The sequence below is a fragment of the Kitasatospora sp. NPDC101176 genome, assembly GCF_044768035.1.
Classification (GTDB): Bacteria; Actinomycetota; Actinomycetes; order Streptomycetales; family Streptomycetaceae; genus Kitasatospora.
Window position 1 is genome coordinate 12,193 of record NZ_JBIWPA010000028.1, and the last position, 50,192, is coordinate 62,384.

At 72.7% G+C, this 50,192-nt stretch carries 41 protein-coding genes and 1 riboswitch; of the genes, 12 read left to right on the top strand and 29 right to left on the bottom strand.

Annotated elements, in window-relative coordinates; genetic code table 11:
* Positions 1–143: 143 nt before the first annotated feature.
* The 17 genes from serA to ACIRS1_RS29585 form a co-directional block, all read right to left on the bottom strand.
* Positions 144–1,727, bottom strand: coding sequence for a phosphoglycerate dehydrogenase (gene serA, locus ACIRS1_RS29505; RefSeq protein WP_360204821.1), 1,584 nt, complete (start codon positions 1,725–1,727; stop codon positions 144–146).
* 229 nt (positions 1,728–1,956) lie between these two features.
* On the bottom strand, positions 1,957–2,955 hold the full coding sequence (gene ilvC, locus ACIRS1_RS29510) for a ketol-acid reductoisomerase (protein WP_360204818.1): 999 nt from the start codon (positions 2,953–2,955) through the stop codon (positions 1,957–1,959).
* Between the two features lie 114 nt (positions 2,956–3,069).
* A complete protein-coding gene (gene ilvN, locus ACIRS1_RS29515) occupies positions 3,070–3,594 on the bottom strand; it encodes an acetolactate synthase small subunit (RefSeq protein ID WP_030302941.1) in 525 nt (174 codons plus the stop codon).
* Between the two features lie 76 nt (positions 3,595–3,670).
* Positions 3,671–5,524, bottom strand: a complete 1,854-nt coding sequence (locus ACIRS1_RS29520) for an acetolactate synthase large subunit (protein WP_360204813.1) — start codon at positions 5,522–5,524, stop codon at positions 3,671–3,673.
* Positions 5,525–5,857: 333 nt separating this feature from the next.
* Positions 5,858–8,791: an EAL domain-containing protein gene (locus tag ACIRS1_RS29525; RefSeq protein ID WP_360204873.1), complete on the bottom strand. Its 2,934-nt coding sequence runs from the start codon at positions 8,789–8,791 to the stop codon at positions 5,858–5,860.
* 474 nt (positions 8,792–9,265) lie between these two features.
* On the bottom strand, positions 9,266–12,322 hold the full coding sequence (locus tag ACIRS1_RS29530) for an AAA family ATPase (RefSeq protein ID WP_402845059.1): 3,057 nt from the start codon (positions 12,320–12,322) through the stop codon (positions 9,266–9,268).
* A 134-nt stretch (positions 12,323–12,456) separates the two neighbouring features.
* On the bottom strand, positions 12,457–12,615 hold the full coding sequence (locus tag ACIRS1_RS29535) for a hypothetical protein (RefSeq protein WP_360204809.1): 159 nt from the start codon (positions 12,613–12,615) through the stop codon (positions 12,457–12,459).
* Positions 12,616–12,887: 272 nt separating this feature from the next.
* On the bottom strand, positions 12,888–14,399 hold the full coding sequence (gene gatB, locus ACIRS1_RS29540; protein WP_360204806.1) for an Asp-tRNA(Asn)/Glu-tRNA(Gln) amidotransferase subunit GatB: 1,512 nt from the start codon (positions 14,397–14,399) through the stop codon (positions 12,888–12,890).
* 77 nt (positions 14,400–14,476) lie between these two features.
* The gene (locus ACIRS1_RS29545) at positions 14,477–14,716 is read right to left on the bottom strand and encodes a hypothetical protein (RefSeq protein ID WP_360204803.1); all 240 of its coding nucleotides are present in this window, start codon (positions 14,714–14,716) and stop codon (positions 14,477–14,479) included.
* The gene (gene gatA, locus ACIRS1_RS29550) at positions 14,713–16,212 is read right to left on the bottom strand and encodes an Asp-tRNA(Asn)/Glu-tRNA(Gln) amidotransferase subunit GatA (RefSeq protein WP_402845125.1); all 1,500 of its coding nucleotides are present in this window, start codon (positions 16,210–16,212) and stop codon (positions 14,713–14,715) included. The genes ACIRS1_RS29545 and gatA overlap by 4 nt, the downstream gene beginning before the upstream one ends.
* Positions 16,213–16,226: 14 nt before the next feature.
* Positions 16,227–16,523 (bottom strand): Asp-tRNA(Asn)/Glu-tRNA(Gln) amidotransferase subunit GatC, encoded by a 297-nt coding sequence (gene gatC / locus ACIRS1_RS29555; protein ID WP_360204798.1) that lies wholly within the window; start codon positions 16,521–16,523, stop codon positions 16,227–16,229.
* Positions 16,524–16,686: 163 nt separating this feature from the next.
* Positions 16,687–18,681 carry a putative bifunctional diguanylate cyclase/phosphodiesterase gene (locus tag ACIRS1_RS29560; RefSeq protein WP_402845060.1) on the bottom strand — a complete coding sequence of 665 codons (1,995 nt, stop codon included), beginning with the start codon at positions 18,679–18,681 and terminating at the stop codon, positions 16,687–16,689.
* Between the two features lie 295 nt (positions 18,682–18,976).
* Positions 18,977–21,274: an NAD-dependent DNA ligase LigA gene (ligA, locus tag ACIRS1_RS29565; RefSeq protein ID WP_402845061.1), complete on the bottom strand. Its 2,298-nt coding sequence runs from the start codon at positions 21,272–21,274 to the stop codon at positions 18,977–18,979.
* Positions 21,275–21,293: 19 nt separating this feature from the next.
* Positions 21,294–22,304, bottom strand: a complete 1,011-nt coding sequence (locus tag ACIRS1_RS29570; RefSeq protein WP_360204791.1) for a methionine synthase — start codon at positions 22,302–22,304, stop codon at positions 21,294–21,296.
* 35 nt (positions 22,305–22,339) lie between these two features.
* On the bottom strand, positions 22,340–23,029 hold the full coding sequence (locus ACIRS1_RS29575; RefSeq protein ID WP_360204788.1) for an SDR family oxidoreductase: 690 nt from the start codon (positions 23,027–23,029) through the stop codon (positions 22,340–22,342).
* A 12-nt stretch (positions 23,030–23,041) separates the two neighbouring features.
* Positions 23,042–23,566, bottom strand: a complete 525-nt coding sequence (locus tag ACIRS1_RS29580; protein WP_360204786.1) for a TIGR00730 family Rossman fold protein — start codon at positions 23,564–23,566, stop codon at positions 23,042–23,044.
* 142 nt (positions 23,567–23,708) lie between these two features.
* Positions 23,709–24,674 carry a GlxA family transcriptional regulator gene (locus tag ACIRS1_RS29585; protein WP_402845064.1) on the bottom strand — a complete coding sequence of 322 codons (966 nt, stop codon included), beginning with the start codon at positions 24,672–24,674 and terminating at the stop codon, positions 23,709–23,711.
* Positions 24,675–24,755: 81 nt separating this feature from the next.
* Between ACIRS1_RS29585 and ACIRS1_RS29590 the strand changes: the two genes are divergently transcribed.
* Positions 24,756–25,349, top strand: coding sequence for an MBL fold metallo-hydrolase (locus ACIRS1_RS29590; RefSeq protein WP_402845066.1), 594 nt, complete (start codon positions 24,756–24,758; stop codon positions 25,347–25,349).
* A 35-nt stretch (positions 25,350–25,384) separates the two neighbouring features.
* On the opposite strand, the gene ACIRS1_RS29595 is transcribed toward ACIRS1_RS29590, so the two are convergent.
* A complete protein-coding gene (locus ACIRS1_RS29595; RefSeq protein ID WP_402845127.1) occupies positions 25,385–25,846 on the bottom strand; it encodes an NUDIX hydrolase in 462 nt (153 codons plus the stop codon).
* A gap of 17 nt (positions 25,847–25,863) precedes the next feature.
* Between ACIRS1_RS29595 and ACIRS1_RS29600 the strand changes: the two genes are divergently transcribed.
* The 3 genes from ACIRS1_RS29600 (at position 25,864) to ACIRS1_RS29610 (ending at position 27,392) form a co-directional block, all read left to right on the top strand.
* Positions 25,864–26,643, top strand: a complete 780-nt coding sequence (locus ACIRS1_RS29600) for a GntR family transcriptional regulator (RefSeq protein ID WP_402845068.1) — start codon at positions 25,864–25,866, stop codon at positions 26,641–26,643.
* Between the two features lie 174 nt (positions 26,644–26,817).
* On the top strand, positions 26,818–27,255 hold the full coding sequence (locus tag ACIRS1_RS29605) for an ATP-binding protein (protein WP_402845070.1): 438 nt from the start codon (positions 26,818–26,820) through the stop codon (positions 27,253–27,255).
* On the top strand, positions 27,252–27,392 hold the full coding sequence (locus tag ACIRS1_RS29610) for a hypothetical protein (protein ID WP_402845072.1): 141 nt from the start codon (positions 27,252–27,254) through the stop codon (positions 27,390–27,392). The genes ACIRS1_RS29605 and ACIRS1_RS29610 overlap by 4 nt, the downstream gene beginning before the upstream one ends.
* 544 nt (positions 27,393–27,936) lie before the next feature.
* Here the strand turns inward: ACIRS1_RS29610 and mnmA are convergent.
* Positions 27,937–29,091 carry a tRNA 2-thiouridine(34) synthase MnmA gene (gene mnmA, locus ACIRS1_RS29615; protein WP_402845074.1) on the bottom strand — a complete coding sequence of 385 codons (1,155 nt, stop codon included), beginning with the start codon at positions 29,089–29,091 and terminating at the stop codon, positions 27,937–27,939.
* 63 nt (positions 29,092–29,154) lie between these two features.
* A complete protein-coding gene (locus ACIRS1_RS29620) occupies positions 29,155–30,336 on the bottom strand; it encodes a cysteine desulfurase family protein (protein WP_387902186.1) in 1,182 nt (393 codons plus the stop codon).
* A gap of 264 nt (positions 30,337–30,600) precedes the next feature.
* On the opposite strand from ACIRS1_RS29620, the gene ACIRS1_RS29625 reads away from it, so the two are divergent.
* Positions 30,601–31,389 carry an IclR family transcriptional regulator gene (locus ACIRS1_RS29625; protein WP_402845076.1) on the top strand — a complete coding sequence of 263 codons (789 nt, stop codon included), beginning with the start codon at positions 30,601–30,603 and terminating at the stop codon, positions 31,387–31,389.
* Here ACIRS1_RS29625 and ACIRS1_RS29630 read toward each other — a convergent pair.
* The 8 genes from ACIRS1_RS29630 to ACIRS1_RS29665 all read right to left on the bottom strand — a co-directional run bounded on the left by ACIRS1_RS29630 (position 31,295) and on the right by ACIRS1_RS29665 (position 40,558).
* Entirely contained in the window at positions 31,295–31,954 is a 660-nt protein-coding gene (locus ACIRS1_RS29630) for a trimeric intracellular cation channel family protein (RefSeq protein WP_360204775.1), read from the bottom strand. The genes ACIRS1_RS29625 and ACIRS1_RS29630 overlap by 95 nt on opposite strands.
* A 210-nt stretch (positions 31,955–32,164) precedes the next feature.
* Positions 32,165–33,211 carry a dipeptide ABC transporter ATP-binding protein gene (locus ACIRS1_RS29635; RefSeq protein WP_360204772.1) on the bottom strand — a complete coding sequence of 349 codons (1,047 nt, stop codon included), beginning with the start codon at positions 33,209–33,211 and terminating at the stop codon, positions 32,165–32,167.
* 34 nt (positions 33,212–33,245) lie between these two features.
* The gene (locus tag ACIRS1_RS29640; protein WP_402845077.1) at positions 33,246–34,322 is read right to left on the bottom strand and encodes an ABC transporter ATP-binding protein; all 1,077 of its coding nucleotides are present in this window, start codon (positions 34,320–34,322) and stop codon (positions 33,246–33,248) included.
* Entirely contained in the window at positions 34,319–35,329 is a 1,011-nt protein-coding gene (locus tag ACIRS1_RS29645; RefSeq protein WP_360204770.1) for an ABC transporter permease, read from the bottom strand. Before ACIRS1_RS29645 ends, ACIRS1_RS29640 begins: the two co-directional genes overlap by 4 nt.
* A gap of 98 nt (positions 35,330–35,427) precedes the next feature.
* Positions 35,428–37,194, bottom strand: coding sequence for an ABC transporter substrate-binding protein (locus ACIRS1_RS29650; protein ID WP_360204767.1), 1,767 nt, complete (start codon positions 37,192–37,194; stop codon positions 35,428–35,430).
* Positions 37,195–37,246: 52 nt separating this feature from the next.
* The gene (locus ACIRS1_RS29655; protein ID WP_360204765.1) at positions 37,247–38,236 is read right to left on the bottom strand and encodes an ABC transporter permease; all 990 of its coding nucleotides are present in this window, start codon (positions 38,234–38,236) and stop codon (positions 37,247–37,249) included.
* Positions 38,237–38,708: 472 nt separating this feature from the next.
* Positions 38,709–39,638, bottom strand: coding sequence for an enhanced serine sensitivity protein SseB C-terminal domain-containing protein (locus tag ACIRS1_RS29660; RefSeq protein WP_402845080.1), 930 nt, complete (start codon positions 39,636–39,638; stop codon positions 38,709–38,711).
* A 116-nt stretch (positions 39,639–39,754) separates the two neighbouring features.
* Positions 39,755–40,558, bottom strand: coding sequence for an enhanced serine sensitivity protein SseB C-terminal domain-containing protein (locus tag ACIRS1_RS29665; RefSeq protein ID WP_402845082.1), 804 nt, complete (start codon positions 40,556–40,558; stop codon positions 39,755–39,757).
* Between the two features lie 188 nt (positions 40,559–40,746).
* Positions 40,747–40,852, top strand: a riboswitch (glycine riboswitch).
* 232 nt (positions 40,853–41,084) lie between these two features.
* Here ACIRS1_RS29665 and gcvT point away from each other — a divergent pair.
* The 7 genes from gcvT (at position 41,085) to ACIRS1_RS29700 (ending at position 49,312) form a co-directional block, all read left to right on the top strand.
* Positions 41,085–42,206 carry a glycine cleavage system aminomethyltransferase GcvT gene (gene gcvT / locus ACIRS1_RS29670; protein ID WP_360204757.1) on the top strand — a complete coding sequence of 374 codons (1,122 nt, stop codon included), beginning with the start codon at positions 41,085–41,087 and terminating at the stop codon, positions 42,204–42,206.
* Between the two features lie 88 nt (positions 42,207–42,294).
* A complete protein-coding gene (gene gcvH / locus ACIRS1_RS29675; RefSeq protein ID WP_360204755.1) occupies positions 42,295–42,669 on the top strand; it encodes a glycine cleavage system protein GcvH in 375 nt (124 codons plus the stop codon).
* 126 nt (positions 42,670–42,795) lie between these two features.
* On the top strand, positions 42,796–44,064 hold the full coding sequence (glyA, locus tag ACIRS1_RS29680; protein ID WP_360204752.1) for a serine hydroxymethyltransferase: 1,269 nt from the start codon (positions 42,796–42,798) through the stop codon (positions 44,062–44,064).
* A gap of 158 nt (positions 44,065–44,222) precedes the next feature.
* Positions 44,223–45,590: an L-serine ammonia-lyase gene (locus ACIRS1_RS29685; RefSeq protein WP_360204750.1), complete on the top strand. Its 1,368-nt coding sequence runs from the start codon at positions 44,223–44,225 to the stop codon at positions 45,588–45,590.
* A 242-nt stretch (positions 45,591–45,832) separates the two neighbouring features.
* Complete coding sequence (locus ACIRS1_RS29690) at positions 45,833–47,671, top strand: hypothetical protein (protein WP_402845084.1); 1,839 nt, start codon at positions 45,833–45,835, stop codon at positions 47,669–47,671.
* A gap of 134 nt (positions 47,672–47,805) precedes the next feature.
* Positions 47,806–48,351 (top strand): hypothetical protein, encoded by a 546-nt coding sequence (locus ACIRS1_RS29695; RefSeq protein ID WP_402845086.1) that lies wholly within the window; start codon positions 47,806–47,808, stop codon positions 48,349–48,351.
* Positions 48,352–48,565: 214 nt separating this feature from the next.
* A complete protein-coding gene (locus ACIRS1_RS29700) occupies positions 48,566–49,312 on the top strand; it encodes a hypothetical protein (RefSeq protein ID WP_402845087.1) in 747 nt (248 codons plus the stop codon).
* On the opposite strand, the gene ACIRS1_RS29705 is transcribed toward ACIRS1_RS29700, so the two are convergent.
* Positions 49,287–49,508 (bottom strand): hypothetical protein, encoded by a 222-nt coding sequence (locus ACIRS1_RS29705; protein WP_402845089.1) that lies wholly within the window; start codon positions 49,506–49,508, stop codon positions 49,287–49,289. The genes ACIRS1_RS29700 and ACIRS1_RS29705 overlap by 26 nt on opposite strands.
* Positions 49,509–50,192 lie beyond the last annotated feature (684 nt).

Consider the following 50,192-nt stretch of genomic DNA (forward strand, 5'->3'; position numbering starts at 1 on the left):
TATGTCCGCCGGCCCACACCCCGGGGGTGTCCAAAAACCCCCCGTTCGCCGCCCGGGGGGGGGGTTTTGTCAACACCCCATCCCACCCCCGGGGGCCCGGCCCCCCGGCCCACGGGGGGCCCGGGCCCCGTGGGCCTTCGGGCTCAGGCGCCCAGGTCGACCGAGCGGGCGAAGCGGGCGCCGATCTCGGCGGCGATCGCCGACAGCACGTCCTGCGGGATCTGGCTGTCCACGGTGATGGAGGCGAGCGCGCCGCCGCCGTCCCGCGCCACCTGCATGCCGGCGATGTTCACGCCGGCGTCGCCGAGGTGGCGGCCGAGCACGCCGACCACGCCCGGGCGGTCCTCGTACTTGAAGAACGCCATGTGGTCGGTGAGCGCGACGTCCACGTCGAAGGCGTCCACGCCGACGATCTTCTGGGTCTGCTTCGGGCCCGCCAGCGTGCCGGAGATGGCGATCTCCTCGCCGTTCGCGAGCGTGCCGCGGACGGTGATCACGTTGCGGTGCTCAGGGCTCTCGCTGGAGGTGGTCAGGCGGACCTCGACGCCGCGCTCCTGGGCGAACAGCGGGGCGTTGACGTAGGACACCGTCTCCGCCACCACGTCCTCGAACACGCCCTTCAGCGCCGACAGTTCGAGCACCTTGACGTCGTGCTGGGTGATCTCGCCGCGGACCTCGACGTCGAGCCGGACGGCCACCTCGCCGGCCAGCGCGGTGAAGATCCGGCCGAGCTTCTCGGCGAGCGGCAGGCCCGGGCGCACGTCCTCGGCGATCACGCCGCCCTGGACGTTGACGGCGTCCGGTACCAGCTCGCCAGCGAGCGCGAGGCGCACCGACTTGGCGACGGCGATGCCGGCCTTCTCCTGGGCCTCGTCGGTGGAGGCGCCCAGGTGCGGGGTGGCGACCACGTTGTCGAAGGCGAACAGCGGGGAGTCGGTGCACGGCTCCTTGGCGTACACGTCCAGGCCGGCGCCGGCCACCCGGCCGTCGCGCAGGGCGCTGGCGAGCGCCTCCTCGTCGACGATGCCGCCGCGGGCGGCGTTGACGATGCGCACGGTCGGCTTGACCTTGTGCAGCGCCTCGTCGCCGATCAGGCCGATCGTCTCGGGGGTCTTGGGGAGGTGGACGGTGATGAAGTCCGAGACCTCGAGCAGCTCCTCGAGGGTGACCAGCTTGACGCCCATCTGGGCGGCGCGGGCGGCCTGGATGTAGGGGTCGTACGCGACGATCTTCATGCCGAAGGCCGACATCCGCTGCGCGACCAGGACGCCGATCCGGCCGAGGCCGACCACGCCGAGGGTCTTCTCGCTCAGCTCGACGCCGGTGTACTTGTTGCGCTTCCACTCGCCCTGCTTCAGCGCGGCGTTGGCCGGGGCGATGTTGCGGGCGACGGAGATCAGCAGGCCGCAGGCGAGCTCGGCGGCGGTGACGATGTTGGAGGTCGGCGCGTTGACGACCATCACGCCGGCCTTGGTGGCGGCGGAGACGTCCACGTTGTCCAGGCCGACGCCGGCCCGGGCGACCACCTTGAGCTTGCGGGCGGCGGCCAGCGCCTCGGCGTCGACCTTCGTCGCGGAGCGGATCAGGATCGCGTCGACGTCGGCGATCGCGGTGAGCAGCTCGGTGCGGTCGGCACCGTTGCAGTGGCGGATCTCGAAGTCGGGACCGAGGGCGTCGACGGTGGCGGGCGACAGCTCTTCGGCGATCAGAACGACGGATTTGCTCACGACAGTGTGTCCTTAACTGTCCGGTTCTCCCCGGCACGGAGGTGGCGTGGAGGCGGGGGGAAGGTGGCATGCCGCGTAGGTAGACGCACGACGCTGTGGGCCTGACGCGCACTCGGAAGTGTATCGACGGGCTGGGTACCAGGCTGCTCCCGTCCGGCGAAATCACCCGGACGGGAGCAGCCTACTTGTACAAGGGAGTTGCGGAACGGGAGCGGACTCCCGCGCGGGGTCAGGCCTTCTCGTTGACCCAGCTCATCAGCGAGCGCAGCTTCTTGCCGGTGGTCTCCAGCAGGTGGTCCTCGTCGGCCTTCTTGTACTCGTTGTACTTGGGCAGACCGGCCTTGTACTCGGCGATCCAGGTGTTGGCGAAGGTGCCGTCCTGGATCTCGGCGAGGACCTTCTTCATCTCGGCCTTGGTGTCGGCGGTGATGATCCGCGGGCCGGTGACGTAGTCGCCCCACTCGGCGGTCTCGGAGACCGACCAGCGCATCTTCTCCAGGCCGCCCTCGTACATCAGGTCGACGATGAGCTTCAGCTCGTGCAGGCACTCGAAGTAGGCGATCTCCGGCTGGTAGCCGGCCTCGACCAGGGTCTCGAACCCGGCCTTCACCAGGGCGGCGGTGCCACCGCAGAGGACGGCCTGCTCACCGAACAGGTCGGTCTCGGTCTCCTCGGTGAAGGTGGTCTTGATGACGCCGGCCTTGGTGGCGCCCAGGCCCTTGGCGTAGGACAGCGCGAGGGCGAAGGCGTTGCCCGAGGCGTCCTGCTCGACGGCGACGATCGCGGGGACGCCGCGGCCCTCCTCGTACTGGCGGCGGACCAGGTGGCCCGGGCCCTTCGGGGCGACCATGCAGACGTCGACGTCCGCCGGGGGCTTGATGAAGCCGAAGCGGATGTTCAGGCCGTGGCCGAAGAACAGGGCGTCGCCGGACTTCAGGTGCGGGGCGATGTCCGCCTCGTAGACGTCGGCCTGGATCGGGTCCGGCACCAGGATCATGATGACGTCGGCCTCGGCAGCGGCCTCGGCCGGGGTGACGACGCGCAGGCCGGCCTCCTCCGCCTTGGCGCGGGACTTGGACTCGGGCTTCAGGCCGACGCGGACGTCGGCGCCGGAGTCGCGCAGGGACAGCGCGTGGGCGTGGCCCTGGCTCCCGTAGCCGATGACCGCGACCTTGCGGCCCTGGATGATGGACAGGTCGGCGTCGTCTTCGTAGAACAGCTCGGCCACGGGGGCACATCTCCTTGCGTGGTGGTTGCCGGGTGCGCACTACCTACGGTAGGCGCACCGGCGGGGGTGTGGGGTTGCGCTTCAGCTGGTGAGACGGCCCGCGTCTCGGGGGTTTCAGGCGCTGCGGTCGAGGGCGCGCAGCGAGCGGTCCGTGATCGAACGGGCGCCGCGCCCGATGGCGACCAGGCCGGACTGGACCAACTCCTTGATGCCGTACGGCTCCAGCATCCGGAGCATGGCCTCCAGCTTGTCCGAGCTGCCGGTGGCCTCGATGGTCACCGCGTCGGGGGACACGTCGACGGTCTTGGCACGGAACAGCTGGACGATCTCGACGATCTGCGACCGGGTCTCGTTGTCGGCGCGGACCTTCACCAGGACCAGTTCCCGCTGGATCGCAGCGGACTGGTCGAGCTCGACGATCTTTATCACGTTCACGAGCTTGTTGAGCTGCTTGGTGACCTGTTCCAGCGGGAGGTCCTCGACGTTGACCACGATGGTCATCCGGGACACGTCCGGGTGCTCGGTCGGGCCGACGGCGAGGGAGTCGATGTTGAAGCCCCGACGGGAGAACAGCGCGGCGATGCGGGCGAGCACGCCTGGCTTGTTCTCGACCAGGACGGAGAGGGTGTGCTTGGACATGGGGTTCCTCAGTCGTTCCCAGAGGGGCCCGGCGTAGCCGGACGAACGAAGGGTGGGGTCGGGTGGCGGGGCGGGCTCAGTCGAGGTCGTCGCCGAAGTCGGGCCTCACGCCCTTGGCGAACTGGATCTCGTCGTTGCTGGTGCCCGCCGCGACCATCGGCCAGACCATGGCGTCCTGGTGGACGATGAAGTCGATGACGACCGGGCGGTCGTTGATCTCCATCGCCTGCTTGATCACCGCGTCCAGGTCCTCGGGGCGCTCGCAGCGCAGACCGACGCACCCCATCGCCTCGGACAGCAGGACGAAGTCCGGGATCCGGGTGCCCTGGGCCGGCGGCTCGATGCCGTCGTGGTCGGGGCCGGAGTGCAGCACGGTGTTGGAGTAGCGCTGGTTGTAGAACAGCGTCTGCCACTGGCGGACCATGCCGAGCGAGCCGTTGTTGATGACCGCGACCTTGATCGGGATGCCGTTCAGGGCGCAGGTGACCAGCTCCTGGTTGGTCATCTGGAAGCAGCCGTCGCCGTCGATGGCCCAGACCGTGGCCTCCGGCCGGCCGGCCTTGGCGCCCATCGCCGCCGGGACGGCGTAGCCCATGGTCCCCGCGCCGCCCGAGTTCAGCCAGGTGCCCGGCTTCTCGAACCGGATGAACTGCGAGCTCCACATCTGGTGCTGGCCGACGCCCGCCGCGTAGATCGCGTCCGGGCCGACCAGTCGGCCGATCCGCTCGATGACCTGCTGCGGGGAGAGCTGGCCGCCGGGGGCCTCCTCGTAGCCCAGCGGGTAGGTCTTCTTCCACTCGTCGAGCTTCTCCCACCACTCGGCGTAGTCGCCCTTGTGGCCGGCGTCGAACTCGGCCTGGACGGCCACGATCAGGTCGGCCAGCACCTCGCGGGCGTCGCCGACGATCGGCACGTCGGCCGGGCGGTTCTTGCCGATCTCGGCCGGGTCGATGTCCGCGTGGACGACCTTGGCGTACGGGGCGAAGCTGTCCAGCTTGCCGGTGACGCGATCGTCGAAGCGGGCGCCGAGGGTGAACAGCAGGTCGGCCTTCTGCAGCGCCGTGACCGCCGGGACGGTGCCGTGCATGCCGGGCATGCCGAGGTGCTGCGGGTGGCTGTCGGGGAAGGCGCCGAGGGCCATCAGGGTGGTGACCACGGGGGCGCCGGTCAGCTCGGCGAGGATCCGCAGCTCGGCGGTGGCCTGCGCCTTGATGACGCCGCCGCCGACGTACAGCACCGGGCGCTTGGCGCTCACCAGCATCTTCGCGGCCTCGCGGATCTGCTTGGCGTGCGGCTTGGTGACCGGGCGGTAGCCGGGCAGCGAGGTCTCGACCGGCCAGCGGAAGGTGGTGGTGGCCTGCAGCGCGTCCTTCGCGATGTCGACCAGGACCGGCCCGGGGCGGCCGGTGGCGGCGATGTGGAACGCCTCGGCGATCACCCGGGGGATCTCGGCCGGGTCGGTGACCAGGTAGTTGTGCTTGGTGATCGGCATCGTGATGCCGCAGATGTCCGCCTCCTGGAAGGCGTCGGTGCCGATCGCCTTGGAGGCGACCTGGCCGGTGATCGCGACGACGGGCACCGAGTCCATGTAGGCGTCGGCGATCGGGGTCACCAGGTTGGTCGCCCCGGGGCCGGAGGTCGCCATGCAGACCCCGACCCGGCCGGTGGCCTGGGCGTATCCGGTGGCGGCGTGCCCGGCACCCTGCTCGTGCCGGACCAGGATGTGGCGCACCTTGGCGGAGTCCATCAGCGGGTCGTACGCGGGAAGGATGGCCCCGCCCGGGATGCCGAAGACGGTGTCCGCGCCCACGGCCTCCAGCGAGCGGATGAGCGACTGGGCGCCGGTCATGGTCTCGACGACGTGCTGGGGAGCGGGAGCGTGGGCGGCCGGGTTGTCCCCGCGGCGGGGGGATGCGGCGTGCTCGGTCATCTGCCTGTCTCTTCTCGGGTTTTTGCCGGCCCGGTGGCTGCGGGCCCCGGTGGTACGAGGGTGGGGTCCCGGTTCCGGGCCGATCGCCGGCTCTGCCTCAATCGTCCCGCGCTCCCCGGTGGATCGGGGTGGTCCGGAGCGTTTGGGGCCAGGGTTTTGCGGTGGTGGAACAGCGTCAGTGCAACAAAAAACCCCTCGTGCCCAGGGCATGCGAGGGGTGGCGCGTCGGTCTGTCACGAGCAGGGCGTACGAGCCCGCTCAGCCGACGCGCCCGCCAAGTACGAGAATTCGGGTGCGCATGGCAACGACCCTCCTCCTGCACGGGGGCGCATGTCAAGCAGGTGGGATCGCCGTCTCACCATGCGAGCCGGAGCCCGGGCCGGTCACCGCGCGGTGTTCGGGCAGGTCGGGGGCCCCGTGGCGGTGCGCGACCCGCCCGGCACCGCCCTCCCCGCGGACACCCGGACGGGTGTCCGCGGCCAGGTACGCCCGCCGGGCCGAGACCGAGCCCAGCGGTCTCGGCAGCGGGTAGCCGCGGCGCACCAGCGCCCGGCGCAGCCGGGTCTCGTCCAGCGGGGGCGCGAAAGCCGAGCCCTGGCCCTGCCGGCAGCCCAGCTCCTGCAGCGCGGCGACCTGCCGGGGCAGGTCCACCCCCTCCGCGGCGGTGACCAGCCCGAGGTCGCGGCCGAGCCGCAGGGCGTGCCCGGCGAGGGTGCGGCTGAGTGCGGACTCGCCGAGGTCCCGGACCAGCGAGCGGTCCAGCTTGAGACCGTCCAGGGGCAGCCGGGCCAGCGCCCCGAGCGAGCCGCTGCCGGCGCCGTAGCCGGCCAGCACGGTGGTGACCCCGAGGCGGCGGAGCGCGGCCAGCCGTCGGCCCAGCTCGTCGGCGAGCGGGTCCGGGCCCATCCGGGCCACCTCGATCACCAGCTCCCCGGCCGGCAGCCGGCTGTCGCGCAGGGCCGCGGCCACCGTCTCGTACAGGCCGGGTGAGCAGAGCCGCTCGGTGGAGAGCCGGACGGCCACCGGGACGCAGGCCGGCCCGGTGCGGCTGCGGCCCGGCCCCCCGCGCCGGGCCGCGGCGGCCGTCACGGCCTCCTGGACCAGCCAGCGGGAGAACCGGGTGGCCGCGTCGCCGTACTCCGCCGAGCGCAGGAACTCGGCCGGGGTGAGCAGCAGGCCGCCCGCCGAACGCCAGCGGGCCTGCGCCTCGACCCCGGTCACCGCACCGCTGGCGAGGTCCACCACGGGCTGGTGGAGCAGGGTGAAGCCGCCCTCCCGGACGGCGACCCGCAGCCGCTCCTCCAACTCGGTGCGGCGCTCCAGGTCGGCCCGCATGGCGGGGGCGTAGAGCACCACGCGCCCCTTGCCCTCGGACTTGGCCCGGTACATCGCGAGGTCGGCGTTGCGCATCAGCTCGTCGGTGGCGGCCTTCGGGTCGGCGGCCGGGCCCCGCTCGGGGGTGCCGAAGGCGATGCCGATGCTGGCGGCGACCCCGAGTTCGGCGCCGCCGATCCAGTACGGTGCCGAGAGCGCGACCCGCAGCCGCTCGGCGAGCTCCTGGACCTGGAGGCGGCCGAGCGGGCCGCAGACCAGGGCGGCGAACTCGTCGCCGCCGAACCTGGCCACGGTGTCCCCACAGCGGACGGCCCCCTGGAGGCGGCGGGCGGCCTGCACCAGCAGCTCGTCGCCGACCTGGTGGCCGGCCGTGTCGTTGACGGCCTTGAAGCCGTCCAGGTCGAGGAAGAGCACCGCGACCCCGGCGCCGGCCTCGCCCTGCTGCCCGCGGGCGGCCAGGGCGGCCCGCAGCCGCTGCGCGAACAGCGCCCGGTTGGGCAGGTCGGTCAGCGGGTCGTGGAAGGCGTTGTGCTGCAACTGCGCCTGGAGCATGACCCGTTCGGTGACGTCCCGGCTGTTGAGGATCAGGCCGTCGCGGTGCCGGCTGACCGTCGACTCGACGTGCAGCCACTCGCCGCCGCCGGAGCTGATCCGGCACTCCACCCGGGCGGACGGCTCGGCGGTGCCCGGGCAGCGGTGGGCGGTGAGCCGGACCCGCGCCAGGTAGCGGCGGACCTCGGCGAGCACCCGGTCGACGTCCTCGGGGTGGACCAGGTCCAGCAGGTTGCCGCCGACCAGCTCCTCCGGGTCCCGGCCGTAGACGCCGAGCGCGGCCGGGGAGACGTAGGAGAGCACCCCGTTGGCGCCGGCGATCATGATGACGTCGCTGGAGCCCTGCACCAGGGAGCGGAAGTGCGCCTCCTTGTGGCCGAGCTCCTGGGCGAGCGACAGGTTGTCCAGCAGCATCACCCCCTGGCGCAGGATGAGCGCCAGCCCCACGGTGCAGGCGGCCGCGGCCACCACCCGGTCCAACTGCCGCCCGCCGAGGGCGTTGTAGAGGATCCCGGCGGTGCAGACCGCGGCGGCCGCGTACGGGGTCAGCGCGCTGAAGGTGGTGGCCACCCGGCGGCGCGGCGGGCCGCCGGCCGAGGGGTGCTCGCGCAGCGGACGACGCCAGCGCTGCGACCACGGCGCCCAGGCCAGCAGCAGGCTGCCGGAGAACCAGCCGGCGTCCAGCAGTCCGCCCGAGTGGTAGGTGCTGCGCAGCTCCGGGGAGGTGAACAGGGCGTCGCACAGCACGGTGACGGCGAGCGCCACCATCGCGGTGTGCACCGCGGCCCGGTTGCCGTCCCGGCCGCCGAAGCGCAGCCCGACCACCAGGCTGACCAGCAGGATGTCCAGCACCGGGTAGGCGAGGTTGAGCGCCAGGCGAAGCGGCGAGCCGTCCTCGCCGGCGGCGATCCGGCCGAGCGCCAGGCTCCAGCTGAGGGTGAACAGCGAGCCGGCGATCAACCAGCCGTCGAGCAGCAGGCAGAGCCAGCCGGCGGCGGAGCGCGGGCGCTGGGCGAGCACCAGGAGCCCGGTGATGGCGAGCGGGGCGAACATCAGGAAGGCGTACTCGGCGAGCGAGTCCTTCGGCAGGTCCGTCCCGGCGACCAGTTCGTACCAGCCCCAGGTGCCGTTGCCGAAGGCGACCATCAGCGAGGAGAGGCCGAACAGCAGCCAGGCCGGGCGGGCGTGCCCGCCGACGGTGCAGCCGTACACGAGACAGGACAGCGCGGCCGCGAGGGCCGCCGCGGCCAGTCCGAAGTCCCCCATGAAGTTGGAGACTTGGCGGGATCCCCAGCCGGCCGCCGCGCCCAGGGCGTAGGCCAGGCAGAGCGCGCCGAGGGCGAGCCCGGGCAGCGCCCGGCTCTCCCGGAGCCGGCGCAGCGGGCGGCTGCGGGCCGGTCCGGCCGGGTCGGTGCCGGATGCGTCGGCGGGCGGCGCGCCCGACCGTCCGGCTCCGGGCAGCACCGTATCGGTGGAGCTCACTCGGCCTCTCCCCCTCCGGCGCGGGGCCTGGCGCCCCGGCCACGGGCCACCGGCCGCGCACCTCTCGGCCGTACGCGGCGGCCTGGCGCCCCGTCAGGACGGTGGCCCAGGGGGCGGGCGGCCTTCCGGCCGCCGCACCGCACCGATGTTCCCAGTCGGGACCCTACACCAAATCCGTCACTCAATGACACGCACACTCAACTTAGAGTAATGGCGAGGAGGAGGGGTAAAGCACCTTAATCCGGCGGATCGGCCCGGTTGGCGGCGGCGCGCGGGGAGGGGCTCACGCGGCGCGCACGGGAGCACGTGGCGGCGCCCGGCCGCCGGACCACCCGGACCGCGGCGGTCGGGGGCCCGGCGGCCGGGCGTGGATCAGCGGCCGGCCGGGGTCAGGTCGTCCGGGAACAACCGCAGCCGGTGCGCCAGCGCGGCCGCCTCGCCCCGGCCGCCGACCGCGAGCTTGCCCAGGATGTTGGACACGTGCACGCTCGCGGTCTTCGGAGATATGTACAGCTCCTCGGCGATCTGCCGGTTCGTCCAGCCGCGCGCGAGCAACCGGAGCACGTCCCGCTCACGGGGGGTGAGCCCGAAGGACTCCCCGGGCACGGGCACCGCCACCGATGCCGCCGGGGCCACTCCCCCGGCCGCGGCCGGCGCCAGCGCCAGCCCGGCCCTGTCGGCCAGCCCGGTGATCTCCGCCAGCAGCGGGCGGTCCCCCCGGGCCGCCGCCAGCTCCCGCGCCTCGCGCAGCAGTTCGGCCCCGGCCTCGCGCCGCCCGGCCTGCACCTCCGCCTCGCCGGCCCGCAGCAGGGCCGCCGCGAGCGGGTACGGCAGACCGGTCGGCCGCAGCACGGCGACCGCGGCCGCCCAGTGCTCCGGGGTGTCGGCGCCCTCCGCACGGGCCAGCTCACCCGCCAGCAGCAGCGCCCAGCCGTCGTGCAGCGGTGCCCGCGGGCGCAACCGGGCCGCTGCGGCGGCGATCGCGGCCAGCACCCCGGCCCGGCCGGGCCCGGCCTCCGGCAGGCCCCGGCTGTCCGCCTCCACGGCGGCGGCCTCCACCAGCAGCGGGTAGACGTCGGACTCGTACCCGGGCCGGGCGTCCTCGGCCAGCGCCGCGAGCAGTTCGGCCCGGGCCTCCAGCGGCCGCCCGCCGAGCGCGGCGACCCGCACCGCCAGCCGGCTGATCGGCACGCTGTGCTGCAGCTGGCCGACCCGGTTGGCCGCCCGGGCCTGCGCCAGCATGGTCGCCGCCCCGGCAAGGTCCCCGCGCAGCAGGGCGAGCTCGCCGCGCATCCGGTCCAGGAACTCGGCGTGGGTGCCGCTCAGGCTGGTCAGCTCGCAGGCCGACAGCACCTCGTCGGCCTCCTTCACCCGGCCCAGGTCGGTGAGCGCCTCGGCCAGGTTGCCGGTCAGGATGGTGCCGATGTTGCGCAGCAGCCCGCTGCCGTCCGCGTAGTCCAGGCCCTCGCGGGCCAGAGCCACCGCCTCCTCGGACCGGCCCAGCCCGCGCTGCAGACTGGCCAGGTTGTTGATGCCGCGCAGCAGCAGGTCGGGCACGCCCAGCAGGCGGGCCCGCTCGACCGCGCCGGCCAGCTCGGCCAGCCCGCCCTCGGCGTCGCCCTCGACGTCGTAGCGCAGGCCGCCGAGCGTCATCCGGGCGTGCACCTCGACCGAGTGCGCGCCGACCTCCTCGGCGATCCGGATCGCCCGCCGGGCGAGCTCGATGTGCTCGGGGCCGGGCTTCTTGAGCATCGCCACCCCGGCACCGAGCGCGAACACCTCGGCCTGGACGGCGGACGGCGGCAGGTGCTCGACCAGCCGGTGCGCGTGCAGGATCTCCTCGTCGTCGCCGGAGCGGCGCAGGTTGCCCAGCATCCGGGCCCGGTTGATCCGGAACCAGGCCGCGCGCACCGGGTGCACCGACTCGTCGACCAGCCGCAGCCCGCGCTTGGCCAGGCTCAGGCCGCGCTCGCGGTCACCGCAGCGCCGGGCCGCGACCACCGCCTCGGCCAGCACGTCGATCAGCTGGATCCGGTCGCACTCCGGGTCTGCGGCCCCGTGGTCGCAGGAGCCGGGCGGGTACGTCTCGGCCCAGTCGTACGGGCGCAGGGTGTGCGCCAGCACGTCCTCGGAGACCATGTCCCACAGCTCCAGCGCCCGCTCCAGCATGCCCAGCTGCTCGGCGAAGGCGTTGCGGCGGCGGGCGGCCCGGGCCGCGTCCAGCGCGGTGGGCAGCGCCTTCGCCGGGTCGTGCGCGTGGTACCAGTAGTTGGCCAGCCGGGCCGGCAGCGCGTCGCAGGAGACCAGGTGCCGCTGCGCCTCGACGGCGAGCGCGAACTTCCGGTTGATCCGGTGCCGCTCGCCCGGCAGCAGGTCGTCCGAGACCGCCTCGCGGACCAGCGCGTGCCGGAAGCGGTAGCCCTCGCCGTCGCCGTCCGGGCGCAGGATGTTGGCCCCGACGGCCGCCCGCAGCGCCTCGATCAGCGCCTCCTCGTCGTCGTCCAGGACGGCGGCCAGCAGGGCGTGTTCGACGTGCGAGCCGCCCTCGGCGGCGATCCGCACCACCCGCTGGGCCTCCTCGTCCAGGGTCTCCACCCGGACCAGCAGGATGTCCCGCAGCGAGTCGGTGAGCCCGGCGCCGCAGCCGTCCTCGAAGGCGGTGGCCAACTCCTCGACGAAGAACGGGTTCCCCTCGGAGCGGCGGTGGATGCGGTCCACCAGTTGCCGGTCGGGGACGGCGGTGCCGAGGATGCCGGCCAGCTGGGCGGCGACCTCGCGGCGGCCGAACCGGGCCAGCTCCAGGCGCTGGACGGTGCGCAGCCGTTCCAGCTCGGCGAGGAAGGGCCGCAGCGGGTGCCGGCGGTGCAGGTCGTCGGTGCGGTAGGTGGCGATCAGCAGGACCCGGGACCGGTGCAGCGTGCGGACCAGGAAGGCGAGCAGCTCGCGGGTGGAACGGTCGGACCAGTGCAGGTCCTCGACGGCGAGCACGAGGGTACGCTCCGCGCCGAGCCGCTCGAACAGCCTCGCGGTGTGCTCGAACAGCCGGGCCCGGCCGTACTCGTCGTTGGGTTCGCCGTCGGCCTCGCCGAACTCGGGCAGCAGCCGCGCCAGGTGGCCCTCGCTGCCGGCCGCCGCGGCCTCCAACTCGGCGCCCAGCGCACGGTGCAGCCGGCGCAGCGCGGTGGCCAGCGGGGCGTAGGGCAGGCCTTCGGCCCCGACCTCCAGACAGCTGCCGAGCGTGGTGAGCGCCCCGCCGTCCGCGGCCCGCTGCAGGAACTCCTCCAGCAGCCTGGTCTTGCCGACGCCTGCCTCGCCGCCGATCAGGACGGCCTGCGGGCTGCCGGTGCCGGCCCTGCGCAGGGCGACGGTCAGTTCGGTGATCTCGCTGCCGCGACCGACGAAGACGGGACTCACCGATATCTGCTGCATGGAGGCGAGCATGCCATAGCCGGACCCGGCGGGCCGAGGGGATATCCCGCCCGCCGAAAGCCCGGAGGGGGAGGCGCTCGTCTGCGGCGCCTCCCCCTCCGGAATCCCTTCGGCACCGACGTGGTGCCGGTCCGTCAGCATTCGCGCTGGCGCACGGCGCGCCGCTGGAAGCGGGCGGCCACCGGACGCTGCCGCAGACGGCGCGCCTCCTTGGCCTCGCGTACCAGGCGCTGGTGCTCGGCGCGGGCGGCAAGCTCGAGGCCCTGCTGCTGGATGAGCTCGTACTCGATCACTTCGGTTCCCCACTTCGGGTTTCGCACTGCGTTTCGCTGTCGAGTAAGAGCTTCCTCCCCCAGCGGGGGGCGCCACATCGGAAGCCTGACCGATCTTCCGGGCCCCGGATGCCTTAGACGGGCCCCCGGAACACGGCAAAGGCCCGGCCTCACTCCGATTCGGAGGTGAAACCGGGCCTTAGACCCTACTTAGGGGGCCTTAGACGCCTTAGATGCCTTAGGAAGTCCCTAGGGTCCTCTTGGCGGAGACGCCGAGGCGCTCCAGGCGGTGCCTACTGACCTTCCACGCCGAGGCGCTCCAGGATCAGGTCCTTCACGCGGGCGGCGTCGGCCTGGCCGCGGGTGGCCTTCATGACCGCGCCGACCAGCGCGCCGACGGCCGCGACCTTGCCGTCGCGGATCTTGGCGGCGATCGCCTCGTTCTCGGCGATGGCCTGGTCGACCGCGGCGCCGAGCGCCGAGTCGTCCGAGACGACGGCCAGGCCGCGCTTCTCGACGACCTCGTCCGGCTCGCCCTCGCCGGCCAGCACGGCCTCGATGACCTGACGGGCCAGCTTGTCGTTCAGCTTGCCCTCGGCGACGAGCGCGGTGACCCGGGCGACCTGCGCCGGGGTGATCGGCTGCTCGCTGAGCTCCGTCCCGGTCTCGTTGGCGCGGCGGGCCAGCTCGCCCATCCACCACTTGCGGGCCTGGTCGGCCGGGGCGCCGGCGGCGATGGTCTCCTGGATCGGCTCGACGGCGCCGGCATTCAGCACCGCCTGCATGTCCTTGTCGGACAGGTCCCACTCGGCCTGCAGCCGGGCGCGGCGCACCCGCGGCAGCTCGGGCAGGCCCGCCCGCAGCTCCTCGACCCACGCCCGGGCGGGCGCGACCGGCACCAGGTCCGGCTCGGGGAAGTAGCGGTAGTCCTCGGCGTTGTCCTTGATCCGGCCCGAGGTGGTGCTGCCGTCCTCCTCGTGGAAGTGACGGGTCTCCTGGACGATGGTGCCGCCGTCGGTCAGCACCGTGGCGTGCCGCTGGATCTCGAAGCGGGCCGCCCGCTCCACGCTGCGCAGCGAGTTGACGTTCTTGGTCTCCGAGCGGGTGCCGAAGGTCTCGGTGCCGTTCGGGCGCAGCGACAGGTTGACGTCGCAGCGCATCTGGCCCTTGTCCATCCGGGCCTCGGAGACGCCGAGTGCCTTGATCAGCTCGCGCAGCTCGGCGACGTACGCCCGGGCGACCTCGGGGGCGCGCTCGCCGGCGCCGACGATCGGCTTGGTGACGATCTCGATCAGCGGGATGCCGGCCCGGTTGTAGTCCAGCAGCGAGTGGGTCGCGCCGTGGATGCGGCCGGTGGCGCCGCCGACGTGGCTGGACTTGCCGGTGTCCTCCTCCATGTGGGCGCGCTCGATCTCCACGCGGAAGGTCGAACCGTCCTCCAGCTGCACGTCGAGGTAACCGTTGAAGGCGATCGGCTCGTCGTACTGCGAGGTCTGGAAGTTCTTGGGCATGTCCGGGTAGAAGTAGTTCTTCCGCGCGAACCGGCACCACTCGGCGATCTCGCAGTTCAGCGCCAGGCCGATCTTGACGGCCGACTCCACGCCGATCGCGTTGACCACCGGCAGCGAGCCGGGCAGGCCCAGGCAGGTCGGGCAGGTCTGGCTGTTCGGCTCGGCACCCAGCTCGGTCGAGCAACCGCAGAACATCTTGGTCTTGGTGCCCAGCTCGACGTGGACCTCAAGGCCCATCACCGGGTCGTACGACGCGAGAGCGTCCTCGTAGGAGACCAGGTTCATGACGCTCACAGCGTCCCCTTCACTAAAAGTCTTGGGAGGTACGGGCCCGGCCGCCACTCGCGCGGGGCCGGGCCGGGGCGCTCAGCTCAGCCCAGCAGCACGTCGTCGGAGCCCAGCCGGCGCAGCTCGCGCACCAGCAGGGCGGTGCCGGTGATCAGCGCGGCGGCGCCGACCAGGGCGTTGACCAGCTTGAGGGTGTCGCTCTCCTCGCGGGCCTTCCGGACGTCCTTGGCCACGGAGATCGCGCCGAAGGCGCTGGTGCCGATGGACAGCCACAGACCGGGCTTCGAGTGCTTGAAGCCCTTGGCCTTCTCGATCTTGCTCACAGTGCCGGTGCCTCCTCCAGCAGGGGGTGCCCCCACTTGTCGTTGAGTGCGGCCTCGACGGCGCCGCCCACGCGGTACAGGCGGTCGTCCGCCATCGCGGGTGCGATGATCTGCAGGCCGACCGGGAGATTGTCCTCCGGCGCCAGGCCGACCGGCAGCGACATGGCCGCGTTGCCCGCCAGGTTCGACGGGATCGTGCACAGGTCGGCCAGGTACATCGCCATCGGGTCGTCGGCGCGCTCGCCGATCGGGAAGGCGGTGGTCGGCGTGGTCGGCGAGACCAGCACGTCCACGCCGGCGAAGGCCGCGTCGAAGTCGCGCGAGATGAGCGTGCGGACCTTCTGCGCCGAGCCGTAGTAGGCGTCGTAGTAGCCCGAGGACAGCGCGTAGGTGCCCAGGATGATGCGGCGCTTGACCTCGTCGCCGAAGCCGGCCTCGCGGGTCAGCGCGGTGACCTCCTCGGCCGAGCGGGAGCCGTCGTCGCCGACCCGCAGGCCGTAGCGCATCGCGTCGAAGCGGGCCAGGTTGGAGGAGCACTCGCTGGGTGCGATCAGGTAGTACGCCGGCAGCGCCAGGGTGAAGGACGGGCAGGAGACCTCGACGACCTCGGCACCCAGCTCGCGCAGCAGCTCCACCGACTCGTCGAAGCGCTGCATCACGCCGGACTGGTAGCCCTCGCCGGAGAACTCCTTGACGACGCCGATCCGCATGCCGCGGACGTCGCGCATCCTCGCGGCCTCGACCACCGCCGGGACGGGCGCGTCGATCGAGGTGGAGTCCAGCGGGTCGTGCCCGGCGATGGCCTCGTGCAGCAGCGCCGCGTCCAGCACGGTGCGGGCGCACGGGCCGCCCTGGTCCAGCGAGGAGGAGAAGGCGACCAGGCCGTAGCGGGACACCGCGCCGTAGGTCGGCTTGACGCCGACGGTGCCGGTGACGGCGCCCGGCTGGCGGATCGAGCCGCCGGTGTCGGTGCCGATCGCCAGCGGGGCCTCGAAGGCGGCCAGCGCGGCGGCCGAACCGCCGCCGGAGCCGCCGGGGATGCGGGAGAGGTCCCACGGGTTGCCGGTCGGGCCGTAGGCCGAGTTCTCGGTGGAGGAGCCCATCGCGAACTCGTCCATGTTGGTCTTGCCGAGGATGACGACGCCGGCGTCCTTGAGACGGCTGGTCAGCGTGGCGTCGTAGGGCGGGATCCAGCCCTCGAGCATCTTGGAGCCGCAGGTGGTCGGCACGCCCTTGGTGGTGAAGACGTCCTTCAGGGCGAGCGGGACACCGGCCAGCGGTCCCAGCTCCTCGCCCCTGGCGCGCTTCTCGTCGACGGCCCGGGCCGCGCTCAGCGCACCCTCGGTGTCGACGTGCAGGAAGGCGTTGACCTTCTTGTCGACGGCGTCGATGCGGTCCAGGTGCGCCTGCGCGACCTCGACCGCGGACACCTCGCCGGTGGCGATGGCGGCGGCCGTCTCGGCGGCCGTCCACCTGACGATCGGAGTGGGGGTCATCTCGGTCATCTCGGTCAGTCCTCCCCGAGGATCTGCGGCACACGGAAACGCTGCTCCTCGGCGGCCGGGGCGCCGGACAGCGCCTCGTCCGGGGTGAGCGACGGGCGCACCTCGTCCGCGCGCATGACGTTGGTCAGCGGGAGCGGGTGGGAGGTCGGCGGGACGTCCTGTCCGGCGACCTCGGAAACGCGGGCGACCGCGCCGATGATCACGTCGAGCTGCTCGGCGAAGTGGTCCAGCTCTTCGGGCTTCAGCTCAAGACGCGACAGCCGGGCGAGGTGGGCGACCTCCTCGCGCGTGATGCCAGGCATGCAGCGATCCTCAGGGTGAGTTCTGGTGAGGCCCGCCGCCACCCTCAGGCGGCACCGGGCCCGGGCAGGAGCAGCCGGTCCCGGCGCTCCTTCCTCATGGTCTTGGGACCCCATCCTATGGGGCCCGGCCCGGCCACCGGCCAACGAGTGAGCCGCGCGGCCGTCACTGCGGCCCGCTGCGGGCCCAACTCTGCGCCCCCGGCGCCTTGATCTCCCGCGGTGCGCCGGGCATCTGGTGCGGCACGGGCGCGGTCTGGACGGCCTGCGCGGCGGGCACCGGCTGGACGACGGGCACCGGATGGACGGCTGCCGCGCCCTGGACCGCCTGCGCGGCCGGCGGCAGCACCGGGGGGAGGGCCGGCGGCAGCACCGGCGGCACGGCGGGCTGGACGGCCGGCGGCACGACCGGGACGGCCTGCGCGACCGGGACGGCCTGGACCGCGGGGACGCCCTGCACGACCGGTACCGGGTGGACGGCCTTGCGGGCCGGCGGCAGCACCGACTGGCCGGGCAGCGCGGACCCGCCCTGGACCGCCTTCAGTCCGGACGGCAGCTGACCCGACGGGGTGGCCAGCCGCTCCACCGGCGGGGCCCCGGTGCGGTGCACCCGCAGCCAGGCGGTCGCCTGCTCGGCCGGCAGCGCGGCCGACACCAGCCAGCCCTGGACGGCGTCCACGCCCATGCAGTGCAGCCGCTCCCAGGTCTCGTCGTCCTCGACGCCCTCGGCGACCACCGTCAGGCCCAGCGAGTGCGCCAGCTCCACCGAGCAGCGGACCACCGCCGCGTCGTGGTCGTCGGCGACCATCCGGGAGACGAACGAGCGGTCGATCTTCAGCTCGCCGACCGGCAGGCTGCGCAGCCGCACCAGCGAGGAGTGGCCGGTGCCGAAGTCGTCCAGGGACATCCCGACGCCGTAGCCGCGCAGTTCGGCGAGGGTGTCGGCGGCCCGCCGGGAGTCGTCCAGCAGCAGCCGCTCGGTGATCTCCAACTGGAGCGCGTGGGCCGGCACCTGATGGCGCACGAGGTGGCCGGCCACCCGCTGGGCGAAGCCCGGGTTGAGCACGTCGCGCGGCGAGACGTTGACCGCGACCTGCACCTGCAGGCCCTGGTCCCGCCAGTAGGCGAGCTGGCCGACCGCCGCCTCCAGCACGTAGTCGGTGAGCCGCGGCATCAGGCCGCTGGACTCGGCGAGCCCGACGAACTCGTCCGGCGAGACCCGCCCCTGGCCGGGGCGCTCCCAGCGCAGCAGCGCCTCCAGGCCGACCACCCGGCCGTCGAAGGCCACCTTCGGCTGGTAGTGCAGCTGCACCTCGCCGGTCTCCAGGGCCCGGCGCAGGTCCCCCAGCAGCCCTATCCGGTAGGGCGTGTCGGCGTCCTGGGTCTCGTCGTACTGGGCGACGCCGCTGCAGCCGCGCTGGGCGTGGCCCATCGCCACGTCGGCCCGGCGCAGCAGCGACTCGGCGTCCTGGGCGTGCTGCGGGTAGACGCAGACCCCGGCGCTGGCCTCCAGCACCAGCAGCAGCCCGTCCAGTCGGATCGGTGCGGCGAGTTCGGCGATCAGCGCCTTGGCGACCCGCTCCAGACTGTCCGGGCAGTTGATGCCGGGCAGCAGCACGGCGAACTCGTCGCCGCCCATCCGGGCCACCATCGGGCGGCCGCGCCGGTAGTGCCGGGGCAGGCCGGCGAAGACGTCGTCGATCGACTCCCGGGTGGCGCTGCCGGCCGGGCCGCCGGAGCGCAGCGCGCGGTGCAGCCGGCGGGCGATGTGCACCAGCAGCCGGTCCCCGGCGGTGTGGCCGAGGGTGTCGTTGAGCGACCGGAACCGATCGAGGTCGAGCAGGATGAGACCGACGCTGTAGCCGTCCTCGCGCTCCGCGATCGCCTCCTGTGCCGCCATCAGCAGGGCCTGACGGTTGGGCAGGTCCGTCAGCGGGTCGGTCAGCTGGTCGCGGGCGCGGTCGCGGGCGATCCGCCAGGCGGCGACCAGCACCGCCAGCGGCACCGCGAACAGCGGCAGCAGTTCGGGTTCGTACCGGTAGACCAGGACGGCCAGCGGGATGAGCGGCGCAGCACCGGCCAGCAGCACGCCGAGCAGCAGGACCGCACCCGCCACCCCCTGCGGCGGGCGTGTGGGCGCACCGCCGGTCGTACGATCCATAAGCCCTGTCCTCCGTCGGGCCCGCCCCGTCAGGCCGCCTTACGGTGAGGCACCGTGCCGGTACCGACAGCTGCCGGGCATGGAGCGACCCCGCGGAGTACCGGCTCAGCCGGTGCCCCCACCCCTGCTGACACTCTGTTGCGCTCCAGGGTATGCCGGGGCCCACCCGGTGGGCAGACTTTCGGACAACCGGAAACGCGCCACCGCGCCTGGATGTCGCACAGTGACACAATGCCCGCTTTCACGGCGCGACACCCGGTGACGTTGCATCAGGACGATAACAAGACGGATTCGGTCACCCGGCGTTCGGGGCGGCCTCCTCCGCGGCCCCGGCGGGGGCCTCCCCGGCCTCGGGCAGGCCCAGGTGGGCGCGGGCCGCGGCCGGGCCGTCGGCGAGCAGCACCGCGAAGCCCGCGTCGTCCAGGACGGGCAGGCCGAGCTGAACGGCCTTGTCGAACTTGGACCCGGGGTTGTCACCGGCGACGACAAAATCGGTCTTCTTCGACACCGAGCCGGTCACCTTCGCACCACGCGAGGTCAGCGCCTCCTTGGCGCCGTCCCGGGTGTGCCCGGCCAGGGTGCCGGTGACCACCACCGTCAGCCCCTCCAGCGGGCGCTCCGCCTCCTCCTCGTCCGCGAACTCCTCGGTGAAGCGGACGCCGGCGGCACGCCACTTCTCCAGGATCTCCCGGTGCCAGTCCTCCTGGAACCACTCGACCACCGAACGGGCGATGATCGGCCCGACGCCCTCGACCGCGGCCAGCTCCTCCTCGGTGGCCGAGAAGATCCGGTCCAGGTCGCGGAACTCGCGGGCCAGCTCCTGGGCCGCGACCGGGCCCACGTGCCGGATCGAGAGGCCGTTGAGGAACCGCCAGAGCGGACGGTCCTTCACCCGCTCCAGGTTCTCCAGCAGGATCCCGGCCGTCTTCTTGGGCTCGCCCTTCTGGTTGGCGAAGAAGGTGGCCCGCTTCTCCTCGCCGGTGCGGTCGTCCAGCTTGGGCATGCCCGTCTTCTGGTCCCGCACCAGCACCTGGATCGGCAGCAGTTGCTCCATCGACAGCCCGAAGATGTCGCCCTCGTCCTTCACCGGCGCCTCGGCCGGCTCCAGCGGCTGGGTCAGCGCGGTGGCCGCGACGTAGCCGAGGCCCTCGACGTCCAGCGAGGAGCGCCCGCCCAGGAAGGCGATCCGCTCGCGGATCTGGGCCGGGCAGAACTGGGCGTTGGGGCAGCGCAGGTCGATGTCCCCCTCGGCCATCGGGCGCAGCTCGGCCCCGCACTCGTGGCAGTGCGAGGGCATCACGAACTCCCGCTCGGTGCCGTCCCGCAGGCTCTCCACCGGGCCGAGGATCTCCGGGATGACGTCACCGGCCTTGCGCAGCACGATCGTGTCGCCCAGCAGCACGCCCTTGGCCTTCACCACCTCCTGGTTGTGCAGCGTCGCGTACTGCACCATCGAGCCGGCCACCTTCACCGGCTCGGCCAGCACCGCGTACGGGGTGGCCCGGCCCGTCCGGCCGATGCCGACCTTGATCTCGGCCAGCCTGCCGGTGACCTCCTCCGGCGGGTACTTCCAGGCGATCGCCCAGCGCGGGGACTTGGAGGTGGCGCCGAGCCGGCCCTGCAGGGCGATCTCGTCCACCTTGACCACGACGCCGTCGATCTCGTGCTCGACGGAGTGCCGCTGCTCGCCGAAGTGCCGGATGAAGGCCCGCACCTCGTCGAGCGTCCCGACGACCCTGTTGTGCCGGGCCGTGGGCAGGCCCCAGTCGTGCAGCAACCGGTAGGCGTGCGACTGGTCGTCGATCTCGAAGCCCACCCGGGCGCCGATGCCGTGCACCACCATGTGCAGCGGGCGGGAGGCGGTGACCAGCGGGTCCTTCTGGCGCAGCGAGCCGGCGGCGGCGTTGCGCGGGTTCATGAACAGCCGGATCAGGGCCCGGGGCCGCTTGCCCTCCCGGGCGCGCTCCTCGTTCTCCAGGCGCCGGCGCTCGTTCTCCGCCACGAAGGAGGCGTTCAGCGCCTCGAAGGCCTCGGTCGGGAAGTAGACCTCGCCGCGGATCTCCACCAGCTCGGGGACGTTCTCGCCCTTCAGCTGCTGCGGGATCTCCTTGATGGTCCGGACGTTCGCGGTGATGTCCTCGCCCACCCGGCCGTCGCCGCGGGTCGCCGCCTGCACCAACTGGCCGTTCTCATAGGTGAGGTTGACGGCCAGGCCGTCCACCTTGAGCTCGCACAGGTAGTGGTAGTCGATGCCGTGCAGCTCGGTGGCGACGCGCTCGGCCCAGGCCGCGAGCTCCTCGTCGTCCATCGCGTTGTCGAGGCTGAGGAGGCGCTCGCGGTGCTCGACCGCGGCGAACAGCCCGGTGGGCGCGCCGCCGACCCGCTGCGTCGGGGACTCCGGGGTGACCAGGGCCGGGTGCTCGGCCTCCAGCGCCTCCAGCTCGCGCATCAGGACGTCGAACTCGGAGTCGCTGACGACCGGGGCGTCCTGCTCGTAGTAGCGGACCCGGTGGTCGGTGATCTCCTGCGCCAGCTCGGCGTGCCGGCGGCGCACCTCCGCCGCGACGTCCTCCCAGCCCTCGACAGCCTCCACCGCAAGCCCTCCTACGATCTCATTCCGGGTTGTCCACCAGGCTCTGCGCCGCCCGCACGCTCTGCGACAGCGCCCTGCGCGCGTACGCCGGGGAGGCCCCGGCCAGCCCGCAGGTCGGCGTCACCAGCACGCGGCGGCCCAGGAGCTCCGGAGCGAACCCGAGCCTGCGCCACAAGGTCCTGACACCCTGGACACTACCGGCCGGGTCGGACACTCCCTGGTCAGTGGAGGGGACGACACCGGCGAGGAAGGTCGTACCCGCCTCCACGGCCTCGCCCAGGTCGTCGTCCGAGCGCTCGGTGAGGAGGGAGAAGTCCAGCGAGATCCCGGCCACTCCGGCGCGGCGCAGCAGCGGGATCGGGACGTCGGGCGCGCAGCTGTGCACGACGACCGGTGCGTCCAGGGCGCGGACCACCTCGCGCAGCACCTCCTCGGCGACCTGCCGGTCCACCGAGCGCAGCCGCTGGAACCCGCTGGCCGTCCTCACCGAACCGGCCAGCACGGCCGGCAGCGACGGCTCGTCGAGCTGGAGGACGACCTCGGCGCCCGGGATCCGCTTGCGGACGTCGGCCAGGTGGCGGCGCAGGCCCTCGGTCAGCGATCCGGCGACGTCCCGGCAGGCGCCGTGGTCGGAGAGCGCCTTCTCGCCGTGCTTCAGCTCGATGCTCGCCGCCAGCGTCCACGGGCCGACGGCCTGCACCTTGAGCGCGCCCCGGTAGCCCTGGGTGAACTCCTCCAGGGCGTCCAGGTCCTCGCCCAGCCAGGAGTGGGCCCGCCGGGTGTCCCGGCCGGGGCGGTCGGTGAACCGCCAGCCGCTGGGCTCGGTCTGCGCGAACAGCTCGACCAGGAAGCCGGCGCCGCGGCCGATCATGTCGGCGCCCGGGCCGCGCGCCGGCAGCTCGGGCAGGAACGGCAGGTGCTCCAGCGCCCCGGTGGAGGTCTTGGCGGCCTCCCGGGCGTCGGTGCCGGGCAGCGAACCGACGCCGGTGGCGGCGCCGCGCAGGTCGGGGAAGGGGTGTGGAGTGCTCACCCGTCCGAGCCTAGTGCGCGGCGCCGGCCCCGCGGTCAGCGCCCGGGGCGGACGGTGATGTCGGTGATCTCCGCGTCCCGGGAGGCGTCCAGGGCGGCCAGCACCGCCCTGGCGACGGACTCCGGCTCGATCCATCGGCCGGCGTCGTACTCCCGGCCCTCCTGCTGGTGCACCTTCACCTGCATCGCGGTCGCGGTGCGGCCCGGGTAGACGGAGGTGACCCGGACACCGCCCGCGTGCTCCTCCTGGCGCAGCGCGTCGGCCAGCGCCTTCAGGCCGTGCTTGCTCGCCGCGTACGCGGACCACTCCGCGTGGGCGTTCAGGCCGGCGCCGGAGTTGACGAAGACGACGTGGCCCTTGGCCAGCCGGAGCGAGGGCAGCAGCAGCCTGGTCAGCTCGGCGGGGGCGACCAGGTTGACGTTCAGCGTCTCCTGCCAGGCCTTCACCGGCAGGTCCCCCACCGTGCCCAGCTCGACGACGCCCGCCACGTGCAGCAGCGAGTCCAGCTCGCCGGGCAGCGCCTGGTGGCCGAAGGCCCAGGACAGCTTCGCCGGGTCGCCGAGGTCGCCGACCAGGGTCCGCGCCCCGGGGAAGCGCTCCCGCAGCTCGGCGGCCCGCCGTGCGTCACGGGCCAGCAGCCAGAGGTCGTCCCCGCGCTCGGCGAGCTTCCCGGCCAGGACGGCGCCGATGCCGGAGCCGGCGCCGGTGATCAGATGTGCAGCCATGGCCCGATCCTCTCAGGCCTTGAGCTGCTCGAAGACCTGGGCCGGGGTGTCGGCGAAGCCGATCAGCTCGGCGAGCGGCCGGGGCAGGAATCCCTCGGCGTCCATCCGCTCCAGCTGGGTCCGCAGACCCGTGTAGAAGCCCTCGGTGTCCAGGACGACCACCGGCTTCTCGAACATGCCGTGCTTCTTGAGCTCCAGCACCTCGGTGACCTCGTCCAGCGTGCCCAGCCCGCCCACCAGGACGACGATCGCGTCCGCCCGCGCGGCCAGCTCCGCCTTCCGCGCGGCGAGGTCGGCGGTCATCACCAGCTCGTCCGCACCGACGTAGCCCTTGTGCTTCAGCATCTCGACCATCACGCCGACCAGCCGGCCGCCGGCCGCCTTCACCTCGTCGGCGAGCAGCCCCATCAGCCCGGCGTTCGACCCTCCCCAGACCAGGGTGTGCCCGCCCTCCCCCAGGAGCCGGGCGAACTCGGCGGCGGGGGCCGAGTAGCGGTCGTCGAGCGAGTACGCGGAGCAGAAGACAGTGATGTTCATAGTGCTCCCTGGTCTATCACGGCCCGCGGCCGGGGCTCACCGGCATTACCCGCCGACGGCGGCCCACCGCCCTGCCGGTCGGCGCGACCGCCGGTGCACCGCCGCTGGCACGGCGAGGTGCGCTGGCGGCCGCGGCCGGAGGTCAGTCCTCGTGCGCGACGCGGGTGAACGCCCGGCGGTAGGTGCGGGGCGGGACTCCGCGGCGGCGGACGAACTGCTCGCGCAGGACGGCCGCGCTGCCGTAGCCGACCCGGCGGGCGACCTCCTCGACCGGCAGGGCCGTCGTCTCCAGGAGTTCCTCGGCGGCGCCCAGCCGCAGCTCCCGCAGCCAGGCGTGCGGGGTGGTGCCGGTGGCCGCGGTGAAACGGCGGGCGAAGGAACGCTTGCTCATCATCGCCCGCCGGGCCAACTCCGCCACCGGCAGCGGCTCGTGGAGGTGCTCCCGGGCCCAGGCCAGCACCCCGGCCAGGCGTTCGTCCTCGCCGTCCTCCGGGACGGGGGCCGCCAGGTACTGGGCCTGCCCGCCGTCCCGGTGCGAGGGCAGCACCATGTCGCGGGCGATGCGGTTGGCCAGGGCCGTGCCGTGCTCGCGCCGGATCAGGTGCAGGCACAGGTCGAAGCCCGCGGCGGCGCCCGCCCCCGTGGTGATCCGCCCCTCGTCGAGGTAGAGGGCGTCCGGTGCGACGGTGACGGCCGGGTACGTGCGGGCCAGCAGGTCGGCGAACCGCCAGTGCGTGGTGGCCCGGCGGCCGTCGAGCAGCCCGGCCGCGGCCAGCGCGAAGGCGCCGACGCAGTGGGCGGCCACCAGCGCACCGCGCTCGTGCGCGGCCGCCAGCGCTTCGAGCACGGCGGGCGGGGGCGGCGTCCGGAACTCCGCCCCGGGCAGGACGAGCACCAGGTCTGCGGCGGCCAGCCGGTCCAGGCCGTGCTCGACCGCGATCGGCACGCCGAGGTCGGTCGGCACGCTGCCCGCCCGGTCCGCGCACAGGGCGAAGTCGAAGCCCGGCGCCTGCTGCCCGTGCGGGCCGAACACCTCGGCGACGATGCCGACGGCCAGCATGCCGACACCGGGCGGGACGTACGCGGCGACGGTGGTGAAGGGAGCCATCCGTGGATGCTGGCACATTTCCTGCGATCAACGGCATCCGTGCCACTCGTCGGGGGTCGCCGGGCCGGACAGGATCGGGGCATGAACGACGCACCCCTCGGCCGCAGCGCCGAGTACCAGGTCCTGACCACCGGTTACGTCGGCTCCACCGGCCCCGGGGTCGCCGCCACCGTCTCCTACGTCACGGACGCCGGACGGCACGTGATCTTCGACCCGGGCATGGTCGCGAGCCACGACGACATCCTCGGCCCGCTCGCCGCACTCGGCCTCGGCCCCGGCGACATCACCGACGTCGTGCTCAGCCACCACCACCCCGACAACACCATGAACGTCGGCCTCTTCGGCAAAGCCCGGGTGCATGACCACAAGGTCGAGTACCAGGGCCACCACTGGACCAACCGGGACGCCGAGGGCTACGAACTCACCCCGTCCCTGCGGCTCATCCGCACTCCGGGCCACAGCCACGAGGACATCACCCTGCTGGCCGGTACGGAGGCGGGTGTGGTCGCCTTCGCCGGCGACCTGTGGTGGCACCAGCACGGCCCCGCCGACGACCCGGTCGCCCCCGACCGCGAGACGCTGCGCGCCTCCCGCCGCCGGGTCCTGGCCGCGGCCGACGTCATCGTCCCCGGCCACGGCGCCCCGTTCACCCCCGGCGACAACCCCCCGCTCTAGCCGTGCCGGGCCCGGCGAAGACCCCGGCCGCCAGGTCACAGCAGCTGCCGACCGTCGTGGTTGCGGATGACCGGCGCCGGATCGTCCCGCAGCGCATCCAACAGCCGCACGGCATAGACCTCCGCCATACGGTCGGAGACCTCGGCCGGCGTGAGCCAGCCGACTTCGAGCGTCTCTTCTGAGAGCTGCTCGATCCCGCTTTCCGGTCGGCAGCGGAAGACCAGGGCGACGATTCCGCGTCTCACGTTCTTGTAGACGCCAGTCAGCCGTTCCACGCGAACCTTGAGTCCGGTCTCCTCGTAGACTTCCCGGCACAGGCCGTCCTCGACGGTCTCCGTCAGCTCCAACACCCCGCCCGGCGGCTCCCAGGTCCCGTTGTCAGCCCGGCGGATCGCCAGCACCCGACCATCCTCACGCACCACCGCCCCGGCGACGGACACCGAGTGGAGCGGCGTTGACTGGGCCTTCCCGGCGCTGTTACTCATGTGCAGGAGAATAGGAGCCCTGAAGGACTATGGCGAGTGATGACCTGGCCTCGTCGGCCACAGCGAAGTACCTGCAGATCGCGGCCGACCTCGCCGCACAGATCAAATCGGGCTCCCTCGCGCCCGGTGCAACCGTGCCAAGCGAGGCCGAACTCATGCAACGGTACGGCGTCGCATCCGGGACGGTTCGCAAAGCCATCGCCGAACTCCGAACGGCTCAGCTCGTCGAGACGCATCACGGTCGAGGTTCATTCGTACGCTCCCGCCCACCAGTTCAACGGAAGTCTGCGGACCGATTCCGCCGTGCCCACCGCACGGCCGGCAAAGCTGCTTACCTTGCGGAAGCGGAGACGTCCGGCGGCGTCCCGTCTGTCATCGTCCTGTTCGTCGGCCCCACGGCAGCACCTCCGGAGATCGCCGTTCGCCTGGGCCTGCCCAGCGGCACCCAGGTGCTCGCCCGTAAGCGCCGATACTTCCGCGACGGCATCCCTACCGAGGAGGCCACGTCGTATCTGCCGTGGGACGTGGTCAAGGACATTCCTGAAGTCTTTGCCGAGAACCCTGGCGGCGGCGGTATCTATGCCCGCCTCGAAGAGCACGGCCACTCCCTCGCCGAGTTCACCGAGTCCGTGCAGGCCAGGCTCGCAACCAAGCCTGAGACCAAAGCACTTGCACTGAGCCCGGGCGCACCAGTGCTCCACCTCATCCGTAACGCCGTCAGCGCGGATGGCCGCGTGGTAGAGGTGTGCGACACCGTCATGGCCGCGGACCAGTTCGTTCTCGACTACCGCTTTCCCGCACATGACTGACGCGTGATCACCTGACGCCGGCCCGCTGCGAGCACACTCTCGCAGCGGGTTGACTCATGTACAGGAGTAGGGCCTACCTGCCTCTCATGTACATGAGTGCATGGCAATACCTCATCTAGAGGAGATGGCCGTGTTCGAGGCCGACACCTTGGAGCTCCCGTGCACGACGCCTTGATGAAGACTCACACGACTTCCGGCGCCGGGCTGGTGCCGGTGCCGACGGCGGCCGAATTGTCTCTGCCCTACCTGCCCGAATCGGTCGGCGCCGCACGGCGGTTCGTCTGCGGGAAGCTGCGGGAGTGGCGACTGGACGAACTGGTGGACGACGCCTCGCTGATCGTCGGCGAGTTAGTCACCAACTCCGTGAAGACCGGGTGTCAGACGCGTCTTGTCGTCGCCGCTCGTCGGCCGAGTGACCGGGTCGTCCGCATCCTGGTCGGGGACGGGTCCCGGGTGATGCCCGTGATGATCCGGGCCGGGACGGCCGCGACCTCCGGTCGGGGGCTCGCCATGGTCCACCGGCTCACGCACGGCCGCTGGGGCGTCACGCTCCTGCCGTTCGGAAAGGTCGTCCACGCCGACCTCCCGGCGCCCACGACGACTCGCCGGTGAACCAGCACCCCGAACCCGAGCGCGATCCGCGACCGGCACCCGACCCCGCCCGGGTCTGGGCCGCTGTCGGGGTGTCCGCTGCCGCCGGGCTGCACGTCCTCGTCGCGGCTCTGGTGCTGATCAAGCGCGCCCACTGAACCCCCGCTCGCGCCGCCGGTCCGACGGCGCGAGCGGGACCACCACCCGTCTCCCCTCACCTCGAAAGGAGCACCGGCATGTCCGAGCGCGACCCGAAGCCGCCCAGGCCGCAGCCGCCGAGCCCGCCCACCCCCCGGCCGCCGGACCGGTAGGGGCTCGGCGCACCACCACACAACCGCAGCGCCCACAACGAACCGATCGCAGGAGGACCCATGGGCTGGGGAACCGACAAGAGCAGCGGCGGCAAGCACGGGGGTAAGAAGGACCCCGGCACGAGCAAGCCGTCCCCCGACGGGGCGCGGCCGGCGCCCGAGCCGAAGCACAAGAAGGCGAGGCCGTCGCGGCCCCGGCCAGCGGGAGGGGCAGGGCGAGGACGAGGGCGGCCAGGGCCGCGATTCGGCGGGTTCGCTTCATGGCCTTGAGGCTAGGTTCGTGGCCCGAGCCTTCGAATCAGCCGGATGAACGCTCTCTGCCGCCCCGGTCATCCGCGGGATTCAGTGGTGTCATCCCTGCGGATGACCGCCCGGCCGCCGCCGGCCCCGCTCAGACCTCGACGGCCGGGACGGCCGGAACAGCCGGGCGCTCCGTCGCGGCGATGGTGGCGGAGCCGACGACGCGGGTGCCGTCGTAGAGCACCACGGCCTGGCCGGGGGCGATGCCGCGCACGGGGGTGTCGAGGCTGACCCGGAGTTCGCCGTCGACCACCGAGGCCGAGACCGGCACCTCCTCGCCGTGGGCGCGCAGCTGGGCGGTGTAACGCCCGTCCGCGAGCGGCTCGGTGCCGCACCAGCGGGGGCGGATGGCGGTGAGGCCGGTGACGTCGAGCCCCTCGACCGGGCCGACGGTCACGGTGTTGTTCACCGGGGAGATGTCGAGGACGTAGCGCGGCTTGCCGTCGGCGGCCGGGCGGCCGATCCGCAGGCCCTTGCGCTGACCGATGGTGAAGCCGTACGCGCCGTCGTGCTCGCCGAGCTTGGTGCCGTCGGTGTCCAGGATGTCGCCGGTGGCGGTGCCGAGGTGCTTGGCCAGGAAGCCCTGGGTGTCTCCGTCGGCGATGAAGCAGATGTCGTGGCTGTCGGGCTTCTTCGCCACCGCGAGGCCCCGGCGCTCGGCCTCGGCCCGGATCTCCTCCTTGGTGGTGTCACCGAGCGGGAAGAGCGAGTGGGCGAGCTGGTCCGCGTCCAGCACGCCGAGGACGTAGGACTGGTCCTTGGCGCCGTCGACCGCCCGGTGCAGCTCTCGGGAGCCGTCCGGCAGGTCGACGATCCGGGCGTAGTGGCCGGTGCAGACGGCGTCGAAGCCTAGGGCCACCGCCTTGTCCAGCAGCGCGGCGAACTTGATCTTCTCGTTGCAGCGCAGGCACGGGTTCGGGGTCCGCCCGGCCGCGTACTCGGCGACGAAGTCGTCGATGACGTCCTCGCGGAAGCGCTCCGCGAGGTCCCAGACGTAGAACGGGATGCCGATGACGTCGGCGGCCCGCCAGGCGTCCCGGGAGTCCTCGATGGTGCAGCAGCCGCGGGCGCCCGTCCGGAAGGACTGCGGGTTGGCGGAGAGCGCCAGGTGGACGCCGGTCACCTCGTGACCCGCTTCGACGGCGCGGGCGGCGGCGACGGCGGAGTCGACTCCGCCGGACATCGCCGCGAGCACGCGCAGGCGGCCGGTGGACGGTGTGGTCGGGGCACCCGGGAAGTCAGTCATGGTGACTACAAGAGTACGGGGCCGCCGAACATGCCCGGCCGGGAACGCCCGCCCGGGAAACGCCTACCTGCGCACCGACGCCAGCCCGGCGTTGCGCGCCCGCTGGACGACCGGCCCGATGGCCTCCGCCAGCGCCGTCACGTCCTCCCGCACCGAGGTGTGCCCGAGCGAGAAGCGCAGCGAGGCGCGGGCGAGCAGCGGGTCGACGCCCATGGCGAGCAGCACGTGGCTGGGCTGGGGCACCCCGGCCGAGCAGGCGGAGCCGGTGGAGCACTCGATGCCCTGGGCGTCGAGGAGCATCAGCAGCGCGTCGCCCTCGCAGCCGGGGAAGGAGAAGTGGGCGTTGGCGGGCAGCCTGCCGCCGGCCGACGGGTCGCCGTTGAGGACGGCGTCCGGCACGGCGGCGAGCACCTCGGCGACGAGTTCGTCGCGCAGCGCGCCGAGCGTCGCCGCGTGCTCCTCGCGGTGCTTCACGACCGAGACCGCGGCCGCGGCGAAGCCGGCCGCGCCGGGCGCGTCCAGGGTGCCGGAGCGGACGTCGCGTTCCTGGCCGCCGCCGTGCAGCAGCGGGACGGGCGAGGCGCCGCGGGAGAGCAGCAGCGCTCCGATGCCGAACGGGCCGCCGATCTTGTGCCCGGTGACGGTGAGCGCGGTGAGCCCCGACTCGGCGAAGGAGACCGGGACCTGACCGAGCGCCTGCACCGCGTCGGCGTGCATCGGGATGCCGTACTCGCTTGCGACGGCGGCGAGTTCGCGCACCGGCTGGACGGTGCCGACCTCGTTGTTCGCCCACATCACGGTGACCAGGGCGACGGACGCCGGGTCACGCTCGATCGAGGCGCGCAGCACCTCAGGGTGCACCCGGCCGTACGCGTCGACCGGCAGGTACTCGACGTCGGCGCCCTCGTGCTCGGAGAGCCAGTGCACCGCGTCCAGCACCGCGTGGTGCTCGACCGGGCTGCACAGCACCCGGGTGCGGCCCGGGTCGGCGTCGCGGCGGGCCCAGTACAGGCCCTTGACGGCCAGGTTGTCGGACTCGGTGCCGCCACCGGTGAGGACGATCTCGCTCGGGCGGGCGCCGAGCGAGTCGGCCAGCGACTCGCGGGCCTCCTCGACCACCCGGCGGGCGCGGCGGCCGGCCGCGTGCAGGGCCGAGGCGTTGCCGACCACCCCCAGGTGCGCCGTCATCGCGGCGAACGCCTCGGGCAGCATCGGCGTGGTCGCCGCATGGTCCAGGTATGGCATAACCCCCCGATTGTAGTGGGCCCGCCCGCGGGCCCGTCCCGGTGTGCGCACCTATCGGCCACCCGCGTGCGCACCGATCCGGCCACCTCCGCGCCGGCCCGGGTGGCCGCGGCCAGCGGACGGTGGCGTCCGGTCCCCGTTTGACCCGTTGTGTGCCCGAACGGTTAGCCTGACGGACACCTCCCGCGGACGGTCCGACGGACGCGTCGCGGGGCACTTCACCATCGGCGCGGAACCATCGGCGCGGACAGGAGCGGGGGCGCCATGTCGCAGTCGGTCGATCGCGCCCTGACGCTGCTCGGGTCGCTCGGCGACGGCCCGGTCACCCTGGAGCAGGCGGCGACCAGCATCGGGGTGCACAAGTCCACGGCGCTGCGGCTGCTGCGCACCCTGGAGGAGCACGGCTTCGCCCAGCGCCTGCCGGACCTGCGCTACCGGGTCGGCGGCCGGGTGCTCTCGCTGGCACACCGGGCGCTGGAGGAGATCGACGTCCGACAGGTCGCCGCGCCGTACCTGGCTGCGCTCAACGCGCGCTGCGGGGTCACCGTCCAGCTGGCCGTCCTGCAGGACGGCGAAGTGCTGTACCTGGACGAGGTGGCCGGTGACTGGGCGGCCCCCGGCGCCGGGTGGACGTCCCGGATCGGGCGCCGGGCGCCGGCCGGCGGGACGGCGATCGGCCGGGTGCTGCTGGCCGGGCTGCCGGAGGACGGCACCCCCGAGGAGGAGCTGCCGGCCGAGCTGGCGGCGGTCCGCCGGCGGGGCTGGGCGGCCGAGTCGGCCGAGCACCGGGAGCCGGTGACGTGCGTGGCCGCGCCGGTGGTGGGCAGCGGCGGCCGGACGGTCGCGGCCTGCGCGCTGAGCGCCCCCGCCAGCCGGGTGCCGCCGGCCGAGCTGGCCCGGATGGTGCCGGAGCTGCTCTGCACGGCGGAGGCGATCTCGCTCGCGTACGGCGGCTCGCCTACTCCTCGCTGGTGCGAGAACCGTTGCGGTGCCAGGCCCGCGGGGCGCGCCAGCCGTACTTCAGGGCGAGCATCCGCAGCACGAAGGCGGTGAGCGCGGCGGCCGTGCCGGTGAGGCCGGTGAGCCGGTCGGCGCCGATCAGCACCGCGACGAGGGCGGCGCCGACGAGGGCGGGGACGGCGTAGATCTCGCGGTCCCAGCGCAGCAGCGAGGGGATCTCGCCGGCCAGCACGTCGCGGATGACGCCGCCGCCGGCCGCGGTGACCATGCCGAGGGCGACGGCCGCGACGGCGCCGAGGCCGTAGTCGTGGGCCTTGGCGGTGCCGGTGACGCAGAACAGGCCGAGGCCGAGGGCGTCGAGGGTCTGGACGGCCCGGTTGATCCGCTCGACCTCGGGGTGCAGGAAGAACACCACGGACGCGGCCACCAGCGGCGTGACGAAGTAGCCGAAGTTGCTGAAGGCGGCGACCGGCGTCGCGCCGATCACCAGGTCGCGCATCACGCCGCCGCCGAGGGCCGTGACCTCGGCCAGGACACAGATGCCGAAGATGTCCATGTTCTTGCGGACGGCGAGCAGCCCTCCGGAGAGGGCGAAGACGAAGATGCCGGCGAGGTCGAGCGACTGCTGCACGTCGGAGGGGAAGATCTGCGAGGTCACGGGAACAACTATGACCTGTGCGGAACCCTCCCCTCCGCGGGCGGGTGCGGGAACGGCCGGCGGGGGGGCGGGCCCCGGCCGGTCGTTCCCCTCGCCCTGCTCGGGACCCCGCTAGTCGTTCCCCTCGCCCTGCTCGGGACCCCGCTAGTCGTTCCCCTCGCCCTGCTCGGGAACCCGCTAGTCGTTCCCCTCCCCCTGCTCGGGACCCCGCTAGTCGTTCCCCTCGCCCTGCTCGGGGAAGTGACACGCCACCTGGTGCCCGGTCTTCAGCGCGGTCAGCGGCGGTTCCTGGCTGGCGCAGACGTCCTGTGCCTTCCAGCAGCGGGTGCGGAAGCGGCAGCCGCTGGGCGGGTTGATCGGGGAGGGGACGTCGCCCGTGAGCAGGATCCGCTCGCGCCCGGCGCGCTGGCGGCGGCGCGGGTCGGGGACCGGCACCGCGGACATCAGCGCGTTGGTGTACGGGTGCATCGGGCTGCGGTAGAGCGAGTCCCGGTCGGCGATCTCCACGACCTTGCCGAGGTACATCACGGCGACCCGGTCGGAGACGTGCCGGACCACCGAGAGGTCGTGCGCGATGATCAGGTAGGTCAGGCCGAGCTCCTGCTGGAGGTCGTCCAGCAGGTTGACCACCTGGGCCTGGATGGAGACGTCGAGGGCGGAGACCGGCTCGTCCGCGACGATCATCTTCGGCTTGAGGGCGAGCGCCCGGGCGATGCCGATGCGCTGGCGCTGGCCGCCGGAGAACTCGTGCGGGTAGCGGTTGTAGTGCTCGGGGCTGAGGCCGCACAGCTCCAGCAGCTCCTGGACGGCCTTCTTGAGCCCGCCCGCGGGCACCGCGTTCTGCAGCTTGAACGGGGCGCCGACGATGGTGCCGACCGTGTGCCGCGGGTTCAGCGAGGAGTACGGGTCCTGGAAGATCATCTGGATGTCGCGGCGCAGCGGCCGCATCGCCCCGACGCTCAGGTGGGTGATGTCGGTGCCCTCGAACTCGATCTTCCCACCGGTCGGTTCGTCGAGCCGGGTGACCAGTCGGCCCATGGTCGACTTGCCGCAGCCGGACTCGCCGACGACGCCGAGCGTCTCGCCGGCGTTGACGGTGAAGTCGATGCCGTCGACGGCCCGGACCGCACCGGTCTGGCGCCGCATCAGCCCGCTGCGGATCGGGAAGTGCCGGGTCAGGCCGGTCACCCGGAGCAGCGGCTCGCGGTCGGGGGCGGGGGCCGGCGACGGGATCGGCGCCGTCTGGGTGTCCGTCATCGGTTCTCTCCAGAAAGGTGGTACGAGGCCGGGCTCACAGCCGGGGCGCGATCTCTTCGGCGAAGATGCGGTGCCGCTCGGCGGCCGGCAGGTGGCAGGCCGCGTAGTGCCCGGGCGCGGCCTCGGCCAGCACCGGGAGCTCGCTGCCGGAGCGCCCGTCGGTCAGGGCGGCGTACGGGCAGCGCGGGTGGAAGGCGCAGCCCGTCGGCACGTTGATCAGGCTGGGCGGGGTGCCCTTGACCGGGACGAGCCGGTCCTGCAGCTCCCGGTCCAGGCGCGGCATCGAGCCCAGCAGGCCCCAGGTGTAGGGGTGTTCGGGCGCGTCGAAGAGGGTTTCCGCCGGTCCGCGCTCGACGCACTTGCCGCCGTACATGACCAGGATGTCGTCGGCCAGTTCGGCGACGACCCCGAGGTCGTGGGTGATGATGATGACGGCGGAGCCGAACTCCTCCTGGAGGTCGCGGATGAGGTCCAGGATCTGCGCCTGGACGGTGACGTCCAGGGCGGTGGTGGGCTCGTCGGCGATCAGCAGCGAGGGGTCGTTGACCAGGGCCATGGCGATCATCGCGCGCTGGCGCATGCCGCCGGAGAACTGGTGCGGGTAGTCGTCGACCCGGCGGTCGGGCTGCGGGATGCCGACCCGGTCGAGCATCTCGATCGCGCGGGCCCGGGCCTGCCTCTTGCCGGCCTCGGGGTGGTGCACCCGGTAGGCCTCGACGATCTGCTGCCCCACCGTGTAGTAGGGGTGCATCGCGGTCAGCGGGTCCTGGAAGATCATCGCCAGTTCGCGGCCGCGCAGTTGGCGCACCCGGTCCGGGCCGGCCGCGATCAGGTCCTCGCCGTTGAGCAGGATCTCGCCGCTGATCCGGGCCCGCTTGGAGCGGTGCAGGCCCATGATGCCGAGCGAGGTGACGGACTTGCCGGAGCCGGACTCGCCGACGATGCCGAGGGTGCGCCCCTTGTGCAGGTCGAAGCTGACCCCGTCGACCGAGCGGACCAGGCCGTCGTCGGTGTCGAAGTGGATCCGCAGGTCGCGCACGGACAGGAACGGGTCGCCGGTCGGTGCCGACTGCGGGGCGGCGGCTGCCGTGGTCTTCTGGAGCTCGGTCACGAGAGCCTCACCCGGGGGTCGACGAGGGCGTACAGGAGGTCGACCACGAGGTTGCAGGCGACGATGAAGAAGGCGGCCAGCAGGGTGACGCCGAGGATCTTGGGCAGGTCGTTGTCGGAGATCGCCTGGACGGCGAACTGGCCGACGCCCTGGAGCGAGAAGACCTGCTCGGTGATCAGCGCGCCGCCGAGCAGCAGCCCGAGGTCCATGCCGAAGATGGTGACGATCGGGGTGAGCGCGGCGCGCAGCCCGTGCCGGGTGACGACCTTGCGCTCGGCCAGACCCTTGGCCCGGGCGGTGCGGATGTAGTCCTCGCTCATGGTCTCCAGCATTCCGGCGCGGGTGAGCCGGGCGTAGAGCGCGGAGTAGAGGAAGGCCAGCGAGATCCAGGGGAGGATCAGGTTGCGGGCCCACATCAGCGGGTTGTCGGTGAAGTCGACGTACTGCAGGTTGTCCAGGATCGGCCACTCGTAGCTGAACAGCGTGAGCAGCAGCGCGCCGGTGAAGAAGACCGGCAGCGAGACGCCCGCGAGGGCGACGCCCATGGAGAGCCGGTCGAAGATCGACCGCGGCTTGAGGGCGGAGACGACGCCGGTGGCGACGCCGGAGACCAGCCACAGCACGGCCGCACCGGTGGCGAGCGAGATGGTGACCGGGATCCGCTTGGACAGCTCGGGCCAGACCTCCAGGTGGTTCTTGAAGGAGTAGCCGAAGCAGGGGACGTGGCAGGTGGCCGGTTCCGGCCCGAACTTGTACTCGGCGCCGCTGACGAGGCCCTTGAGGAAGTTCCAGTACTGGGTGTACAGCGGCTGGTCGAGGCCGAGGTTCTGCTTGACCGCCGCGATCGCCTCCGGGGAGGGGTTCTTCCCGATGTACTGGGCGGCCAGTTGGTCGGCCGTCTCGCCGGCGATGCGCGGGAGCAGGAAGAAGATCGCGAAGGTGACGGCGCTGACGACCAGCAGCAGAATCACCGCCGCGAGGATCCTGCGGATGATGTAGGCAAACACAGTTGGGCGGCTCCGGCGGCCCGCCGCCGTCCGGGATCCTCCGGACGGCGGCGGGCGCCGCTGCCTTCACCTGCCTTCAGGGATGCGGAGCCAGGCTCTTACTTGGTGGTGCCGATGTTCAGGTAGTCGTACTCACCCGAGAACGCCGGGGTGGAGGCGATGTTGGTGGCGTTGTCCGGGCGGTACAGGAAGACCTTGAAGTAGGTCAGCGGGACGATGACCGCCTGCTCCATGACCTTCTTGTCGATGTCGCCGTAGATCTTCTCGCGGGCGTTCTTGTCCGGGTTGATCGCGGCGTCGTCGATCATCTTGTTGACGGCCGGGTCGTCCAGCTGGGACAGGTTGCTGTTGCCGGACGGCTTGATCGCGCGGCCGTCGACGACCTGCTGCAGGAAGCCGTAGCCGGTCGGCCAGTCCGCACCCCACTGCATCATCATCAGACCGATGTTGTGGTCCTGGGTGAACTGCGGGGCACCGGCGCTGTCGGTGAGGTACTTGCCCTGCGGGTACTGCTGGATCTCGGCGTTGATGCCGACCTTCTTCAGCGCGGCCTGGATCGAGGTGGCGGCGGCGACCTCGGTGGCGCGCTCGGTGCGGGCCGAGATGACGGTGTTGATGCCGTCCTTGCCGCAGGCCTTCAGGGCGTCCTTGGCCTTGGCCTCGTCACCCTTGTTGTCCTTGGTCTCGTACAGGTTGAAGTCCTGGTGGCCCGGGATGTCCGGCGGGAGCACCGTGTTGGCGATCTGGCCGCGGATCGGGCCGCCCTCGGCGGTCTGGACCGAGACCTTGTCGATCGCGAACTGGACGGCCTTGCGGCAGTCGACGTTGTCGAACGGCGCGACCTTGGAGTTGATCGCCAGGTAGACCAGACGGCCGCCGTAGGCGTTGTCGGTGCTGGCCTTCAGCTTCGGGTTCTGCAGGATCTGCGCCTGGGTCTGCGGGTCGACGCCGCCGCCCACCAGGTCGACCTGGGCGTTGCCGGCCAGCAGGTCCTTGTCGATGGTGGCCTGGTCGATGTTCATCTTGAGCTGGATCTTGTCCGGCAGCTGCTTCCGGATCGGGTCCGTGCTCTTGTCCCAGTTGGTGTTCGGGACCAGGACGGCCTGCTTGCCGTCCTCGTAGGACTCGAACTTGAAGGAGCCCGAGGACACGATGTGCTTGACGTAGTCGGCACCGGTGTCCTTGGCCTGCGGGACCGGAGCGGTCTGCGGGGCGCTCACCAGGTAGTCGAAGTCCGCGAACGGGTGCTTCAGGTGGAAGACGATGGTGGTGTCGTCCGGCGTCTCGATCGACTTCAGGTCGCCGGTCTTGTCCTTGTACGGGCCGGCGTACGGCGTGTCGTTGTCGACCAGCAGGTCGTGGAAGTACGTCGGGCCGTTGGAGTTCACGTCCGGCGCGAAGTTGGAGCGCTCGACGGCGTACTTGACGTCCTTCGAGGTGATCGGGGTGCCGTCGTCGTACTTCAGACCCTTGCGGATCTTGTACGTCCAGCTCAGGCCGTCCGCGCTGGGCGCGCCGAGCGACTCGGCGAGGTCCGGGACGAGCTTGTTGCCCTCCTCGCCGGCGGCCGGGTTGAAGGTGGTGAGCGGACGGGCGTACAGACGCGAGAAGTTGTAGATGTACGCGTAGTACGTGTTGCCCGGGTCGAGCGAGTCCGGGGTGCCCTTCATCTCGAAGGTGACCGTCCCGCCCTTCTTGTCCGAGGCGTTGACGATGTTCTTGGTGGCCGCGTTGGCTCCGCCGCCGCCGGAGGAGGAGGACGAGGAGGAGGAGTCGCCGCTCTTGGAGGAGCTGGAGCAACCGGTGACCACCAGGACCGCGGCGGCGGCCGCCGCGGTCAGGGCGACGGTACGGGACCTACGCATGGGTGAGATCAACCCCTTGAGGATGTGGAGGAGGGAGGGTCCTGACGCAACGTCAGTTGCTCTTGGGATCGAGGGCGTCGCGCAGCCCGTCGCCGAGCAGGTTGAAGGCGAGCACGGTGATGAAGATCGCCAGGCCGGGGACCACCATGTACTGGGGGTCCACCTGGTAGTACCGGATCGCGTCCTGGAGCATCCCGCCCCAGGAGGCTTGCGGGGGCTGGATGCCGACACCGAGGAAGCTCAGCCCCGCCTCGAAGAGGATGTTGGTCGGGATCAGCAGGGTCGAGTAGACCAGGATCGGACCGACCAGGTTCGGCAGCAGCTCCTTGAACAGGATGAACGGGCCGCGGGCGCCGAGGCTGCGGGCCGCGTGGACGAACTCCCGCTCGCGCAGCGAGAGCGTCTGTCCGCGCACGATCCGGCCCATGTAGGGCCAGTTGAAGAAGCCGATCACGAAGATCAGCACCAGGATGTGCAGCGGCAGGCCGTGCAGGCCGAACGCGCCGCCCTGGAGCGAGGTCGAGATCGCGATGGCGAACAGCAGCAGCGGGAAGGCGAGGAAGACGTCCATGACGCGGCTGATCAGCGTGTCCACCCAGCCGCCGTAGTAGCCGGCCATGATGCCGAGCACGGTGCCGATGGTGTTGGACAGCACGGTCGCGCCGAAGGCGACCAGCAGGGAGACCCAGGAGCCCTCGATGACGCGGGTGAGCAGGTCACGGCCCTGCAGGGGGTCGACGCCGAGCGGGTGGTCCCAGCTCATGCCGCCCCAGTCGCCGAACGGCAGACCGCCGAGGTCGGCGTCCAGGAGGTCCTGGTGGAGGGCGTCCGGGTCGAGCCCGAACAGCGACTCGATCGGCTTGGCCAGTACGGCGAGGAGGATGAGCAGGATCACCACGACGCCGCCGACGACGGCGGCCTTGTCCCGCTTGAAGCGGGTCCAGGCGATCTGACCGAGGGAGCGGCCCTCGATCTTCTTGGCCGGGCCGGCGGGGGCTGCTGCCTCCGGTTCGTTCCCGGCGGTGGTCACGGATGCGGTCATGGTCAGTTGGTCCCCTCGCCGACGGTGGCCGGCCCACGGGTGCCGGTCGCCGGCTTCGGCGGTGCGGCTGCGGACGTGCGAAAGGTGCTAGCAGGAGCGGGTGTTCGCGGCAGTGCGTCGTGCACAGGCACTGCCACCACGCGGGATGGGCTTCGCGTGGACGAGCGGGTCGGCGTACGCGCTCACCTTTGTGGGGTTCCAATGCGCGGTGCGTTGCGCAGAACTCTCTGCCATGCGACTTGGCTTACGCCAGACCTGACAACCGACAGATGCCCAACTGTGATCTGCTGGCATGCACGTCATCGATCTGCGGCATATCGCTCTTCACACGACTGCAGCAGGCATGTCAAGATGACCGGACGGCCGAATCGGAAATTCGTCCGGAAAGCATCGAAGCCGACTTGACGGACAATCAAGTCGGCTTCGCGGAAATGACGTCTGCCGGAGTCGCTGACCGTGGTCGCTCCGGCAATCAGCGCCCGGGGTAGCCCGGCCACGGCTGCTGCGGCTGCCCGTGCCAGCCCGGCCCGGGCGGCTGGGTGCCGTAGCCGTAGCCCGGCGCCTGCTGCGAGTGGTACGTCGGGGGCGGCACCGGCGGGTACGGCCCGGTCGCCGCCGGCGGCCGGCCGCCCTCGCGGTCGTAGAACGGGCGGGCGTTGGCCCGCATCCAGAGCGCCACCGGGTCGTACTCGTCCGCCATCGCCACGGTGGACACCGCCAGCCCCTCCGGGGCCACCGCGATCGCCCGCTGCATCAGCGCGCGCACCGCCTCCACCGCCGGCGGCGAACTCTCGTACAGGTCCAGACCGATCGCCAGGTACGGCTCCCCCACCGCCGGCTGCACCCAGGCCCGGCGCAGCGCGCGCACCGCGCGCACCTCACCCGCCTGGCGCTCCAGCAGCGCGAAGAACGGCTGGGCGTTCACCTGCGGCTCGCTCAGCTTCAGCGGACCGGCCGGCAGCCGGTCCAGGCCCGCCGCGATCCGGCGCAGGTCCGCCCACGGCACGCCCACCCCGCCGCCGGGCGCGTGCGGGTTCAGCCACAGGCCCCAGCGCGTCCGGTACAGCGAGGCCGCGATCTCCCGCCCGGAGATGACCTCGTGGGCCCGGGCCCAGCCGGAGGCCGCCAGCTGCTCGGGCGAGGTGACGGCCGGCGCGTAGCCGTGGCCGCTGATCTCCATGTTCCCGTACTGGGCGTCCGGGCTGCCCGGCGTGCCGTGCCAGAGCAGCATCCACACCTGCCCGTCGGCCAGCGCGTGCAGCAGCTGCTCGTACGCGTCGTAGCGCTCCGGCACGACCTCGCGCAGGGCACGCTCCAGCGCGCCCGGATCCGCCCCGGGGCGCCCGGCGGACGCCTGGCCCCAGGGCCCCGGTGCACCGCCCGCTACCGCTCCCGCACTCATGCGCCCACCTCGCCGCGCCTCTTTCCTCAACCCAGCCGGCCCGTCGGCCGTCTGCACGCACCCTATGGCGCGGCACCGGCCACCGCCACGGCGACGTGCCTACGAACGAACGCCGCTCACACCCGCGCGTAGAAAGGCAGTACCCGGGCGAGCAGCCACTCGACCACCGGATCGTCGGCGAGATCGAGCAGTACGAGGTGGACGCCCCCCGGCAGCGGTGCGGTTCCCAGGGCCCGGCCGAGCGCCTCGTTGACCGCGGCCGGGTCGGCCGGGGCCGCCGGATCCAACTGGACGCCCACGAACATCACGGTCGGCTCGCCCTCGATGCTGGCCAGCGCCCGGCGGGCGGTCAACACTCCAGGGAGGAGCGACAGTTCCGCGCGGCAGGCGGCCAGGAAGTGCTCCGGGTCCTCGCCCGGCACCGGCTCGCGCAACGCCACCCGGCCGCCGGTGGGGGCCAGGGCGTCGCCTGCGGCGTCCCAGCGGTCCTCGCGCGGACCGCGGCGCAGCTCCGCCACGCCCTGCGGCGGCACCGGGATGCCCACCGCGGCCTCCGGGTTGACGGCGATGCCGACGCCCAGCGGCAGACCGCGGGCGAACTCCCAGGCCGGTGCCACCGCGAACGCCATCCCCGGCGCCTGCTGCAGGAACACCTCCTGCGAGGAGAAGACCGGGACGTACGGGTCACCGGCCAGCTCGACGGTCGGCAGGTCCAGCGACTGCCCCTGCGGGTCGCCGCCGGCCGGCAGCGGGATCCACACCTGGCTGCGGGCCAGCACCTCGATCACCCGGGGCGTCGCGCCCGGGTCGCCCAGCGCGGCGGTCAGCACCTGCTCCAGCTCGTTGGCCGGCCACCCGCCGCCCGGCGGCGCCGCCGCCGGCCCGCCCCACCCCTGCTGCTGCTCCACCGGGTACCCCATGCGCGCCTGATCCGCCCTCTGCCGCTCGGCCGCCCTGTGCTACGCCGACGCGGAGCAGTTTAGGGCCCGTGTTCGGTATCACGCGGCGTGACCGGGGCCCCTCTCCCGCCCGCGGCGCGGACGTGCCATGATGTGCGCGTTCGACGGCGCAGTGGGCCGCCGGGCCCCACAACTCCATACCGGCCGCTCGAACCCGCGCGGGAGAGCCCGGAGTACCCCCTCAGGTGGTACAGCCGGCGCCGAAGGAGCAAGTCCTCCCCGGAATCTCTCAGGCCCCCCTACCGCACGGGTTAGGCACATCTGGAAAGCGGCGCACGGCCCTGTCGCGCGCCCACCCACGGTGCAAGCCGCCATGCTGTCCTGGATGCTGGAAACAGCTGCGGGCAGGTGGGCGGTGAAGCTCTCAGGTTCGACGACAGATGGGGAGACCCACGCCGCCGCATGCCCGCGCGCAGGGGTCGGTCCCCGAGCGGGCCCGGTTCCGGCGCGTGCACCCCTGAGTGCCCCGACCGAGGAGTTCCTGGCCATGTCGTCCCTCCGCCTGACCGCGCTCGACGCGCTGCACCGCGCCCTCGGCGCGACCATGACCGACTTCGCCGGCTGGGACATGCCGCTGCGCTACGGCAGCGAGCGCGAGGAGCACCTCGCCGTCCGCAACCGCGCCGGTCTGTTCGACCTCTCCCACATGGGCGAGATCACCGTCACCGGCCCGCAGGCCGGCGAGATGCTGGACCACGCGCTGGTCGGCTTCGTCTCCGCGCTGGGCGTGCTGCGCGCCCGCTACACCATGATCTGCGCCGAGGACGGCGGCATCCTGGACGACCTGATCGTCTACCGCCTCCGCGAGGACGCCTTCCTGGTCGTCGCCAACGCCTCCAACGCCCAGCTGGTGCTGGACGAGCTGATCGCCCGCGCCAAGGGCTTCGACGCCGTCGTCACCGACGACCGCGACACCTACGCGCTGATCGCCGTCCAGGGCCCGGAGTCCACCGCGATCCTGGCGAAGACCACCGAGGCCGACCTGCCCGGCCTGAAGTACTACGCGATCCTCCCGGCCCAGGTCGCCGGCCGCGACGTGCTGCTCGCCCGCACCGGCTACACCGGCGAGGACGGCTTCGAGATCTTCTGCAACCCGGGCGACGCCGAGGCCGTCTGGCAGGCGCTGACCGCCGCCGGCGAGGGCCACGGCCTGGTCCCCTGCGGCCTGTCCTGCCGGGACACGCTGCGCCTGGAGGCGGGCATGCCGCTGTACGGGCACGAGCTCTCCACCGACCTGACCCCGTTCGACGCCGGCCTGGGCCGGGTCGTCCGCTTCGACAAGACCACCAACGAGGGCGCCTTCGTCGGCCGCAAGGCCCTGGAGAAGGCCGCCGCCGAGGCCGAGGCCAACCCGCCGCGGGTGCTGGTCGGCCTGGTCTCCGAGGGCAAGCGGGTGCCGCGCGCCGAGTACACCGTGGTCTCCGCCGACGGTGCGCCGATCGGCCGGATCACCTCGGGCGCGCCGTCCCCCACCCTGGGACAGCCGATCGCGATCGCCTACGTGGACGCGGCCCACGCCGCCCCGGGCACCACCGTCGCGGTGGACGTGCGCGGCAAGCACGAGCCGGTCCAGGTCGTGGCGCTGCCGTTCTACAAGCGCGCCCGCTGAACCCCCACTCCCCCGAAGACCCACGTCGAAGCCGTCCGCGCGGCGGCCCGCTTCGTCGTACCCGCTTCCCATCCTGGAGAATGACGCCATGAGCAACCCCCAGCACCTGCAGTACACCGAGGAGCACGAGTGGCTGACCGCCGCCGAGGACGGTGTCTCCACGATCGGCATCACCCAGCACGCCGCCGACGCGCTCGGTGACATCGTCTACGTGCAGCTGCCCGAGGTCGGCGACGAGGTGACCGCCGGCGAGACCTGCGGCGAGCTGGAGTCCACCAAGTCGGTCAGCGACCTGTACTCCCCGGTGACCGGCGAGGTCGTCGAGACCAACCAGGACGTCCTGGACGACAACGGCCTGGTCAACAGCGCCCCCTTCGAGGGCGGCTGGCTGTTCAAGGTGCGCGTCGCGTCCACCGGCAAGCTGCTCACCGCGGACGAGTACAACGCCTTCATCAAGGCCTGACCCACTCGTGACCGGGCGGGCCGCAGCGCGGCGGCCCGCCCGCGCCGACCACCCGTCGCCCGCCACCCTTCCGAGGGCGCGCTCCGCACGGCACCCCTGATCCTCCTCCACCGGGAAGACCACACCATGACGGTTCTCAACCAGTCCCTGCACTCCCTCGACCCGGAGATCGCCGCCGCGGTCGACGCCGAGCTGCACCGCCAGCAGACCACGCTGGAGATGATCGCCTCCGAGAACTTCGCCCCGGTGGCGGTCATGGAGGCCCAGGGCTCGGTGCTCACCAACAAGTACGCCGAGGGCTACCCCGGCCGCCGCTACTACGGCGGTTGCGAGCACGTCGACGTGGTCGAGCAGATCGCGATCGACCGGATCAAGGCCCTGTTCGGCGCCGAGCACGCCAACGTCCAGCCGCACTCGGGCGCGCAGGCCAACGCCGCCGCGATGTTCGCGCTGATCCAGCCGGGCGACACCATCCTGGGCCTGAGCCTGGCTCACGGCGGTCACCTGACCCACGGCATGAAGATCAACTTCTCCGGCAAGCTCTACAACGTGGCCGCGTACCACGTGGACGAGAAGACCGGCCAGGTCGACATGGCCGAGGTCGAGCGCCTCGCCAAGGAGCACCAGCCGAAGCTGATCATCGCCGGCTGGTCCGCCTACCCGCGCCAGCTCGACTTCGCCGAGTTCCGCCGGATCGCCGACGCCGTCGGCGCCCTGCTGATGGTGGACATGGCGCACTTCGCCGGCCTGGTGGCCGCCGGGCTGCACCCCAACCCGGTGCCCTACGCGGACGTGGTCACCACCACCACCCACAAGACCCTGGGCGGCCCGCGCGGCGGCGTCATCCTGTCCAAGGCCGAGTGGGCCAAGAAGATCAACTCCGCGGTCTTCCCCGGCCAGCAGGGCGGCCCGCTGGAGCACGTGATCGCCGGCAAGGCCGTCGCCTTCAAGGTCGCCGCGTCCGAGGAGTTCAAGGAGCGCCAGCAGCGCACCCTGGACGGCGCCCGGATCCTCGCCGAGCGCCTGCTCCAGGCCGACGTCGCCGAGGCCGGCGCCTCGGTGCTGTCCGGCGGCACCGAGGTCCACCTCGTCCTGGTCGACCTGCGCAACAGCCAGCTCGACGGCCAGCAGGCCGAGGACCGGCTGCACGAGGTCGGCATCACGGTCAACCGCAACGCCATCCCGAACGACCCGCGCCCGCCGATGGTCACCTCCGGCCTGCGCATCGGCACCCCGGCCCTCGCCACCCGCGGCTTCCAGGCCGAGGACTTCCGCGAGGTCGCCGACATCATCGCCGAGGCGCTCAAGCCCGCCTTCGACGAGACCGTCGCCGCCGCGCTCAAGGCCCGCGTCACCGCGCTGGCCGAGAAGTACCCGCTGTACCCGAACCTCTGATCACTCCGGTGATCGCCCGGGCGGGGTGACCGGCCTCACCCCGCCACGGCACCTGGGACCCCGGGGCACCGCGCACACTGGTAGGTGCGCGCGGTGCCCCGACCCGTGTCGTCCCCCGCCCGCCCGTACTTCCACGAGACCAGACAAGGACGTCCCCCGTGGCCATCAGCGTCTTCGACCTCTTCTCCATCGGCATCGGCCCGTCGAGTTCCCACACCGTCGGCCCGATGCGCGCGGCCCGGATGTTCGCCCGCCGCCTGCGGTCCGAGGGCATGCTGGACGGGGTGACGAGCGTGCGTGCCGAGCTGTACGGCTCGCTGGGCGCCACCGGCCACGGACACGGCACGCCGAAGGCCGTCCTGCTGGGCCTGGAGAACAACTCCCCCCGCACGGTCGACGTCGACCAGGCAGACAAGGACGTCGAGCGGATCACCGCCGAGAAGCGGATCAACCTGCTCGGCGACCACCCGATCGACTTCGACCCCGACACCCAGCTCGTGCTGCACCGCCGCCGCTCGCTGCCCTACCACGCCAACGGCATGACCCTCTGGGCCTTCGCGGCGGACGGCTCCACGCTGCTGGAGAAGACCTACTACTCGGTCGGCGGCGGCTTCGTCGTCGACGAGGACGCCATCGGCGCGGAGCGGGTCAAGCCCGACGACACCGCGCTGCGCTACCCCTTCCGCACCGGCGAGGAGCTGCTGCGGCTCACCCGGGAGACCGGGCTGTCGATCTCCGGCCTGATGCTGGAGAACGAGAAGGCCTGGCGCTCCGAGGAGGAGATCCGGACCGGTCTGCTGGAGATCTGGCAGGTCATGCAGGAGTGCGTGCGGGCCGGCATGTCCCGCGAGGGCATCCTGCCCGGCGGCCTCAAGGTCCGCCGCCGGGCCGCCGCGGCCGCCCGGGCGCTGCGCGCCGAGGGCATCGGGCCGGCCAACGCGATGGAGTGGGTGACCCTCTACGCGATGGCGGTCAACGAGGAGAACGCCTCCGGCCGCCGGGTCGTCACCGCGCCGACCAACGGCGCGGCCGGGATCATCCCCGCCGTCCTGCACTACTACCTGAACTTCATCCCGGGCGCCGACGAGGACGGCATCGTCCGGTTCCTCCTCGCGGCCGGTGCCATCGGCATGCTGTTCAAGGAGAACGCCTCCATCTCCGGTGCCGAGGTCGGCTGCCAGGGCGAGGTCGGCTCCGCCTGCTCGATGGCCGCCGGCGGCCTCGCCGAGGTCCTCGGCGGCACCCCCGAGCAGGTCGAGAACGCCGCCGAGATCGGCATCGAGCACAACCTCGGCCTCACCTGCGACCCGGTCGGCGGCCTGGTCCAGATCCCCTGCATCGAGCGCAACGGCATGGCCTCGGTCAAGGCCGTCACCGCGGCCCGGATGGCGCTGCGCGGCGACGGCCGCCACCACGTCTCGCTCGACAAGGCGATCAAGACCATGAAGGAGACCGGCGCCGACATGAAGATCAAGTACAAGGAGACCTCGCGCGGCGGTCTCGCCGTGAACGTCATCGAGTGCTGAGCGGCTTACCGCCGCAGCACCGAGCCCCCGGACGGGAACCGTCCGGGGGCTCGGGCGTTCCGGGGGCTCCCTCTCGCCCCCCTCGGCAGGGCTCCTCGTGGGCTCCTCGTGGGCCTCTCACGGGTGTCTCGCCGGTTCTCGCGGGCCCCTGGTGCGCTGCCGGAAATACCGCCGTACCGCTGGCCGGCCGCGGACAACTGGGCCATAATCTGCGCGAGTTGGTTCACCACCGGGGGGAGTGGATGACCTACCAGCCGTACCACGCCGCCGCGCAGGCCACCGCGACCGCACCGGCCACCACAGGCGCGCAGGCCACCACAGGCGCGCAAGCCGCCACAGCCACGCAGGGGCCGCCCGGCCACGCCTTCTCCGAGGCCACCAGACTGCTGTCCGCCGGGGTCTACCTGGACCCGGAGCTGCGTCGGCGCGTCGTCTCCGAACTGGTCGAGCACGAGGAGCGCTCCGTCCCGCCGTCGCTGGGCTTCGACCTCGTCACCGTCCTCGCCCACGCGCTCCGGGCCCGGGCGCTGGAGTTCCGCACCGGCGCCGTCCTGGCGGCCGTCTGGGCCGGCTTCTTCGTCACCGCCTACCTGCCGCTGCTCACCCACCCGCCGTCCGGCTACGGCTCGTCCCACCCGTACCGCGTCGCCGGCGGCTCCTCCGCGGGCAACACCTTCGACGACCTCACCCGGTACGCGACGCCCTACCTGGCGAACACCGCCCTCCTGTACGCCCTCGCCTGCCTGCTGTCCTGGTACGCCAAGTCCCCGGACGTCCGCGAGGACGCCCTGTACGCGCCCGCCGCCCCCGCCGTCGCCCGGCCCGCCGCCCGGCGCCCCGCCAACGGGCTGCTGTCGCTGGCCGCCGGCGTCGCTCACGCCCTGTACTGGGTGGTGGCCCTGCTCGCGCTGCGGGACTCCCACCTCCTCGGCGTGCTCTTCCCGCTGGCGCTCGCCGCCACCGTCTGGGTGCACCGGCTGCTCGTCGCCGGCACCGTGCGCCGGGAGCTCAACCGCGAGGACTTCCTCCGGCTCCGGCCACGACAGCTGCCCGCCGGACCGCGCTACGCCCGGATCGGCGCCGCGATCGGCGCCGAGCAGTACTCGCCGCTCGTCGTCTACGACCCCGCCGACCCCTTCCTCGGCGCGGGGACCCCGTACCAGCCCTGGTCGTTCGTCCTGGAGCTGAAGCGCCGCAGGACCGGGCCGGCCGCCGCCCCGACCGCTGCCGCCCCGACCGCTGCCGCCCCGACCGCTGCCGCCGCGGCCTCCCCGGCCGGGGAGCTCACCGCCCGCGCCGTCCTCGACCTGATCGTCCCGCGGCTGCTCGCCCTGCGGCAGGCCGCCGCCTCGACCAGCCTGGACCGGCTGCGGGACATGGAGGTCCAGGAACTGGTCTTCCTGCCGTACGGCCCGCGCCGCGCCGACGTCCCGCGCGACCAGGAGACCGTCGCCCGGCACCTGACCGCGGCGGTCGACGAGGGCGCCGAACGGCGCCGGCACTTCCTGCGGGTGCGGGTCGGCGCCTGGGACGAACAGGTCGTGCTGTCCGTCCTGCTCCGGGTGCACACCCAGGGCCGGCTGCTGGTGCTGGAGGTCGTGCCGCACGTCCTCGGCCCCGTCCGCCGCGACTACGAGCTGCTCGCCGACGCGGCCGCCCTGCGCGGCACCCGGCTGAACGGCGGACGCCCCGCCGTGTCGGCGTTCACCGCGGGGCCTGCCGCACTGCGCGCGCTCCGGCACCCCGGCGGCGCGGCCGGCGGGGACGGCGAGGCCGTGGTGGCCGCCCGACCGGTCGTCTCCGTGCGCGAGCTCGCCGCCGAGCCGACGGTCTCGCTCTTCCAGGAACTGGACGTCAACCGGTACGTGAAGACCATCGAGGAACGGATCATCGACGGCGTCCGCGAGGCGCTGCACTCCGAGGGCTACGAGACCGGACGCTTCGAACAGACCGTCGTCCAGGTCCTGGACGGCGGGATCCACATCGGGTCGATGAGCGGCGGCGCGGTCGCCTCCGGCCCCGGCGCCACCGCCCGGCACAGCCCCGCGCCCGAGGGACCGCACGGGGAGAAGACCGGGTGACGCGTGGACAGCGTGACGAGGGAACGGCATGGCGGGTGGACGGCATGGCGGGTGGACGGCATGGCGGGTGGACGTCGTGACGAGGGAGCGGCTTGACGGATGGACGGCTTGACGAGGGAGCGGGGAGACCGGCGATGAACGGTGAGACGGACCGGCGACAGCCCGGGCAGGCCGAGCAGGGCGGGGTGAGCGGCGGGGTGTCGATCGGGCACCTGTCCGGCGGGGCCGTCGCGGCCGGCGACCGGGCGAGTGCGGAGGACCGGTCCCAGCACTCCGGAGCGGCCGCACCCGCAGCCGGGCCTCCGGCGGCCGTGGAGCTGCCGACCGCGGCCCCCGGCGGGATCGCGATCGGCGCGATGAGCGGCGGCGCGGTCGCCTCCGGCCCCGGCGCGCGGGCCGTCGACTCCTCCGTCCACCTCGACCCGCAGACCCGCCTGCTGCTCACCTCCGTCCGGCAACTGAGCGCCCAACTCCCCCTGCTCGCACGGGCCGAGGGCGACGGCGTGGACGAAGTGGCACACGAGCTCGACGCCGTCCGCACGGCCGTCGAGGAGACGGGCACCGCCCCCCGCACCCGCCTGGAACGGCTGCGGGACCTCCTTCGGGGCTCGGCCACCGTGGTGTCCGGCCTCGCCTCGGCGCTCGCCGTCGTGCAGGCGATCGAGGGACTGCCGGGCTGAACCGGGACGAGGGACGACGGGGGGAGCGGGCGTGGGGGTCCATTGGGACGCGGACCGGCAGCAGTGGGTGACGGTGCCCGACGGGGGTGCGCCGCCACCGCCACCGCCGCCACCGCCGCCACTGCCTCCGCAGGCGCCGGCTTGGGCAAGCTCGTGGGAGCCGCCGACCGAGCCTCCCCCGCTGACGACGTCCGGGCCTCCGAAGTCGCCGACCGTGCCGAAGCCGCCGAAACGCCGTCCGCGCGCCGAGGGCGGCGGGCCCCCGGGGCTGCGGAAGCGGCGGACGATCGTGCTGGCGGCCGTCCTCGGGGTGCTGATCGGAGCGCTCGGGGGCGGCGCCGGGTACCTGTTGACGCGGCACGAGGGTTCGGGCGCGGCTGCCGGGCCGGGCTCGGCCACGACCGCGGCACCGGCGGCGCCCGCCCCGTCCACGCCCTCCCCGTCGGCAGCCTCCCCGTCGGCGGCGCCGACCGGCCCGGCCGCCGCCACACCAGCTCCCACGCCGACCCACGCCGGACCGCAGCTCAGACTCGTCCAGGACCCGGCGGGCTTCGACCTCCTCGTACCGGAGGGCTGGAAGCGGCGCACGAAGGACCCCTCGGTCTTCTACGACTCCCCCGACGGCACCGGCCTGATCCAGGTGTTCCCGATGGGCGAGTTCACCCCGTACGACCGGGCCGTGGCCACCGACGCCGACCTCGCCCGGAACCCGTCCGGCTTCCCGGGCTACCACCGGATCCGGCTGGAGCAGACGCCCGGCGGCGGGGCCGAACTCGAGTACGCCTACAACCTGGGCGGCGGAGTGCGCCGCGTGGTCGACCACATCCTGGTCGGCCCGGACGGGCAGGCCCACGCCCTGCTGGTGGCCGGGCCTGAGGCGAGCTGGCCCAGCCCGTCCGGGGACCTGCTGCACTCCGTGGTCGGCTCCTTCTGCCTCACCGGGCACTGCCCGTCGGGCTGACTCCCACCGCCGTCAGGTCCCCGAGGAAGGCCCTGATGTCGGCGATCACCAGGTCCGGCTCCTCCACCGCAGCGAACTGGCCGCCCCGGTCCGGCCCCGTCCAGCGCGTCCGGTCGAGGCGGTGGAGGCGGGGGAGCGGGTTCTCCGGATCGGCGTCCGGAACAGCGATGCGAAACGGGTGGGTGCCCGCGGACACGCCCCCGAGTCCCGGCGCCGCCGAAAACTATGTAGACCGGTCCACATACTCTGCCCCCTCCCTGGGCGCGATCCACCCCCGAAGCATTTTCTCTAGACCGGTCGACATATTCCCCCCTGGCCGCCCAGACCTCACCATGCGGCACCACGCCCCGCCCCGCACGAAGACGGCCTACACATCCCCCTCCCAGCGCAGGAAGTCGGCCGGCCCGACTTCCTGCACACCGAACCCGCCGCCCAGGGGTTTTTCTCTAGACCGGTCTACATATTCCCCCCATCCTCCCACCAAGCCGCCAGGCAACCACACGGGAAGTCGACCTGACCGACTTCCCACACAGGACGGCCGGGCCAAGACGCCGAGACCACGGACCCAGGCGCCGGCGCGCCCGACGCCTCGACGAGACATCGGCACACGCCGACAGCACCAGAAGTCGGCCCGCCCGACTTCCTGCGCACCGCCTTCCGCCCAGACGGTCCTCTCTAGACCGGTCTACATATTCCTCCCACCCTCCCATCAAGCCGCCAGGCGGCCGCATGGGAAGTCGACCCGGCCGACTTCCCATGCAGAGCGAGCGGGCCATGACCTGACGGACGCCGAGACCACGGACCCAGGCGCCGGCGCGCCCGACGCCTCGACGAGACATCGGCACACGCCGACAGCACCAGAAGTCGGCCCGCCCGACTT

Bases quoted from the DNA above. Each gene is read 5' to 3' on its own strand.
- gcvT (WP_360204757.1), top strand. From the start codon at position 41,085: ATGTCGTCCCTCCGCCTGACCGCGCTCGACGCGCTGCACCGCGCCCTC.
- ACIRS1_RS29575 (WP_360204788.1), bottom strand. From the start codon at position 23,029: ATGGCTGCACATCTGATCACCGGCGCCGGCTCCGGCATCGGCGCCGTC.
- ACIRS1_RS29580 (WP_360204786.1), bottom strand. From the start codon at position 23,566: ATGAACATCACTGTCTTCTGCTCCGCGTACTCGCTCGACGACCGCTAC.
- ACIRS1_RS29520 (WP_360204813.1), bottom strand. From the start codon at position 5,524: ATGACCGAGCACGCCGCATCCCCCCGCCGCGGGGACAACCCGGCCGCC.
- ACIRS1_RS29690 (WP_402845084.1), top strand. From the start codon at position 45,833: ATGACCTACCAGCCGTACCACGCCGCCGCGCAGGCCACCGCGACCGCA.
- ACIRS1_RS29590 (WP_402845066.1), top strand. From the start codon at position 24,756: ATGAACGACGCACCCCTCGGCCGCAGCGCCGAGTACCAGGTCCTGACC.
- ACIRS1_RS29695 (WP_402845086.1), top strand. From the start codon at position 47,806: ATGAACGGTGAGACGGACCGGCGACAGCCCGGGCAGGCCGAGCAGGGC.
- glyA (WP_360204752.1), top strand. From the start codon at position 42,796: ATGACGGTTCTCAACCAGTCCCTGCACTCCCTCGACCCGGAGATCGCC.
- gcvH (WP_360204755.1), top strand. From the start codon at position 42,295: ATGAGCAACCCCCAGCACCTGCAGTACACCGAGGAGCACGAGTGGCTG.
- ACIRS1_RS29625 (WP_402845076.1), top strand. From the start codon at position 30,601: ATGTCGCAGTCGGTCGATCGCGCCCTGACGCTGCTCGGGTCGCTCGGC.
- ACIRS1_RS29605 (WP_402845070.1), top strand. From the start codon at position 26,818: ATGAAGACTCACACGACTTCCGGCGCCGGGCTGGTGCCGGTGCCGACG.
- ACIRS1_RS29660 (WP_402845080.1), bottom strand. From the start codon at position 39,638: ATGAGTGCGGGAGCGGTAGCGGGCGGTGCACCGGGGCCCTGGGGCCAG.
- mnmA (WP_402845074.1), bottom strand. From the start codon at position 29,091: ATGACTGACTTCCCGGGTGCCCCGACCACACCGTCCACCGGCCGCCTG.
- ACIRS1_RS29620 (WP_387902186.1), bottom strand. From the start codon at position 30,336: ATGCCATACCTGGACCATGCGGCGACCACGCCGATGCTGCCCGAGGCG.
- ACIRS1_RS29655 (WP_360204765.1), bottom strand. From the start codon at position 38,236: ATGACCGCATCCGTGACCACCGCCGGGAACGAACCGGAGGCAGCAGCC.
- ACIRS1_RS29560 (WP_402845060.1), bottom strand. From the start codon at position 18,681: ATGGATCGTACGACCGGCGGTGCGCCCACACGCCCGCCGCAGGGGGTG.
- ACIRS1_RS29635 (WP_360204772.1), bottom strand. From the start codon at position 33,211: ATGACGGACACCCAGACGGCGCCGATCCCGTCGCCGGCCCCCGCCCCC.
- ACIRS1_RS29650 (WP_360204767.1), bottom strand. From the start codon at position 37,194: ATGCGTAGGTCCCGTACCGTCGCCCTGACCGCGGCGGCCGCCGCCGCG.
- ACIRS1_RS29530 (WP_402845059.1), bottom strand. From the start codon at position 12,322: ATGCAGCAGATATCGGTGAGTCCCGTCTTCGTCGGTCGCGGCAGCGAG.
- ilvN (WP_030302941.1), bottom strand. From the start codon at position 3,594: ATGTCCAAGCACACCCTCTCCGTCCTGGTCGAGAACAAGCCAGGCGTG.
- gatC (WP_360204798.1), bottom strand. From the start codon at position 16,523: ATGCCTGGCATCACGCGCGAGGAGGTCGCCCACCTCGCCCGGCTGTCG.
- ACIRS1_RS29665 (WP_402845082.1), bottom strand. From the start codon at position 40,558: ATGGGGTACCCGGTGGAGCAGCAGCAGGGGTGGGGCGGGCCGGCGGCG.
- ACIRS1_RS29600 (WP_402845068.1), top strand. From the start codon at position 25,864: ATGGCGAGTGATGACCTGGCCTCGTCGGCCACAGCGAAGTACCTGCAG.
- ACIRS1_RS29585 (WP_402845064.1), bottom strand. From the start codon at position 24,674: ATGGCTCCCTTCACCACCGTCGCCGCGTACGTCCCGCCCGGTGTCGGC.
- gatA (WP_402845125.1), bottom strand. From the start codon at position 16,212: ATGACCCCCACTCCGATCGTCAGGTGGACGGCCGCCGAGACGGCCGCC.